Source organism: Coleofasciculus sp. B1-GNL1-01 (assembly GCF_040220235.1).
Lineage (GTDB): Bacteria > Cyanobacteriota > Cyanobacteriia > Cyanobacteriales > Coleofasciculaceae > Coleofasciculus.
Window position 1 is genome coordinate 57672 of the sequence record NZ_JAVJTO010000071.1, and the last position, 57671, is coordinate 115342.

Below are 57671 nucleotides of genomic sequence, written 5' to 3' on the forward strand. Positions count from 1 at the left end.
CATGGATTCGGTATCCTGAAAATCCAACGCTTCGGGAAATCCGATGCCATTGTCGCTGATGACTAAGTGAATTTGCCCATCTGACTGTTGATGACAGTTAATAGACACAATTCCTTCTTGCTCATCGGGAAAGGCATGTTTGAGGCTATTTGAGACTAATTCATTAATGATTAAGCCACAAGGCGTAGCGGTTTCAATATTGAGGAATATCGGCTCAACATTGATGTGCAACTGAATGCAATCCTCACTAACATTATAGGAATCAAAGAGATTATTTGCCAAGTCTTGGATATAGTCCTCTAAGTTAATTTGTCCAATAGTTGGCGAGCGATATAATTTCTCATGAATCAGCGCCATGGAGTAAATCCGATTTTGACTTTCTTCAAAAAGTTTGCCGATGTGAGGTTCAGGAATGGAGTCGGCTTGTAGTTCCAAGAGACTAGACACTACATTCAAATTATTTTTAACTCGGTGGTGAATTTCTTTGAGTAAAACCTCTTTTTCTTTCAGCGACGCTTTGATCTGCTCTTCTGCCTTTTGACGCTCGGTGATATCAATTCCCACCGCCACACAGACTTGGCTTTGCTGATATTTCTGAGCCACAATCAAGTAATTCTGGATATTGCCATTCATGTCAAACCGGAGTGTTTGAGACATAGTTTGACTTGAGCTGGCAAAAAATTGACGCAGGAACTCAGCAAAATCACGATTATTTTCAACAAAACCAACTTCTTTCCCTAAGAAATCTTCCGGTGTTAAATGATAACGAGAGGCTAAATGGCGATTGACGCCTAAGTAAATTAAATCGGAACTAATCCAAGAGACTAAGCCCGGTACAGCGTCTAAAACAGCTTGGAGTTGAGATTGAGAATTTCGCCATGCTTTTGCCGTGATTTCACGTTCTTTTGCCAGCGCGATCGCAGCCGCCGCAGAACTCAACAATCCCTCTTCCAAAGGTTGCCATTGTCGGGCTTCGACACAATTATCAAAGCCAATAAATCCAAAGAATTCTCCATTGACAATCAACGGTAAGGCGAGGATCGATAAAATCCCTTGTGGTTCTAAAATAGACCGTTCCGATGCCGGAAAATCTGCCACAATCCCATTAATTATACCGCCTTGGGCTAAAACCTCCATCCAACGCGGCACAATATCATAATAACTAACATTTTGTAACGCGGGATTATCCAGTTGGGGTTCAATTCCTGGGGCGCACCATTCTGCCCGTTGGCTACTCATAAGTTGTCCGCTTTCATCATAATGATTCTCAAACACATAAATTCGGTTAGCATCGGCAATCGGGGCTAAAATGGTCAAAATTTGCTGATAAACATCCTGATTAACGGGTGCGGCTAATAACTGACGCTGCACTTCAACTAACGCCGTCAAATAGCGATCGCGCTTGGCTAATGACGCTTCAGTTTTTTTGCGTTCTGTAATATCACGACAGACACAAATCAGTCCGCCACCCTCAATTAACGTCAGGGATAATTCCTCAGCAAATGTCGAACCATCACGGCGTTTCGATAAGGTTTCTCCTCGCCAATATCCATTCTCAATCAACACGGAAAAAATATCGCGTTCAATGCGACTGATTTCATCAGGATAGTACAACTGATGCCAGGTTTTTTCCAATAAATCAGTCGGCGTATCATAGCCAAATATTTCCAGATGCGCTTGATTCAGATAAATATATTCACCCTTTTCATTTAAAATACCAATTCCATCAATAGCGGCTTCAATTGCCATTAACTGTTGATTGAGAGTTTGTTCATAAAGTTTGCGATCTGTAATATCAGTCAGCGTTCCTGATGTTCCTTTAAGGCTCCCATCTACGGCTAAAGTTAGGCGGGAAAACACTTCCAGCCAGCGAATATCACCGTTTTTAGTCAAGTAGCGGATTTCCTGGCGACAGTATTCCTGTTGACGATTAATTAGGGATTTCAAGACATCGAGGTGTAGTTGTCGATCATCTCCATGGATGTAATCCAAAACAGGAGTTCCCAGACTTTCCTCAATTAAAAATTCAGTAATTTCTGTCCAAGCTGGATTCAAAAATGCCCAGTTTCCTTGAGCATCGGTTTGGAAAATAACCTCCTTGACACTATTAATAACAGACCGATACTGTTCTTGGCTCTGGCGCAACTCATCTTCCGCTTTTTGGCGGCGCTTATCATTGCGATAAGCCTCTATAATATTGGCACAAGTTGCCAGGAAAGGTTGCAGATACTCGATAAGGCTTTCATCATATCCTCCTGGTCGATTAGCAATGCCAACCATACCGACAAATTTGTTTTCAATATAAAAAGGTAGTCCCAAAAATGCATTCAGCGGCGGATGACCGTCTGGGAGTCCCCTCCGACGCGGATCAGTGGCAGGATGGTTATAAATAACAGGTTTACCCGTAACAATAACTGCACCAAAGAGAGTTTTCAGGTTATGAAATTCCATACCTTGGGCAGCATTTTGGTCATAGAAGTTGCGAGTTTCTTCGTTCCAGGCAATATTGGTAATTGCATGAGCTTTGACATAAGGTCTACCCCGTATCTTCATGTAGGCTTCCTCGACAAAGGGTTCCCCATTTTCTGCATAGAGAATCTCACCAATGAAGCCATATTCACTATTGGTTAGCCCTAGGATACTGTCTAGGAGTCCATCAAAAAGATAATATGGATTAGCATCGGCAATAAATTGAGATTGCGCGGCGCTAATCGCTTGTAATAGCTGATTACTCTGTTGGAGATTGGCTTGAGCCTGTTGGCGTTGTATCGCTTGTTGATAGGCATCACTAATATCCCGTTGAATGACAACAATATAGGCACAGTGTTTCTGTTCATCCTGTACCAAGGAACTCGATAAATCCATAATCGCCAGAGTGCCATCCCGGCGAATCATTTCCACGTCTAAGCGATTATTCCCTGTTGCCAAAAGTGTGGGGAATTGTTCAGCAAAGCATTGTTTTGACTCTGGCGTCAAGAACTCATCCAAGCGATGACCGATCAATTCAATTTCGCTATACCCCAACTGTTCGACTGATGCGGGATTAGTTTGCCAAATAAACCCATCGAAATCAATAACATGAATACAATCGGGAGCTGCTTCAAACAGAGAGCGAAAGCGGACTTCACTTTGCAATAAAGCATCTTGAGCATATTTACGCTCTGTGATATCATTGCGGATTGATAAATACTGGAATGGCTTGCCTTGCTCATCTAAAAAGGGAACGATGGTAGTATACACCCAGTAGTAACTATTATCTTTTGCTTTATTTTTGATTTCTCCTTGCCAAACTTGACCTTGGGCAATTGTTTGCCACATTTGCTGAAAAAAAGAGGGGGGATGATATCCGGAATTAATCAGACGGTGGGTTCGACCAATTAATTCATCTGGAGAATATTGAGAAATTTCGCAGAATTTTTTATTGACATAAGTAATAATACCTTTATTGTCGGTAATTGCCACAATTGCCGAATAATCGAGAGCCAATTTGTGAAACTCTAACTCTTGGGTTCGCGCCTTAACGCGACGTTCTAGTTCCTGATTAAAACGTTCCAAGGCTTGATGCGCTTGTTTGCGTTCCAATTCAGCGGCGGCTCTAGCGGCGAAAATTTGGAGAATGGCTAATGCTTGTCGGGGTTCAGGAATGAATTGTTCGTGTAAAACGCAAAGATTACCAATTGGATTTCCGTCACCATCTATCAAGGCTACACCCATATAACTATCGGCGTCTAAGGTGACTAAAGCCGAATCTTGGGGAAAGTTTTTTTGTACCTGAGTTGGACACCAATAGGTTCCTTCTGCTAACACCCGTTGGCAAGGCGTGTTGGCAATAGGATAGGTACAGTTTGGCTGTAATTGACCCGTTGACCAGAATGCTAATGTCTTAAAATAATCCCCGATTCGCTCGCTAACCAGAACATGAGAAACGCCTAAAGCTAGGGCGATATGGCGGACTAATTCGGGGAAAAAGTCAGAACCTGTAACTTTAGCCGTTGCTGCAAAAACATTTTTCAGGGCGGCTTCGGCTGTTTTGCGACTATTAATATCGGTGAGTGTGCCAATATATCCCAGAGTCTCGCCATTGGCTCCAACGTCCGGGACAGCTTGACAAAATACCCAGGTTAATTTATTATCAGGCGTGAGAAAGCGATGCTCTGAGAAAAAAACTTCCTGTTGCTCAATCGCATCATGCCAGTCACGAATCACGCGATCGCAGTCTTCCGGGTGTAAGGTTTTTGCCCATCCCTGTCCCAGGATTTCTTCGATGGGAATTCCAGTAATTTCAGCACAGCGTTGATTCGCATATAAGCCAATTCCTTGAGCATTAGTGCGGAAAATTCCCACGGGCGAGGCGTCGGCTAGCGTCGCATAACGATGCTCACTTTCCCGTAATTGTTGTTCTATCTGTTGACGTTGCGTTAGTTCCGTTTGCAGTTGCTGCGTGCGTTCTTGAATTTGCTGTTCTAGTTGAATCGTGCGATTTTCTAATAACTCAACCTTTTCCCGTTGCAGTTGGCGAACTTCTTGCTGTAAAACCTGAATCACCTGATACATTTCCATCGGATCAAGAGCTTGCAGCAGGCTGGTTTGAGTGACAATTCCTACCAATTTTCCTTGTCTATCTACCACCACCAATCGTTGTACTCGTCGCGACAACATCTGTTGATGAGCCTCCCATAACGAGTCTTTGGGATTCAGACAAAATAGGGGTGTACTCATCACAGTTTGGGCGGAAATGGCGGAAAACTCTAAACCCAACGCCTGAAACTGAACAATATCTCGTTCGGTAATAATTCCCACCGGAAGTGGCGATGCACCCGCGTTTTTCTCCTCAACAATCACCACACAACTAACGCGATAATCTGACATTAGCAGCGCTACATCCAAAACAGAGGCGTTCGGTTTCGCCTGAATCACAGAGGTTACCATCACATCCTCAACCCGACGCAATTGTAGTAAGTCACTGGGTTGCAAATAAGCGCGAATACTATCCGGCGTCACCATACCCTGTAAATTCCCCCCATCATCGACAATGGGTAAATGACGAATGCGATGGTGACAAAACAGGTTAAGTGCGGTAAAAATTGTCTGAAATTCCGACGCTTTCAAGGTAATCAAACGTCGCGTCATTACCTCCGCCACATTTACCCCAGCCAAGTTCATCCCTTGAGCCACCAACCGAACAATATCCCGTTCCGTCAGTATCCCTACCAGTCGCGTTTTCTCCAACACCAGAACACAACTAGCGCGTCGTTCGTTGATTGGATTAGCCTCTGGTGCTACATTGAAACACGGTAAGGAACAAGTGCTTCGCCGTTGACTCATCCGCGCGATCGCGTCTATCACAGGTGTATCGGGTACAACGGTTATGGGTTGAGTATCAATCGCCACCTGGGGTGATGACGCAATGGGAAAGTCTAACACTGGCATGGGACTTGCTGGGATAATCGGTCACAGGATAGAAAGGGGATTCTGTTTCAGTTATTCCCAGGTGGACTGGCTCAACTTTCTATTTATAGATTTAATTTATAAATTATTATAAATTAATAATTTAAGCTAATAGTAAAGGAGTTAAAATCATGGCACTCACAGCCTCAACCATGTTGCCTCTAGGCAACAAAGCCCCAGAATTCCAGTTACCCGATGTGGTATCGGGCGAAACGATATCCTTAGACACGTTTGCGGGGAAACAGGGATTAGTGGTGATATTTCTCTGCCGTCATTGCCCTTTTGTCAAGCATGTACAGGGAGAATTAGCTAAACTAGGTCGAGACTACCAGGATGCAGATCTGGGGATTGTGGCAATTAGCGCCAACGATGCTACGACTCACCCCGATGATGCGCCTGAGAAGTTAAAGGAAATGGCACAAGAATTAGGATTGACGTTTCCCTTGTGCTATGACGAAAGCCAGGAAACAGCGAAAGCCTATACAGCCGCCTGTACACCAGACTTCTTTGTGTTCGATCGCGATCGCAAACTTGTCTACCGGGGACAATTCGACGATAGCCGCCCAGGGAATGATCAACCTGTGACAGGTAAGGATCTACGATCCGCGATCGATGCGGTATTGGCGCAGTCTCCCGTCAGTGAAGAACAAAAGCCCAGTATCGGCTGCAACATCAAATGGAAGCCAGGGAATGAACCCGCCTATTATGGCGCTTAAGGGATTAGGGCGGGTTTCATTTGTAGGGGCGGGTTTAGAGGCAAACTTAACCCACAAACCAATAACCTTTGTGCAAAACCCGCCCTGCCCCCTATCACCACCCCGACATTTTTGGTGTGCGATCGCGGTTGAGAATCCGATAGGTTTTGTTATCCCCTTTCAGGTTGGGATTAGGGCGGGTTTTGTGGTTGAATTTGAGGTAGGTTTCCTCATGTAATCCCTAAACCCGCCCCTACATCTTTGGGATGCGATCGCGGTTGAGAATCCGATAGATTTTGTTATCCCCTTTCAGGTTGGGATTAAGGCAGGTTTCATTTGTAGGGGCGGGTTTAGGGACAAACTTAACCCACAAACCAATAACCTTTGTGCAAAACCCGCCCTGCCCCACCTCTCACTACCCCTACATGTTTGGTGTGCGATCGCGGTTGAAAATCAGGTGGGTTTTGTTATCCCCTTTCAGATTGGGATTAAGGCAGGTTTCATTTGTAGGGGCGGGTTTAGGGACAAACTTAACCCACAAACCAATAACCTTTGTGCAAAACCCGCCCTGCCCCACCCTCTCACTTATAATCACCTTTTACTCAATAGAGTAAAGATAAGATGAACCCGCTGGGCATCGAAGTCTTTCTTCTGAACGACTAGGCACTACCACTATTTCAGGCGGTTGAGTAGAGGGTTGGTCTGTTCCACAAATAGCATTTATTGTGATATTTTCACCATTTTCTTTAATTTCAAATACCACCCCGGTGTAACTTCTAAGTCCAGATTCTTTAGCCTCCGCTGTAGCCATTACACCAGGTATTTGTTGGGGGGTGACAATCTGGTAGCGATAACTTTCTGTTTCTGGCGATATTCCCAGATTTAATTCCTCAATTGAGCGAGCAAAAGTACCTGTTTCTAGATAGATCATTTGCTGCATTCGATTGATTGAACGAATATCTTTTTTGGCTTCAGCTTGTTTTGCTTTCGTTGCCTGATTCAGAAAAGAGGGTAATACAATTGCCGAAACTATACCTAAAATGATTAAACCCAAAAACAAGCAACCACAACCTGCAAATATCCATAGTATAAGAGGAAGCTTATTTTTCTTGGCAGTTGCCGTTGATTCTGCTGTCCAATCGCCTTCTGGTGGTGTTTGTGCCATCGTGATAGTTCCCCCTGATTGAACCCGTGGGCAAGCTTAATCATGTCAGAGTATTCCCATCGACTCTATTTGTCAATACAACCCTACCTGAATTTTCACAGTTTGTTAGAGTAGACTCCGCGCCTTCAGTTGTAAATAGCGGTTAACCAACTGCTCACTAATTTGATTCGCAGGTGCATCTAATACCAACACCCCTTTTTGTTTCAATTGGGCAAAAGCTACCTGACGCTGGGCAATTAAATCTAACGCAACCGCACGAGAGTAAGTTGCTTCTATATCAGAAGTCCGAGTGTGAGCAATAGTATCAACCAGTGGATCACGTAATGTCACACAAAAGGGTAAATAACGCGGCGTGAGGCGTCCCATGGCTGATAAGAGTTCAGCCGAAGCGGTTACATCAACAATATCGGTAATCAAAACCACTAAAGCACGACGAGTTTGTTGATTCACTAATCGCGTCACCGCGCCAAAATAATCCGGTTCTAATAATACAGGTTGAATTGGCGTCAAACGTTCTATTAATTTCGATAACTGATGCTGACCCCGTTCCGGTGGAATCCAACTCGTCACTTCTCGGTCAAACACACCAATTCCCACTCTATCGCCTCGATTTAATCCCGCCAAAGCCAGGGATAATGTCGCATTTAACCCCCAATCAAACCGCTTTAATCCCTGCACCTGCGCCGTCATTAACCGCCCTCGATCAAGTAAAATAATTAACGTTTGCTCCCTCTCTGGTTCTAATACCCGGATTAACGGACGTGAACGGCGGGCTGTGGCTTTCCAATCGATAAGCCGAGTATCATCGCCAACGCCATACTCCCGGAGTTCTGCAAACTCGGTTCCCGCACCCAGGCGTCGCGCTCGGCGCATGGTTCCGGTATTTTCTAAAGTGAGGCGAATCGAGAGTTCTCGCAATCCCAACAAATCCGGATACACCGCCATCGTCTGACTCGCGGGGATTGTCCAATCCAGCCATGCTAATCCCCAGCGCCCCCGTTGGCGCACTTGAATATCTCCCCAGTGATACTCACCGCGACGTTTGGGATTAACGGTGTAGGTGAATTCCTGAGTGTGATTGGGTTCCAGTTGGGCGGAAAGAGTGGGTGTAGAGATGTCAAACTCTAGTGGGTAATGATCACGCAGGCGAATTCGGGCAGATGACGATCGCGATCGCACCGATAGTACCACAGGATTATCCCGCCCGATGGATAATCGATGTAACGGATAGCGCGTCACCGTGACACGATGCGGTTTAACCCGTTGTCCATCCCAAACCGCTAAACTCAGGACAATCGCATCAAATCCCAGAGTTCCCCAAATGCTGCTTGGCTGATTAAACACAACAGCCAGTAAAAGGGCGATTACCATACCCAGTAGCAGCAGCCAATAAAGACGTTGTGACGGAATAATCATATTAGTGTGTAGGGGCGGGTTTCACTATTATCGTTTCTTGCCTCACCCAGATGCAACTAAACCCGCCCTGACTAGGGTTTGAATTTTGAATTATTCATCGCCATATCCATCAACGCGGAACCGGAACCTGCTTCAATAACGACGCAATCACCCCATCAACCATCAACCCATCCAACTGCGCCTCTGGTTTCAAAATCAAACGATGACGCAACAACGGCGGCGCCACCGCTTTCACATCATCCGGTGTCACATAATTCCGCCCCTCCAACCAAGCATACGCCTTACTCGTTTGTAACCACGTCGCCGTCGCCCTGGGAGACGCCCCTAATGCTAAATCTGCATGGTTACGTGAACCTGCCACCAATGCTAATAAATAATCCAATATTTTCTCATCCACCTCAACCCCTTGCACCGCTTTCCGCCCATTGATAATATGTCCTACGGTTGCCACAGGTTTGAGACGTTCCAAATCAAAACGTTTAGCCCGAAATCCCTTCTGCACATTCAGCAACATTTGCTTTTCGGCGGCGGTATCTGGGTAATCCACCACCAGTTTAAATAAAAAGCGGTCTAACTGGGCTTCGGGTAACGGATACGTTCCCTCAAATTCGAGGGGATTTTGAGTCGCAATCACCCAAAATAAGTCCGGTAACGGCAAACTTTCCCCATCTAATGTCACCTGCTGTTCTTCCATCGCTTCTAATAGCGCGGCTTGGGTTTTAGGCGGTGTGCGGTTAATTTCATCCGCCAGCAAAATCTCGGTAAAAACGGGTCCTTGTTTGAGGGTAAAACTGCGGCTATTCAGGTCAAAAATATTGGTTCCCAGAATATCCGAGGGCAAAATATCAGGGGTAAGCTGAATTCGCCGAAAATCGGCTTGCATTAATTTTGCTAGCACTTTCACCAGTAAAGTTTTTCCAGTTCCCGGTACACCTTCGATAATCACATGACCCCCACTCAGTAGGGCGACAAGTAATTGTTGTACGACAGTCGATTGACCCAAAACAACTTTGCCCAGGGTTTGACTAATGCGATTAAAGATGGTATTGTCATTCGTCATGTTTCAGGGAATAGGGAACAGGGAATAGGGAACAGGGAACAGGGAACAGGGAATACGGGAATGTAGAGACGTAGCATGCTACGTCTCTACGTCGGGGCGGGTTTAGTCGTATCTGGGTGAGGGAAGAAAGGATAGTTGTCAAACCCGCCCCTACACATTTATGCGCCATGCCCTCGAAGGTTGTGAAGGGTCAGAACTTTTTTATAGTTCCGACCATTTTCTCAACCAGTTTAGCAAGTCAGATTCACTCAAACGGCGTTTGTTAGAGGAGACTTGCAGCAGTTGTTCTAAGTCTTTGGCGGGACGCCCTGTCTGTCGCGCCCAAGCCGCTACTAGGGATTGATGGTTGAGGGGAGTCTCTCCTAATCCTAAGTCTTTCTGGAGTTGTCGCTGTTCTGCTTTGCCCACCCTATCCACGATAAAGTCATGACTCCCAGCTTTGAGTAAGACAGCCGCTAGCGCCCGAATGTACGCTTCACTATTATCCACCACTGGGGCGGATAGAGTGACAGGTTGTCCAAAACGACGATTAGCCGCCAAAATCGCCACAAGTAGGATAACAATGCCTTGGATTAGCAGGGGAAATAGGGGGGTTTTGATTAAATAACTGATGACATTTTCGCCAACTTCGCGTTCGATTGCTTCTTTATCTTTGTAACCATGGATGTATTCATCAACCCATAGTTGATCGGCGTTGGCAGATGAGTTAATCGTTTCATTTCTAATTTTATCGCCTAGGTTTTCCTGGGTTACCAGTTTAGCCAATAGTTCATAATTGGCTGAAAAATCCTGATACGCATTGGCAGCGAAATGGGGAGTGGTGACGAAAATCACCTGTCCTTTTCCGCGTTTCTGTTGCCATATAATCGCGCCAAAGTTATCACGAAGAATGGCATCGTTGCTGGACTTATGTCGCCGCCTGGTGTCAATCTTAACGTTGCCAACTGGACTATCTTGTCGGGTACTAAATGCCGCTTCAGTTACAGGTTGTTGGACACCAACGAGAACTAAAGTATTCCCTTGTTTAACCCAGTTGTCCTCGGTACTCCCTAATTGATGCGGAACTAAACGGCTGTGAACGCGCAACAAGGTGACATCTTGGCGATCGCCCAATTCACTCAAAGGTTTTTGCCAGCGCTGGAGGGGAGTTCCCCGTTCTACCATAAATGTATACCAAGCGCCGTAGCCATCAGGGGCGCGGCTATAGGTTGAACCACTATTGAGTTTATTGTTTGCTGGTGCGGCGACTAGAGTAATCAGAACCAGAACCGCGATCGCGATCGCACTCAATACCCCTAACCGTCGTTTAGATACTCTCATCACCCTTGATTAATTTGTTGATAGGCTTGCTGACACTCCTCAAACAGCGATCGCGAGGCTGGAGTCTGACTGAAACAAAGCTGTTGATGGGTGATCAGCAAGCGTTGATAGGCGCTAGACTGAGGGAACTGTTGGACTAAATGCAGATATTCGCCATCCGTGCGACTGGGTTGTTGGGGAACATGTCCACTATCATGTAACTGTTGCAACATAGCTCGATACAGGCACAGGCAAGCCTCACGGTAGTCACCTTGAGTTTGGCAGTTTTGCGATCGCGCCAACCAATCAGCAACGGATAAGGTTTTATCTGGGGTGGTTGTGAGTTTCTCAGATTGCTGATGCAATTGGTTTCTCCACGAATAAATATAAGGAGAAAACCGTCGCATGAGTTGTAGAGCAATCCAGCATACCAGCAAAGCAATCAGTACCCAAAAGATTACCCTAGCAATAAAGAACAGAACTGGCGAACTTAACCAAGCGGGTAAAGACCAACCGGAACCCCCTGGAAAATCCGGAGAAAATCGGGATAATTGGAGTTCCCACCATTCTCCCACTTGTTTTTGCCACTGCTGAAACTGCCAAGCCCAATTACTTTTCTCGTAAGATCCGGTAGACATGGTTTCTTTACCCGCTTCCCCATTGTGCTTATGCTTACTGTCCAGTCTTTCTCGAAAAACTGAAATGTTCTGGCATCACAGTCAAAACTTGCTGGCTTAACTGTAGCATTTATCACGTTATATCATGTCCGACTCAACAGTCATAATTCCCTTTTGCCTTTCTAAGCAAACAAGCCACCAAATCGGCAATTGTGCAGAAAATGCCCACAGCCCGAATGATTCAACGGCGTTCTTAATGACTGAATTTTATAAAAATCTGCAACAAAATATTGACAAAGCACAAGCTTTAAGGTTAGCGACGTTGACAACTCAGCAAAGATATCCCGATCCGCTTCATTGGGCTGCTTTTACGTTAATTGGGGAGTCGGAATAATCAAGGGTTTGGGTTTGGTTATGTCCAATCGTCAGCCAAGCTCATACTAAGTTGCAGTCTAAGGTAGAATCTGTCATGGTTCGTGGAGTCCGGAGCGAAGCGGAGGAACGAAACGAAGCATCTGCGAAATCCTTCACTTCGGAAAGAGGACAGGCTATATCAGGTACGGCAAAACCTTAAAGCACTGTTTGGTATAATAAATCAGCAAAAATAATTTTATTCCAGCGTTAGTGAAAACTGATAGTATCTTTTATAACCTATTTCGGACATTCCCCAGTATCTTATTTGAGCTGATTAACCGTCCTCCAGAAGAAGCCGCTAGCTATGAATTTACCTCCCGCGAAGTCAAACAGTTAGCCTTTCGCCTAGACGGTTTATTTTTACCCAAAACCAGCGAACCTGACAAACCTTTCTACCTCGTTGAAGTTCAGTTTCAGCCAGATAATTCTTTATACTACCGCATATTTGCCGAACTCTTCATCTTTTTAAGGCAATACCAGCCTTCCCATCCCTGGCAAGTTGTCGTCATCTATCCCAACCGAAGCATTGAACGAGAGTCAGCTTCGCAGTTTAATGAACTCTTAGCCCTGAACTGGGTGAGACGGATTTACCTGGATGAGTTAGAGGAAGCCACAGAACGCTCATTAGGGGTAGAAGTTGTTAAGCTTGTAATTGAGCCGGAAGAGACAGCCGGACAATTGGCAAGACAGTTAATCGAACAAGCACAGCAACAGCTAACCGATGAAACGCTTCAACGTGAACTCATTAATCTGATTGAAACCATTATTGTCTACAAACTACCGAAAAAAAGCCGCGAGGAGATAGCTGCCATGTTGGGATTAAGCGAGATTAAACAAACCCGATTTTATCAGGAGACTCAACTAGAAGTGAAGTTAGACACCATCCCCAGAATGATGTCAATGGGCTTGGGTTTAGAGCAAATTGCTTACGCGCTAGATTTACCTCTAGAGACCGTCAAAAAAACAGCCAATAAAGTTCGGCGAGAATATTTGTCGTCCCCTGAGCAAAATATCGATGCTTTTATCGAATTATTAACCGAACAAGCTTCTCTATTTTCCGGAGACTACTTGGCTAATTTAGAGCAGTTATTGGCTCCTGTACCCGATGATATTGAAGCGCTATCAGCCGCGATTTCAGAATGGTGCGAACAACACCCTGAACTTGAAGAGGCGCAATTGAAACTTCTACCCGATAATTTAGAGAAAAAAGCACCGGGGAGCAAAGAAGGCAACGTCAAAACTGCTAACTATGAACTGAACAAACAAGCTCTCCTCAATGCCATTCAGCAAAGTGCTTCCTCAAAAGATTCTCAATCATCCAACTCGGGTTGATGAAAGTTGCTATAGCAACCGCCATAGTGGTTAGGACACATCATTTATGTAGGGACGTTGCATGCAACATCTCTACTGACATAGCTAAAATTGTGGGATAAATTTGACGGTTAACCCTGAGCGAAGTCGAAGGGTTAAACCGGGCGCACGTCGGTGCGCCCCTACAATTCCAATCAACCCATTAAGGTGTGCCACGCCAGTAGGTTGGGTTGAGGAACGAAACCCAACTCTCATCTCAGGTTTGTTTGTTGGGTTTCGCTATCGCTCTACCCAACCTACATGAGTGCTGTGTTGCCTGTTGCCTCATCTCAACCGTTAACCCTACATTCCGCAGATCCTGACGGACAGCATTAGGAAGGAATAAAAATTTTACTCCGACAAAGTCGGTTGATGGGGGAAATTGACATCGCGCATCAAGACAAAATTGGTTATTTTAGGGGATTGAGGGGATAGCGTGGAGGAGTGCGATCGCTCTCCCAAGGTTAGCCGCTAAAATATTTAGGGTAAATGGCGCTGACTGGTATGCTGGTGGGTTTCGACTTCGCTCAACCCACCCTACTAATTTTCAATCCCAAAGTCTGACGTATAGCTAAAAAAAGGGGGGGTATGGACTATTAAATTACTGCCTGAGGGTGTTGAGACCAAGACTGAATCACCTTGAGTGAGGTTGAATGGCGCGGTTGGGTTGCATGTCCCTGAGACTGAGCCGCTTTTTGAGCCGCCTGTAGTTCGGCTTGCATGACAATCATCTGAGACATGATGGTTTGCAGTTGCACCTGAAGTTGCTCAACGTCAGAGGTGCTAGGTGGGGTAACAGTTGATGCAGAAGAAGGAACTGATGTTTTGGGTTGATAACCCAGGAAGTTTTGAGCCGAGGCAAATTTCGCTGACGCTGTTTGGCTGCTAACTGGATGAGCAGTAGCGAGTTGGGTATGAAAGGGTTGTGTGGTGATGGTGAACGGAACACTCATCGGCTGTTCCTCAGATTTCACCACAGTAGGTGTTAGTGCAGGTTGCGGTTTAACAGTTTCTTCGACTAGAGGTTGAGCTTCATTTTCAGAAGGTGGAACGATTTCCGGTTCTGGTTTAACGGTTTCTTCAACCAGGGGTTGATCTTCGTTCTCAGAAAGCAGACCTGATTCTTGTTCGCCTTCTTTCTCTAAAAAATTATTGAGTCCAGCCGCTGCGAGTCGAGATTTAGAAAGTTTCAGTTCTTCTAAAAGTTGTTCCTTTTCTTGAAGATTTCGCTCTAAATCCGAAAGCTGTTCTTCGGCTTGGGCAGATTTCTTAGACGATTGTCGCCACCCAGTTACAGCAATTGTCGCGATTCCCGTCCCTACACCTAAAACACTTGCCAATCCTAAGTAAGGCATCGCAACATCTCGGAGTTTTCCATGATGTACAGGCTCTTCTTGCAGTTGGATTGTGACCTCTTGATCTCCGAAGAACGCTAGAGGTAAAGTCAAAGCTGAGAAGACGGCGGTTGAAAGAATTATCGGCGTAAAGAGAAATTTCTTTAAAGGAGAGCCAGTCATGATTGATAAGTCCTAGTGACAATTTCCAGTATCAGTTGTGCGAAACAAGGCGTCTTTCTCAAATTTCACCAAATTGCAAATTGCCGATGCTGATTAAGCCAGTTGGCAGGAGAGATTGCTTGGGTGTGAATCGACTTGCCTTAGCTTGTTTACTAGATTAGCCAATTGTCTATCAAGTCCAGATAAAGTCCAAAAAAAACTCAGTGAAGTTCTGATGAACTTTTATTAACTTGTCATGGGTCATTGGTCATGGGTCATTTGTCAGAGAACAGTGAACAGTGAACAGTGAACAGTGAACAGTGAACACCTCGACTTAACTCGACTTACTTCGGCTTCGCTCAGTAACACGCTCGGTAACACGCTCGGTGTGAACAGGTAAGGTAGAACTTTGAGTTAACTTCCCCTGCTCCCCCTGCTTCCCCTGCTCCCCCTGCTCCCCCTGCTCCCCTTAAACGCCAATATCTTCATTCCAGAGTTTGGGATGCTGTTGAATAAAGTCGCTCATCATCTGCTGGCACTCCTCTAGATTCAAATCCACAACCTCGACGCCATGGGATTCCATAAATTCCCTAGCACCAGCAAAGGTTTGAGACTCGCCAGCAATCACCTTTTTAATCCCAAATTGCACCACAGCCCCAGCGCAGAGGTAACAGGGCATTAATGTAGAGTAAAGGATTGTGTCATTGTAGTTGCCGATTCTGCCCGCATGACGCAGGCAATCAATCTCGGCGTGGGTGACAGGATCATTATCTTGAACGCGCTTATTATACCCCTGACCAATAATCTGACCCTCTTTGACCAACACCGAACCAATGGGAATTCCCCCTTCCCGGAGTCCCTGCTTGGCTTGAGCGATCGCGGCTACCATAAACTCATCCATAGTCTTGCTATTCTAGAATTCCCTAAATTTCTATAGATTAGTACGTTTTCAGGATTTTCTCCGGATCGGATTATTGGAATTGGGGAGATGCAAACAGATGTTCTGAACCGCTATGACCGATTTCATAAACGGAACAAAAGGGTGGTAGGGATGTCAACCCCTAGTCCATCGGTTCAGTCATCGGTCATCATCATAGTTTAGTGAATTAACATCTCATCACCAATTGGGAGTCAACAATGAAATACGGAATTGATATCGGACATAACTGCCCTCCAGATACTGGTGCTAGCAATATCAGAAAAGAAGATGATATGACTAAGGCGGTGGGGACGAGAGTGATCTCGAAACTCAAATCCCTGGGTCATCAAGTCGTAGATTGTACCCCGAGTCGCGCTTGGAGTGTCAGCAATTCCCTACAGCAACGGTGCAATACAGCGAATAACAATCGTGTCGATCAATTTATATCCATCCATTTTAATGCCTTTAACGGCAAAGCTAAAGGTACAGAAGTCTTTGCCATCAGCAATGCGGGGAAGGATATGGCTAAACCTGTATTAAATAATATTGTAGAGCTAGGGTACTTTGATCGCGGGATTAAAGATGGTTCCCATTTGTACGTCCTCCGAAATACAGCGATGCCCGCGATTTTAGTGGAGTGCTGTTTCTGCGATAATCAAGAGGACATGGATCGCTACGATGCCGAAGCCGTGGCAAATGCAATTGTCAAAGGATTAACTGGACAAACCGCATCACCGACGATTCCCCTTTCCCAAAATCCAATTGTTGACCTTCAAAAAGCCTTAAATCGACTCAAAATCAGAAGTCCCAAAGGTATACCATTAAAAGAAGATGGTTCCAACGAAGCGGATACTACAGCAGCACTCAAAACCTTTCAGGCGATCGTTGGTGTTACACCCACAGGTACTGCTGATGCTAAAACCTGGCAGATCATTACTCAAATTTTAGCCATGCCAGTGTTGCGAGAAAACCATGCCACAGGATCTGTGGTCAAATATGTACAACGTCGTGTCGGGGCGACACCAGATGGAATATATGGTTCAGCCACAGCCGCCGCCGTTAAACGATTCCAACAACAACAAGGGATCACGGCTGATGGTATTATTGGTCCCCAAAGTTGGAGCAAAATACTGGCTGATTGAGTGTTGAATTTTGAATTTTGAATTGTTAAGGGAAGTAGGGGCGGGTTTCACTATTATCATTTTTTTCCCGCCCTGATGTGACTAAACCCGCCCATTACTAATATTGAACGAATGACAAATGACAAATGACAAATGACACTTAATGCAAATCAGCTTCCCACACGCCAATATAAATGCGATCGCGTTCATTGCGTTCAATCACCCCTTTTAAGGGAGAACCATTATTACTGGTGAAACGATAACGATTGGATTGACGCTGATAAACCTGAGTTAATCCCTGGCGAATCTCTGGTGAGAGATTGCGACTCAGCATTTTATCTAAAGTATCTGCCATCGCTTCTAATCCTACTGATTGGGCAAATGCCACCTCAGTTTGGCGCAAACGCTTAGTATCGCGATCAAACAGATAACCGAGACTGACGCGATCGCGAATAAAGTCTTCATAGAGTAACGCCTGGGTATTATGCCACAATCCTTTGGATAGCTGGGTTGGCGTGCCTAAGGCAGCCTCGACAACTTTTCGAGAGGTTCCTGGTGTAAATCCAGGGATTTTATTGGATAGAGGCGGTTTGGGAGTCTGGTTTTCGGGTGCAGGTGAGGGTGAAGGCGGGGGAGTTGGGGAAGCGAGAGGAGACGGGGGAGGAGAGGGGGAAGATAACACTGACGGTTCAGAGGCAAACGGTGTGGGGGGATCAGGAGACGGCAGGAGTTCTGGGGATTCTTGGATACGGAATGTGGGATCAGTTGGGTATAGCGATGTTGGAGATTCCGGGTTCACCAGTTTAGGCGGAGGAGTTGGCGGAGGTGAAGGAGTTGGGGGCGGTGTAGGTGAGGGCAGAGGGGTGTTTTCAGAGGAGGCGGATACTGACTCTGAGGGTGACGGTATGCGATTGGAGGGTTCTAATACCCGGTTTAAACCCCAGCCAATCGCCACAGCACTCAGGAGTAAGCCGCCAGCAATTAAGCCGCCGAAGCGCCGAGAGGGTTGTTCCTCCTCTGCTTGTAGGGATTTTCTGCGGATAGGAACGGTTGGCGGAACGGCTGGCTTACGGGTAGAAGGGACAGGTTCGCTAGAACTAGAAAGGGATAATGTGGGTGTCGCGATCGTTGTTGGATGGGCGTTTAAGGCGTCCAGCATCTCCTTAGCATCCGCAAAGCGATCGCGCGGATGAAAGCGAATTGCCTGATCAATCACCGTAGCTAAATGGGAGTGACAATCCGGCGCATCCCGACGCCATAAAATTTCGCCCGTGCGGGTATCGGTTTCGAGAGTTTGCGGTAATTTACCCGTGAGCAAAAATACCGCAATTAAGCCCAAACTATACAGATCACTAGCATAGCGAGGACGCCCTGCGGCTTGTTCGGCTGCCATAAACCCTGGTGTGCCAATGACTATCGATGGGGTGGTGTTGGCTTGGGAATGGACAACGGTTTTAATCGCTTCTTTAACAGCACCAAAGTCAATCAGCACAGGTAATCCGTCTCGCCGCCTGACAATCACATTATCCGGTTTAAGATCCCGGTGAACAATGTGACAACTGTGGACGTAATCCAGTACAGGCAACAGACTCAACAAAATTGCCTTAACTTGACCATCATTCAGCCGACCTTCCCGGTCTACAATTTGAGTCAGGGTATCCCCTTCAATCCATTCCTGAACCAAGTAAAATTGTCCAGATTCGGAAAAATAAGCAAATAATCGGGGAATTTGAGAGTTATTCTCACCTAACTCTTCTAAAACCGCCGCTTCCCGCTGAAATCGCTCTTTTACTTGCTGATAGGTTTGGGGATCATGAGTCATGGGTTTAAGCTGCTTAATCACACACTTACGTCCCGAAGGCATATAAGTATCTTCAGCGAGAAAGGTATTCCCAAACCCACCTGCCCCCAGCGTCTGGAGGATACGATAGCGATTATTAAGCAGCGTTGGCGTCATGAGCGATTTAGGCAAGCTGTTTATGAATGATGAATATGAATTATGATATCTTAAGCAACTCCGAAAAACCGGGTTTTTGAAGTATTCCTAGAAACCGGGTTTCTCGTGAGGATGCAACGTCATATCAACCTTTCACTCAAAGAAACCCGGTTTCTTGACCGATGTCTTGTTTCTATTCAAAAATTAAATGCTGTATCATCGCCATCGTAGGTTCTTGGGCTTGATATTCGTCATTGGAGTCAAATAGCTGTTTGAGGGCATTTATTTTTGGCAATGTACCCTGTCGTAATTTCGCGTAGTCTTGATAACTGGAGAATTCCCAATCTCTTGGATGGTTAACGAAGCCAGCCTTGACCGGATTCTGATGCACATAGTAAACCAGTTGCAAAAGATAGTTTTCTTGATCGACGACAACGGATTGGAAGCGCCCTTGAAAGAGAGATCCTGTTCTGTGATAGCGCTTATTGATAGCTTTTGTGTAGGAGAGTGAAAAGGCTTGCATGGCGTCAGAGAGGTTACTAGATTTTAGGTACACAACCAGGTGGTAATGGTTGGGCATCAGGCAATAAGCGATGACATCTAGAGTCTGGGAAATTAGGAATCGACGGATTTGGCGCAAAAAATAGAGGTAATTTTCGCGTTCAAAGAAAATATTGTGGCGATTATTTCCCCGATTGTAAAGATGATAATAACATCCCGACTTGAATGGGGTTTTTCGATAAGGCATGGTCTATACAATAACTTGAGAAACCGGGTTTCTGAAGCCATACCCAAAATTGATAGGAAATGTCTAACAAAGAAACCCGGTTTCTGGGCGAGTCATTATTTTAAATCCAATAATCCCTGCTCTTTTAACTTAGGATTAAAACGAATCTCAGCTTGCAAACCACGGGCATTTAACTGTTCGACTATTTCCGCTTCAACGCGCCGTGCTATTTTCTTTAACAGCTTAATTTTTCCTAATTCTTCACTCTTGTTATAGGTGGCTTTATCCTCATCGGTCATCGCCTTTTTCGCATCAATCGGCTGATTCCAAATCGCTTCATCTTGACCGTTCCCTGGCGGAATGTCTCCATTTTCTTCAATCCAAGCCTTACGGATTGTTTCCAAGCGAGTGCGATTGGGGCGCTCAATGGTTTCCGCTTTCAACCAATAGCAGGATTGAGGCTGACGGACTAGGTGTTGTTTTAAACTGACATAAATATCACGAGAATAGTTGACCAGTTGCAGGGTTTTATCCTGGTCAAAAATGGCATAGACACCGATTTTACCGGATAAGGATTCTGGGAGATTACCCCCTTCATCCAAATAAGGGATATAGTCTAAGTCAGAGAGAGCGGGAGTTGGCGTTTCAGAACTCATCAGCAATAGGTTAGGCTATTTTTCGATAAATCGCGCAAAGACGGCTGGGGTTAAAGATTTTGGCTTTGAACATGAAGTTGGGCGGGACATTTATAATTGCATAATCGTCCGATTCGTGATACTGTTCAAACTCCCGTGGCATCCCTTTGGGAGTCCCTTCGCTGTAGGGGACAGGTTGAAACAATAACTCAGTGAATTCCAAATCTTGACAGTGCAGTTGTCCCGCGACTTGCTGGCGGAAGGCTTCACCGTTCAACAAGCTAAATAAATGGGTCTGGGCATCTGGCTCCAGGGTAAAGCTGCCATCAAAATTGTTAACAATTTTTAAATTAGCCATGGTGGGGCAGAATCGTGAGCAAGTTGACGACTGGGATGATTATACCCCACATCTTGCATCATTCTCAGTCAGCCAATTTTAGGAGGGCGACCCGACAATAGTTAGGGGTCTGTTCTCTTAATTGAGTTGAGTGGGTCGCCCCTACAAATCTATGACCGACAAATCAGCTTTTGGCGACGGTAGCAGAGGATGTTAATGATGCTCCCGTACCTGTAATGTCCGCAATCGATTTAAGGCGGCGGCTAACTCAAATCGCCGGAATAATACTAAGTCTCCTTCTGGCAAATTTCCCAGCAAATCTAATCCCTGAGATTCAAGATCTGCCATCATCCGATTTAGCACTTCGGCAACTGTAGTTCGCCCATTAATATAGTGCCGTTTGGCATAAACAATCGCTTCAGCAATTGCCCGTAATTGCCCTTTCTCTACAATTTGTTCAACGGCGGCTAAATCAATTTCCTCTTTGCCAAAGACAACTTCATCCACATCGCGCACCTTCAGCTTAACGTCTCGTGAACCGCGACTGGGGTCAATGCTTTCGGGTAAGGGAATACGCGGTGCAATCTCGCCAAACTCTTTTCCGCCTTCAGGAATCCGTTCTGTTTGATACTGTTTCGCGATCGCACGGGCTTTTTCGGTAACATCGTAGGGTTGGAAGTTATCCATGGCGATGACGGTATCGGCGACATCAAAGTAATCACCGCTACCCCCCATGACTACAATCGTGGATACTCCATAATCGGTGTAGAGTTGGCGTATCTTATCGATAAACGGCGTAATCGGTTCCTTGTCTTTGGCAATCAACTGTTGCATCCGATGATCCCGAATCATAAAGTTTGTCGCCGCCGTATCCTCATCCACGAGTAATAACTGGGTATTAGCTTCTAACGCTTCAATAATATTCGCCGCCTGGGAGGTACTTCCACTCGCATTGGCGGTGGAAAATTGACGAGTAGACCGACCTTGGGGTAATTGGTTAATAAACGGCGAAATATCCACACTGGCAATACTACGCCCATCTTCTGCCCGAATCTTCACGGCTGAGGCGTGAGTTACCACCAATTCCCGTCCATCTTCCGGAATGTGATTATAGACCCCCACCTCGAGCGATCGCAAGACGGTAGACTTGCCATGATAGCCACCGCCGACAATCAAGGTAATTCCCGCTGGAATCCCCATCCCTGTTACCTCTCCCCGATTGGGACAATTAAAGGTTTCCCGCAAGGTTTCTGGGGATTGGAAGGGTAAGGCATTGTCCTCTAACGGGCGATCATCCACGCCACTGCGTCGGGGTAGAATGGCATCATCGGCAATAAAGGCAACTAAATCCCGTTCGGCTAACTGTTGACGCAACCAGTCTGCATCTTCGATGGTTTCAACGTGCTGTTTAATCTCTACCGCATCTAGAGAGTCGTACTTCAGCGCTTGATCAACAATCTCTGGAATATCCTCACACAACATTTCCGCCGCCTGACGCCCAGAGATACGTCGTCCCCGTGCAGGTAAACCGACGACAAAGCGCACTTCGACGAGTTCATCATTGACAAAAGCCGCCGTGCGTTCGATTACTGATTGTCCCACGGGCATAATCGCAATCCGCCCACTATTTCCGGTTCCTCGATGGGAACTAAACTCTCGCGCCACTAAATCAAACTGGCGTGTCAGGTAATCCCGTAAGGCGATTTCTCGACTACGACTTTGGTAAAGGGTTTTGGGAAAATCCGCCACCGCTTGGGACAGTTGCACCCGAACATGACTGGGACTGGCAAAGGGATCACCTTGGACGCGATCGACAATTAAGGTAAAATCCGAAAAGTGATAACGTCCCTTGATATCCTTATAGGCTTTGTAGCTCTTGTCGTCAAGTTGGAGTAGGAGTTGGCGTAGTTTCTCGCGATTACTCATAATGTGGTCAGAAATTGGGTAATAGCTGCTTTCACACTACTACCAGATCCCCGACTTCTTCACGATTATCAAATTCCTGACTCCCAAATCTAGCTGTTGCTGATCATTTCAGGGGTGGAACACCGGAAATAGCTAACGTTACCAATGACAACTGACAAACGACAAGATTTGTTGGGTACGACTCCTTATCTCAACAAACGACCAACCAAGGAGGTAACTGAGTTAACCAGCCATATCATCGAGCCAGCCAGGAAAATGTTCTCCCGCAATTCTCGGCGATTAACCCCATAGCTGGAACGACGCCCACTACCCGCACCATCACGCTCTAAATCATAAATAATTTTCTCCGCGTACCACCGATCAGATTTGCCGGGATATTTCATTTGCGCCTGAGCCAGCAGTCGTTTGGCTAAACCCTTATTCCCTTTTACGGCTTTAAGTAAATAGGGGTCTATCCCTTCATTATTCTGGGAATCGCGCCAGATCAAAAAAACCATCACACCAATCAACGCCAGCAGTGCGATCGCGAAGGGCAGTTTCATTGATTTAACCTTGAAAGATGGATATTCCAGTTATTCTATCCGCTAATTTTCTACACTGCCAAGCTAAAAATATTTAGAAATATTAACGGCATAGTTCCTATCTTCAGGGCTTAAGTTGACGAAACCGAAAAACTGTAGTAGCAGCTACCAAAAAATTCTTGAGACTTGGCGCGATCGCACAATTGTTCTTGAGTGCTGATAAACCTTGTGGCTTGGGCATTCCAGGCATACAGCACATTGCTCCACGATAGTTTAGGGATATGCTAAAGTGACAAAAAATGCTTCCTCCTGTGATAGTATGTCCCTTTCTACTTCCGCGAAAATCATCTACCCCGAAAGTGACGGTCAACCTTTGGCAGACAATACAATCCAATTCCGCTTGATTGTCACCATTCAAGGTGGAATTGATGCCCTATTTCTTGAGAATCCTAATGTCTTTGTTGCTGGAGATTTATTTTGGTATCCAGTGGAAGGTGAACCGTGGATTAGACAAGCACCTGATGTCATGGTTGTCATCGGACGTCCCAAGGGTGATCGACGTTCCTATAAACAGTGGGAAGAAGACAATATTCCGCCGCAAGTCGTTTTCGAGATTGCTTCTCACAGTAATACGAAGACAGAATTAGAGGAAACCAAGCGTTATTTTTATGAACGTTATGGTGTCGAGGAATATTACCTGTTTGATCCTCAGCCTGGAATCCTCAAAGGATGGCAACGAGATGACGGAATATTACAGCCAATTCCGAGAATGTCGGGTTGGATTAGCCCCCGTTTGGGCATTCGATTTGAATTGGAACAAGGAAATTTACAGTTATACCATCCTGATGGGGAGCGATTTGCTTCGTTTGTGGAAATTATTGAACAGCGGAAGTTAGAAAAACGAGCAAGAGAACAAGCTGAACAGGAAAAAATACAAGAACAACAGGCACGAGAACAAGCGGAGTTGGCGCAACGAAATGCGATTCCCAAGTTATTGGCAATGGGTTTAACTGTAGAACAAATTGCTGAAGCGTTATCGTTACCCGTGGAGACTGTACGGGCGATCGCTGAAAAGTAAGCTTAATGGTTAGTGCCACATATAATTTCCAGGACAAGCGCGATCGCACAGTTGTTCCAGATTACTGATAAACCTTGCTGCTTGTACATTCTGGGGATACAGCGAACTAACTATTCCTTCACAAGTTCCGTTACCCTCTCCAGTGTCATGTAGGGAGTCTTGCAAAGTGTGCGAGATATCACTTAACTCGCCAAACTTGATCACCAGACAGTAATCAAATCCTTGTGTTAGCTTGGGTAAATAGTCTGTATTTTCCTCATCAGCACCCAGCTACTCAGAACGCTCCCATGTCCTTATACCGATACATTGTTGCCTTGCTATTGCTCCCTATCTTGGCAACACCTCAGATAGTTTTAGGTCAACCGTTCAATGAAAATGAACGTTTAGAACGTGCAGCTAGCGTTTATCAGAACGGGGATTGTCAGTATGCAGAGCAACTGTATCAACAAGTTCTTGAAGTTAATCAGAATTCTGCCCTTGCTTACCTCGGACTAGGCAATTCGTTGTATTGTCAGCAGCGTTTTGAGCAGGCAATTACTGCTTATACGAAAGCGATTCAGTTGAACCCAGAAAATGCGGCAGCTTACAGGGGACGAGGAGATGCACTGAGAAAGAAGGAAAAGCTTGATCAGGCATTAGCAGACTACCAACGAGCGATACAGGCTGACTCTAATAATGCTTCTGCCTATCTGAGTATTGGTCATATTCTATTTTACGACAAGGATCAAGAAAGTGAAGCGATCGCTGCTTATCAACGTGCTGTTGAGTTGAGTCCACAATGGGGATATGCTTGGCTGTCTCTTGCAGTGGCGCTGGATTCGGAAGATCGGGAAGCAAAGGCACTTGATGCTTATCGGAAAGCCACTGAAGTTAATCCTAACTATACTGAGGCATGGAATCGGTTAGGGCTATTTTTGGCTAAGAAAGGTCAGTTAGAGGAGGCAATAGAAGCTTACAGTAGTGGGATTAACAGTAATTCTGATTGTGCTTCGGCGAGACCTAGTGCTGCTCCTATCTGTGCTGATGTCTACTATAACCGTGCTGAAGCGCGTAGGCGAAGTCGGAAGATCGCTGAAGCTTATGAGGATTATAAAATAGCAGCAAGACTTAACCCCAAAAAAGAGAGAAATTTTTACACTGCATTTATCTACTTTTTACAACAGGAAACATTCAGAGAATATTTAGAGCAAAATTCTAGCAATTATTTACAGAAAGCTAATTCTCAGCTTGTGTTAGGTCAAATTAATGAATCTATAGCAACTTATCAGGAAGCCATTCGTACTGATCCGAACGATTCAAATGCTTATGCTGGTTTAAGTTTAGCTTTTGCCTTCATTGGAAATATGGATGAGGCGTTAATAAATTATGAAAAATCGGTTAACACATTTAATTTAGAAGAAACTGAAGATAATCCTTTGGCATTAACACCAACAATTATATCTAACAATCCAGTGATTGATTGGACAGGAATGGCTGGTGCTTTTTTATATGTACAAGGAAAAAAGGAAAAAGTATTATCTATTATAGATCAAGCAACGAGGCGTGATTCTGGGAAATCAATGATGTATTTGTCTTTAGCAACTGGTTTTGGACAGTTTGAAGATGAAGCAGGAATTGATATTAAAGCAGAATGGAAAACTATATTGTCAAGAGGTATTAATAGATATCCCCAGACTCAGGGCGCTCAAATAATGCAGTTTATATTACTAGCTAGTCAAGAAGATATTGACAAAGCACATCAATATGCAAACAATACTTTTACGTTCAATAATAGTGCCATCCAAAATCATCCAGAATTAGCAGAATGTTTACAAAATTGGCAAACCAATATATATAATTCTGAGTCTGTAACCTTCAATGATCTTTTCAAAACATTTCAATGTATGCCAGAAGATTTTTTAGTAGGAGGTAACACTGTATTTAATATTGACAGTTTGATTGAACACTTTGGTGGTATTGACTACAAAGAATCTAATTTAAATGAAAATTTCGTGGATGCTAGTATAGACTTTCAAGTTGAACTATTGAATGAATTTACGAGCAGTGATGGTCAATCAGTCAATATAGAAAATTCTTCTGAAATAGCAAAATTTTTTAGTAGCCAAGCACCCTGGTATGCAGTACAAGGTTTGACCAATCAAGCCCAGCGTGTCCTTAATCTGGCACTAAATACAGACCCAGAGAATCCTACAGCACTAATAACACAAGGCGCAATTGCCGCTCAAACTGGGGATTTAAACGCTGCAATAAACACCCTTTTGCAAGGACAAGAATTATCTGAAGACGAACTTAAGATATTTGCTCAAAATTTCAATGACCTACTCAACACTCGCCTAGCACCTCAATCAGAAAATTGGGTACAACCACCTCTTGAAAACGCTGATAATTCTACCCTTCGCTCTGTTGTCAAAATCCCTAATAATGACGGCGTTGGTGCAGGGATAGTCATTAACCGCCAAGGCGGAACGCTCTACATTTTAACAGCTCGTCATGTCATTGGTGGTACTAACTGTATTAATGCCAACAGTCAAGGATGCCAAGTCAGTGATAGGATAGCAGTAGAATTTTACAGCCCACCCGGACAACAACCCATCCAAAAAATAGCCGAGTTACTTCCCCAAAGTTGGGCAGGAAACTTAGACCTGGTTGTCTTAACTGTTAGTGGCGGTGTTCCCCCAGACATTCAACCTCTACCCATTGCCAACACTCAACCTCGTAGAAATGACACCCTAAAAGTTATTGGACATCCATCAGAAACACGACAAGCATGGTCAATTCAGCCTCACCGCTTTATCAACAATATTTCAGGTCAATTTGCTTGCTCACAGTATTCTTGTCTACAGCTTTCCGAACCTCAACTGAGTCCCGGTAATTCTGGTGGGGCAGTTTTAAATCAAAACAATGAAATTGTTGGTATAGTTATAGAAGGGACTAACAATGAAAACGGTAACTTCGCCTACTCTGCTAACACCATAAGACAAGCCCTACAACAATGGGGTATCCACCCTTGAGGACAATGAAGTTGACCACAAGATATAAATATTTTACCGCTTTACTGCTATTATCATTCGCTTTATTTGTTTCCACTACGTCATTAGCTCAACAGCGCTGTCCTCGTTCAGAATGCCAGTATCAACGTCGGCAAAATCCCACTCGCTGGGAAGGTGTATTGCCAACTCCATTAGGAGACAATGTTAATCTGGTTTCTTTTGCCGTCAATGGTGTAACTTCAGGGAGAGTTAACCAGATTCCGATTCAGATTCCTAAAATTTGCTCTCAGGCAAAAGTAAGTATTCAAGCGTTTCAAGAACGGGAGCGCTATCGTCTCGATAAAATTAGTTCAAATAGTTGGACGCAAAATTCTGCGACTCCACAAACCCTCATTTTTAATTGGGCAACCAATATCTTTCTGAGAGCAGGATTTGATCCAAGTCGATTGTTTGCTCTTGCTATTGATCAGGAGGATATTGGAGACGTTTACCTCCCCGTAGGTTTAGGAAATTCAGACAGTAGTTATGAGTTTGTCCTAGCTACCAACAACTATAATGATCAATTTATTGTCACAGCATTTCAAATCAAAAAAGAGGGCAGTCCGAATACTATTTATGTAGATGATGATCTTACCTATAGAACTTTCCATCATTTTCAATGGAATGGTCGGGATAAAGGCGGAAATCAGCTACCCGATGGTATTTATGAATTAGAATATACCACTCAAGTTAAACTACCTAGTGGTAATCTGTCCAACCGCAACCGCAAGTATCGGTATTTCAGACACATTAAATCATTTTTGCGTAAGTAAAGATAAATGAAAGTTTGGCATCAGATTAAACTGGCGTTGACAACCCTCATTCAAGTCAGTCATAAAATTGTTTTTCAGGGGTGGAGTTTATTACTTGATTTAGCTGTTAAATTGCATCAATATATTCAAGCCAATTTAAATCAAATTAACGTTTTCTTGGTTAAGTTTACGACTAAATTCATTGTCAAAGCTAAGAATAGTTTATTGAGTACAGGTTTGTTTTTATTGAATTTGGTCAAGCACACAACGCTAAAGATCCTTAATTTAGGATTAAATATAGTTAAATTGAGTTTTCACAAATTATCAAAAAATACTATAAAAACATTAAACTTTATTGCCAATATAAACAAAATCGTTTTAATTTCTGCATTATGCTTTTTGATTAGTATAATACCAGTCCTTCTTTATTTATGGACTACGGAAAGTGAGTTGTCAGGATATTTAACTGTTCAACAAGTAGAATTTACATATCAATCCGACTCTTCTCTCCTTAAAGGAATCAATCGCGTTAAATCTATTGACATTAGAGGAGGTTCAGAAATCACCCTCAGTGGTGTTATTGAAGAATCAGAGATTGCGTCAGAGATAAAAAATGGAATTAATACGAAAGAAGGGATAACCTTTAAGCTTGGCAGTCCAGAAACTAGCAGATTATTCTTACAAAGCCTTAATCCTACTGAGAGCGAGATAGTCATCGAGGATTTATGTGTAATACCGGGGACGCACATCTCTAATTTTTTCTATAATCAGGGCAATATTAATAAGTTAGATGACCAAGGTTTTGAAATCGGACTCAACCCAAGCAACAATAACATTGAGCAATCTTCAGGAGGATGTAAAAGCAATTTTCTTAAGCTGGGTTTAGGTAAACAACTCGTACAAGTTACGGTAGAAAATGCCACACTTGTCAACCCTAACTTGGAGCAACCGATTAAAAATTTGAAATTTAAGCTACAACCCCGAGCATATACGAGACAGTTGCCAATTATTAGCAGGTCAATTATATATATTGATCTGCCACCAGAATCACGAGCAGAATTGGATTATGCTGCAAAATTTCCAGACAAAAGCAACAGTTCTGATTGGTTGGGTCGAAGACTTGAGGTTAGTGATCTAAGCTTAGAAAGAATCGAAGAGGCTGATAATCCCAACGAGAGAACAAAACAGTCTAACCTGATCAAAGGTCAGTTATTTTTGAATAAAAGCGTCTTAGAGATTGATCAAGGACAATTTTTATGTACTGAAGGATCTGGAATTGAGAGTATTGAACAAATTCTGATTGTTCCTGATGGATTAAAGTTGAACATTAGCGGTAAAGCTTCTCACCTCAAAACATCCTTAAATGCCTCTTGTCAAGATTCGACAGTATCAGAAATACGGTCAAATAAACTTTTTACCTTAGTTCCCAAAGATACAGTAGAGTTGCTTGTAATCCCTTTTGCTTCTGCTGCTTTTGGTTCATTCATTGTTTTTCTCGTGCAAATCATGGCAGATTTACAAAAGTCTCACCCGAAAACACCATGATTTTAACGATAAAGTACCTATTGCCTTAATTCAGGTTTAGCCACCAGTATGGCAATCTTGTACTCGACTGGTGGTCTAGTCGAATACAAATATATATATATTAATGATCCCAGGATTCATCAAACATCAAATTCCGAACATTCTTTAACACAAAATTCCCCGTCTCTTTGCTTAATTCACCCAGACAGATTATCGGATAACGTTCTTGATAGGCTTTAACTGCTAAAATATAGTCATAACCTGTTAACTCTGTCTTAATTTTTCGCAGTTTATCTCCCACAACACCCAGCAACATTATCTGACCACTTAAGGGGTCAGAATTCGGCGTGTTAATGTGCATCACCACTCCCTGAAGTGTAATCGTTTGTCCACCAGAAAGCAGTTCACTCAAAATCTCAACTTGAGAACGACTCTCGACAACGGCTAACGTTTCAATCGCCTCACTAATGCGAGTAACATAATCCCCTAGATTGGTTTTTAGAGGCAACAAAATCTCAAACTTCCCCCGTTGCTCATCCTGCTTGAGCCAAATCATAGCATTATCCAAAAATGGACGGTCTTCATACCAGCCATGAGCTTTTAAATACGCCTGAAGCTGTTTCGGTTCTATGCTTTTTAAACATTCAATATCTCGCACCGTTACATTCATAAGTAGGTGTACACAATTAAAGTTAACGGTTGAGATTAAGCTGTTCGGCATTTAAACCTTCATGTCAATAATGGCGAAATCCTTGCCGTAGTGCGTTAAGCGAAGCCATGCCGCAGGCTTTGCATCTTGCTCGCTGCATTGAGCATCTTGCTAAGACGCTGTATCATTAATTGATATTAAATGCGGGTTAGCCACCCCCTTGATAATTTAGTCCGCGTAGGCGGACTTTGTTTGTGTAGCAGCGACTTCTAGTCGCCATGGCAAAAAGGGCATTTCTTATAAGAATATTAATGGGGGAACGTCTGAACTAGCTGAAATTACCTGACCAATAATGCGACTCTGTTGATATCCTAATTCTTGCAGAACCTGCTCACACTTTACCGCCTGTTCACTAGGAATCGTCGCCAATAACCCGCCAGAGGTTTGTGGATCAAAAAGTACCGGATAATTAGCGCGATCGCAAATCTCTTCTTGATTCCTGATAAACCGTGCAGCTTGGACATTCTGGGGATACAGTGAACTGACAATTCCCTGCTGCACAAGTTCCGTCACCCCCTCCAGCAGGGGAATTTTATCCCACTCTAAATCCACCGCCACCCCCGATGCTTGCACCATTTCTACTAAATGTCCCACGAGTCCAAATCCTGTCACATCCGTACAAGCCGTGACACCATGATCTCGGAATACCTTAACCGCTTCCTGATTCGACAACAACATCGACTCAACCGCCTGATCAATCCAGTATCCTTTTACCTGCAAACGTTGATGTGCAGCAAATAAAATTCCCGTTCCTAAGGCTTTAGTCAAAATTAAGCGATCGCCTGGTTTCATCCCACTTTTTTTAATCAGTTGCTGAGGATACACTAATCCATTACAGGATAAACCAAAGGCTAATTCTGTCCCTTCTGTGGTATGTCCTCCCACCAACGGCGCTTGTACCTGCGATAATACCTTCATCGCCCCTGATAACAATTGATAGAGGGTTTCCTCCTGTTTAGCGGCTGTCGCATAAGGTACTGTTACCATTGCCAAAACACTCTGAGGCGTCGCACCCATGGCAAATAAATCGCTGAGACAGTGATGGGTGCTAATTTGTCCAAAGATGAAGGGATCATTGATTAAAGTGCGAAAATAATCAACCGTTTGCACTAATAGTTTATCGGCGGGAACTTTTAGCACCGCTGCATCATCGGGCGTTCCCAATCCGAGAATAATCTCCTCTGGCGTGGGGAAAGGATACTCATCCTGCACCCGTTTTAATACTCGTTCTAGGGTAGGGCTACCCACTTTAGAACCACAGCCAGCGCAATACATCGGTGGGGCGTTTTTCGGTGTCCCTAAACGGGGGTATTTCGTCAAGTTTGGCGTTTTCTCTGGAACAGGATTAACTGATTCCATTTCTGGCAACTCCCTAAATTGTCGCATAAACTTGCGATCAATATAATCCTTCCAACGCCATAGTAGTCGGGAATGCCAGCCAAAGGGACCCCAAGAGGCGATCGCGCTTCCATCACCTGTGCCAATTAAACTCAAATACCGCCGTTGAGGTTTGTAAGGATGTAGCGCTTTTCCTTGTACAAAGTGACGCAAATTGTCCACTAAAGGCTTCCCTTGACGCACCGCAAATACCCCGGCTTTCGGACGAGGATGATTCACCATGGTGGCGATATCACCAGCGGCAAAAATATGAGGATGAGAGAGGGATTGTAAGGTATCACCGACTGAAATAAAACCCTTTGAAGTGGTATGCAATCCTGATTCAGCAATCCAACTCGGTGCAGAGGCTTGCGTTACCCAGAAGCTATAATTACAATCGACAACTAAACCAGACTCACAGCAAATTTTATCCGGCAATATCTGAGAAACCGTTTCCCCTAAATGCACCTGAATTCCCCGTTTTGTAAGCAACTTCTCAACATATCGCTGCGCCCAGGAATTATGACCTGGTAATAGTTGATTTCCCCGATGAAATAAATGAATTTTTACAGACGTGCCATGGCGCGTCTCTACATTAATAATACGCCGTTGCATTGTCATTGCCAGTTCTACCCCACCTGCACCACCGCCAACAATTCCTAAACTCAGGGAGGGTTTAGGATGTTGTGCAAGAGTTTCAATAATTCGATTCCATTCCTTTAAAAATTGGGGGACAGGTTTAGCCGGAATCACGTATTTAGCTACGCCAGAAACCGATTCTTGCGCCGGGGTACTACCAATATCAATTGACAAGACATCAAAGGCAACGGGAGGACGATTGGCACAGATAACCTTATTCGAGTTTAAATTTAAACCTACGGCTTTATCGATATACAATTGAGCGCCAGCAAATTGAGCAAGACGTTGCAAATCGATATGACATTCATCAAAAGTATAGAACCCCGCCACATGACCCGGTAGCATTCCAGAATAGGGGGTATGAGACACATTGGTAATCAGCGTCAACCGCACTCCAGGCAAGGGATTCATCCCCAACATCCGCAGTGCGATCGCATGGCTATGACCGCCGCCGATCAGGACTAAATCTTTGTCCTTTGTCCTTTGTCCTTTGTCCTTTGTCATTGGTCAGGGGTTGACACTTATATGCCTAATTTACCATAGTTAAGTTTCTTGAGACTAACCCCTTTCTAATTCTTGGCTTTGATTTGATTATCCTAATAGTAGGTTGGGTTGAGGAACGAGACCCAACACTAGCTAGGTTTAGCTCGTTGGGTTTCACTCTGTTCAACCCAACCTACAACGTTTGCTCAAAGACAAAGTAACAAATACTTTATCTCATATTTATATTCATCTAACCTTTATGAAGTTTCAATGAAGTCAGAGAATAATGATTCACTACACTTATATAATTTTAATTACCTAGAATATTATTTCATTCCCACAAATGTGCAAGCCTTTTTATCTATTGTTCAGGAGTCTACCCTCCCTGATTATACCCTTAATTTTCACTTCTCCAGCCGCTGCCGTTCAACTGACCGGACGCGCTATTTTGGGGGCAGATACATTCGCCCCAGGTCCCACCTCAGGACAACAATTTCCCATCTCCTTTACCGATCAACAACCCGTGCAGGGCTTTTCGGCTGTTTTACCGGGACCTAAACCCGGAACCTTTCGGGTTATGACAGATAACGGTTTTGGTCGTAAAAGCAATTCGGCTGATTTTCTGCTCCGGGTTTATGCTGTCGAACCCGATTTTACCACAGGTCAAGTTTTTCCCGTTAATTTCCAAACGGGGGAACGCCTGACTCGCTTTAGCCAGGAAAGTTTTTTACAGTTACATGATCGGGATAATCAGATAGACTTTCCGATTATTGCTGAACAATCATTTTATCCAGACACCACCATTCCTGTAGACCCAATGATTCAATCCAATCGCTGGTTAACGGGTGCTGATTTTGACATTGAATCCTTCCGTCAAGCGAGTGATGGAACCTACTGGTTTGGTGATGAATTTGGTCCCTTTCTCTTCCATGTTTCGGCAGAAGGTCAAGTTCTGGATGCGCCAATTTCGCTGCCCAATTTTCTTGGTCTAGGTGATAACCCCCTGGTTCAATCTCCTGATAATCTTCAATTAGACGGTACAGCCAATTTAGAGGATTCTAAAGGATTTGAAGGGCTGGCACTCAATAGCAGTGGTACTAAACTCTACGCCATGCTGGAAGGGGCATTGATACCTGATGACCAAGGCGATCGCCTGCTGATTAATGAGTTTGATTTAGACCAGCAACAGTATACAGGTAAAACGTTTTTCTATCAACAAGATCCCCAAAGTCAAGCCATTAGTGATTTGACCGCAATTAATGACCATGAGTTTCTGGTCATTGAGCGCGATAACAAACAAGGTGATCCTAATAATCCAAAATTTACTAGACCTGCTGAATTTAAGCGGATTTACAAAATCGACATCAATCAGATAGATAGTAACGGTTTTGTCCAAAAAGAATTAGTAGTGGATTTGCTGAATATTCCTGATCCCGATAATTTGGGCGGTAATGGTACAACAGATGGAGTATTTACGTTCCCCTTTGTTACGATTGAAAGCGTATTGCCTATGGATGAGAAAACCCTACTGGTAATGAATGATAATAATTACCCATTTTCTAAGGGGCGTAGTCCTGGCCAATCGGATAATAACGAATTTATCCTAGTCCAACTCGATCAACCCTTAAATCTTGATCCGTCTCAGGCTACCCCTGTCCCTGAACCGATGACTATTGTGGGTTCGGCTGTGGCGTTAGGGTTTGGTGTCTTATTTAAATCTAAAAAAAGGCAGTAAATTTTGAATAAAGGGGGGTTTTGTTGATCAAGTCAATACTTACGCAGTTAACCGATTCATAAGTCCGCTCCCTTGTCTAACCCTCCCCCTGCTTCCCCTGCTCCCCCTGCTTCCCCTGCTCCCCCTGCTCCCCCTGCTTTTCCTATCTACTATGTTTGAGCGCAACTCGGTATTAGTATCTCTCTCAAGCTAGATTGATTCCCAGAAGGGCATCGGCATAATGAAGGGAAACAAAAGGAGAACCTGTGATGCCAAAGGCTGTTATTTTTGATGTAGACGGCACCTTAGTTGATTCCGTTGATCTGCACGCCCAGGCGTGGGTTGAAGCGTTTAAACAGTTTGGCTATGATGTGCCTTACGATAAAATCCGTCATCAAATCGGTAAAGGGAGTGACTATATCATCCCTGTCTTTATTTCTCAAGCGGAATTTGAACGCCTGGGTGAGGATATTGCCAATTATCGCAAAGACTTTTATCAAAAAAATCTTCTATCCCAAGTGCGTCCTTTTGAGGGAGTGCGCCAACTCTTTAAACGCCTCAAATCAGATGGCAAGCAGGTTGCATTGGCGTCTTCAGCCCGAACGAAAACCCTCAACTATTACAAAGAACTCTTAGAGATTGAAGATTTAGTGGATGGTGCAACTTCTAGAGATGATGTTGAAAAGCCAAAACCCAATCCCGACATCTTTCAAGCCGCATTAGCTAAGCTGGATGGAGTGACGCCCCAAGAGGCGATTGTGGTGGGAGATAGTCCTTATGATGCTCAAGCCGCCTGTAAAATTAACCTAGATGTCATTGGCGTGCTTTGCGGTGGTTTCTCAGCAGCCGAGTTAAAAGAAGCAGGCTGTATGAGAGTCTATCAAAATCCAGCGGATTTACTCGATAATTATCATCAGTCTCCTTTGATTTAAAGTCTCAGTAACAAGAGTTTAGACTAAACCATTGATCTATGTCGTTTGTCTTTTTAAGAAGAGTGGCTAATAATAGCTCTTGATTGTGGAAAAATCTGTTGTCCCCTCACCACAAGCTAATTCACCATTTTGATAGGTGGGTAAAAGGGGTATGGTTGGACCCGATATATTAGCTTCACAGATAATCGCCAGCATGGTCATTTCATTCGATGAAGCATCAGACTCAACTTCATTTAGGGAAACGGAAAAAACACCACCTACATAACTAGGAACATCTTTATCGTGAGATATTACATAGTTAAATGCAGCCTTGTCAGTTATTCGAGTTGATAATAAATAGTGTTCGGTCTCAGGCTGAACACCCAAACCTAAGTCTTCAAAATCTTTGCTAAATTTTTTTTCTTCCAAATAGTAACCTTGCTGAGCGCGGTTCATGGAACCTACCATTGTAGGTTCCTCAAAATTTCTACTGTAAGTAGCTTGGTCAGGGACGAAAACTTTGAACATAACCCAAATAAAAACCAATCCGGACAGTGGTAGTAATATGGGAAAGCATCCTAAACCAGTTGATTGATTTGTAGATTTCCTGTCCATAGCATTACTGGTTGAACTCAACATCTTCATTAAATCAGATGAGTTCCCGAGATGTGGACTGATAACTGTCTGTGTAATTAAGCCATCACTAATAGGTTTTAATATCTATCTTACTTTCACAACTACTGAACTAATTTGCGAATTTTACCATAAGCAATATAGGAACCTCCCTGGGGATTTTCTTTCACCTCATCAACTACATATAACATGCCTTCCTCTCGAATAGTGCGCGGAAAACGGATATTGTAGTCAGGATTATAGCCATCAGAAACAACTCTGGCTCGCAGTTTTTTCCCGTCCTTGATACACTGAACTAGAACCCCATCTCCCACCGTATCTGTGGTTTCTAAATCAGCCGCCGTTCCTTGGGCTTTAGCGGTTTGTAATTGTTTAGCTTGGCGGGTTTTTTGAGTGGATGCTTTTTCTTCACCCGGTTTAACCAGGCGGCGAATGGTTCCTGAGGCGCGATAAAATGTGCCATTAGCAGAAGGAGTAATTTCATCCACGACATAGGTGACACCTTGTTCGCGGATACTGCGGGGAAACTGCACGTTGAAATCCGGATTATATCCCTCAGAAATAACCCGCACTCGTAGCTTACCTCCAACCCGTTCACATTTGACTAAAACACCACTGTCGGGATTCGTCGTTACCTCTAACCCACTAGCAGCACCTGCTGTGGTTCCCCGGAATTTTAAATCTTCGCGATCGCGGGTTTGGGTTTGATAGGATTGATCGCGCATTTCTTTGCGAATTGCCCGGTCAAATCGTCGATTTTCTAAACATTGGGCATAGTAGTCCAGTTGGGCTATTTCTTCGGCAATGTCAAAGAATTCGTCTAATGTCTTGCGTTTGAGTTCCTCAATCGTTTCCCGCAGCTTAACCACCGCTTGTTGAAAATCTCCTTTGTCCGCCAGGGAAACGGCTTCATCTTTTAATTTGGCAATTCTTAACTGAGAGGTTTGTTCCAAGACTTGCGGATCAGGCTGGACGTCTTTGGCTTGTGCTTCTGAACCGACGGTTAAGGTAATGGAAAACTGATTGCTAATGTCTTGGATACTGCCTTCGACAATGGTTTGATAGTCATACGTCACTGTAGCAATTGTCGTCGTTCCCGATTGCGATCGCGGGGACACGGTTAAGGGAATTGCTAAGGGCTTTTGTTCAACGCCATACACATCCCCCAAGACAACCTCTACCGTATTACCCACTTGGGAAAACCGATAATTATTGAGAATCTCGCCAACCTCAACAAATTCTTCTGGTTGTAGCCTCACCCTGAGATTTTGCGCCACAACTGACACCAGACTTTCCATCTCAATGTCAAACACTTGGGAGGCATCATCGGGAGACTGAATGAAATAGAAATTCCCCCGGGCAGCCTTTGCCATGTTAATCAGTAAATCTTCGTTAAAATTATTACCAAATCCTAAGGTTGTGGTAACAATATCCGCTTCTGCTTTTTCTAAGGCTGTTTTCGTCAGCACTTGCGGATCTTTAATCCCATAATTTGCCAATCCATCAGTTAAGAGTAAGACACGATTAATCCGTTCCGGGCTTTGGTTGGCTTGAACTTGAGTACATCCCAACAACCAGCCGCCACTTAAGTTAGTGCAACCCCCGGCGCGAATTTTGCCAATTTTAGTTTTCAGGGCGGCTTTATCGCTAACTAATGCTGGGGGAATAATCACCTCGGCGGTGTCATCGTAAATCACTACCGAAACAAAATCATCGGGGGTGAGATGATCAATAAGATTTTGGGCGGCTTGAATGGCATATCGTAGCGGCGTTCCTCCCATTGATCCCGACCGATCTAAGACTAAGCTGAGATTCAGGGGACGACGAGAGGAGTTCTGCTGATTCAACTCCGAGCCTTGAAAGCTAATCAGTAAGTCTACGGTTGAGGGACTGTCTGCGGCAATTAACGATTGACTGAGGGTGTAACTGGCTTTCATATCCACCGATTGGCATTAAAGGTTTAGATGACATTATTTCATTTTAGTTTAACTAATTAAAAACAAGGGCTGGGATGTCATACCAAGTTGCAGTCTAATGTAGAACTTTCTTTTTCTCCCTATCTCCCTATCTCCCTATCTCCCCCTCACCCTCTCACCCTCTCACCCCATCTACTCTATCTGCTATCTTTGAACGCAACTTGGTATCAGGGAGACGTTCCCAGGGAATGTCTCTACCGTTGTTAATCTTCGTCATCGTCATAAATGAAATCGGGCGGCGGTGGAATATCGGGAACGAGTTCAATTGTCATTCCTTGTTCAAACATGCAGGAATCTATATCCTCTTCGTCTAAGATTACCTCCCGATGCGCCCAAGCTAAACCTTGATTGGGAAGTTTTATTTCTATCCAGCCGCCTTTGGTTTGTTTGCCTGTGATTGGGACTTGTTCTCTAGTTAAATAGGTAATCACATTATCGCGAAATGATGCTGGGTCAGAACGAACATTTCCGGTAACAATCACTGAACAAGTGGCAGGTTCGGGCGATGGTTTAGGTTCAGGAGAGGGAGAAGGCGATGGGGAGGGACTGGAAGTAGCACCGTTGGGGGATTTTGTCGCTGTGGGAGAAGTAGTTGGTGATGATACAACGGTATCCGTTGCATCGGTTGACGGTTGTACGGCGGCACGATTAAATAAACTAATCAGTAGAGCTAATGTAGCTAAACCGCCACCAATTCCTGCCCAAAGGAGGAGTTTATTGGAGGATTTAGAAACGGCGGGTTCAGGATTTAAGAAATTGCTAAGATTTGATGATACTTGAACGCCAGAAGTCGGTTCGGTTTCCGGTTCGTCTGGCGTTTGCATATACCATTCGGGGATAGAATTGGGTTTTAATGAGAGTCGATCAGGTTGATTGTTATTGGATGCCGTTGACTCTTGGGTTGGTTCAGGATTAATGGAGTCAAAGGTGGATGAGGGCGCGATCGCACTCTCCTGTTGTGGCGATGGAACCTCTGGCGGTGTGGAGGCGTAGACGGGTGGTGCTGTGGGATCAAGGGGTTGGTTGGCTGGGACAGTATCTTCTAGTTGGGGTGATACTTCCATCGGTGTGGATGACGGGATAGGGGGTGCTGAGGAATCAAGGGGTTGGTTGGCTGAGACACTATCCTCGGCTTCAGGTGACACTTCCCCAGGTTTAGAGGCTGACACAGGGGGTGCTGTGGGTTCAACGGATTGAGTCGGTGGAACGTTATCCCCGGATTGGGGTAACATCTCTCTCGGTGTGGAGGCGTCGCTGGTTTCTTCTTGATCTCGTTGATCCCGAATGAGTGAAACAGAACGCCGACTGAGAGAGTCTCGAATGTCTGTTCCGCCGCGTCTTTCCATATCGGAATCACTGTCGAGATTCGGTTGGGACGCCAAGCGAGATTGCTTTTGGGATAGGATTATTTCTTCGGTGTCTTTAATATCTTGATCTCTCAATCCTAAAGACTGTTGCAAATCTTTTAAGAGTTTACGAGACTTGGGATTAAGTGAATTATCGGCTCGGAAAACTTCCCGAAACGCTTGTTTATATCGCTGTAATTTTTCCTGATACTCGCGATAGGGAGTTAACACTTGGGCTTCTATCGCCGCACAATCGGCTGGAGTGAGATGTAGACTTTGGGCTAATGTATCCAGAGCCGAACGACCCCCAACAGAAATTTCACCCCCTCTAATCCAGCGCTGTGCTTCTTTACGATACTTTAAGGTGAGACGATTTAGGGGGACTTGACTCAGGGCGATCGCTTGATAGGGTTCGCTAGCATATAATCTAGGTTTTAAAGCGGGAGCAACGATTTTAAGCTGCTGAGAAACATAGTCATGAAGTTCCTTGACACAAATCCAATCATCGTGATTGCGATCGGCGAGTCCTGTTGCGAGTCCTTCGATTAAGTAACGAGTGTAATCCGAGGGTTGAGAGGATTTGGATTGGTTAAAATAGGGAATGGAACTAAAACAGCTTAGAAACGCCCACTTTTCACCCGTCAGTTGTTGTTTTATCCCGCCTTCATTATAGTCGTTTGCGGTTATTTCCCAATCCAAAATATTGCTACAATAACCGTCGATAATCACAATATTCTGCGGACAGGGACTGTTGCTAAGTATATCCTGGATTAAACAAGCTGGAACAACGGTTGCCTTAACTAATTCTTTTTGCGAATGCTCATCGCTCATGCGAGTGGCAGTGATGCTAGTTCCTAAATATACAGTATCGTGATAATCTTGGATACATTGACCCGAAAAAAATAGCAACACTACATCTTCCTCGCCACGCTTACTCAACAGCGTTTCGAGAGTTTCCCGCATCACGGGAGGATTCGGATTGATCAGCGTTTCTATCTCGTCAAAAGAATACTGCAAAACACGTTGCATCGCTTCAACAGCGTTAACGGCTCCGGGTACGGGGTGAAAACCATAGCCGTACTCACTTACCCCAATCAGCAATGCTATTTTCACAACTGGTGATTCCCTAGACTGCTACAACGTTTTGTGCTGCCTAAATTACTACCTTCAAGATTTTTTCAGGCAATTAGTGACCCTAAGTTGGAAGTCACTTGCCTGACTAAGCGGTTGTACATTTTATCTGCTATTGTTATGGGTTTTGTCCGTTATTGCGGAATCAACTGACCCTGTCCTTACCCTGCAAACAGCCAGGATGTCAAGGCAGACCTTGAAATGTGTGTTAGCTTAGACTCTTGATGGTTGTCGTTGAGTACACCCTCTTTAAACCTTTACTTCTGTTAAATCCGGATAGACAGGCAGATATCTACCGAAAGGCTAATTTTTTGGGTCTATTTACAAACCTATACATTGATCGTAAACTATATTTTTTTATGTGGCTACTCTGGCTTTTTTTCTTGTGGCTAGAGTTTGTGGCAATTTGATAGCCAAAATCAAATCCCCCAAGACCATTTATCCAGTTGTTAAATGGTTTCAGACATTTACCAGGTATCCAGGTAGGGGGCATATTAGGTTAGAGTCATAAAAATCACCCGATTGGTAGACTCCGGAGATAAAAAAATGTCCCTATTAATTTTTGATCAGAGTGTAATTAGGGGGTGCTGAATAAGTGTTGTGGTGAGGGGAAGCTGGGGGATCTGGGGGAGCAAGGGCACATTTTTCCTGAGCAAGGTGATGCCATACTTATGAAGAATACTACCCGATTTGCTTGAATCAAACTCTCTGTCAATAAAGCTCAAAGTATTGATGGCTAATGGTTTTGGCTTTGTGCAGCAAGCCCTAAGTATCTTGCTTAAGTACAACTAACGTAATATCGTCAAAAACCTTTTGTTTGCCAATAAATTGCCGCACATCATCAATAATCGCATCTTTAATGGCTTCGGCGGATTTATCCCAGTTTTGACAAATCACATCACACAATCGATCTAACCCGTATTGTTCATTCTCCATATTTTCAGCTTCAGGAATACCATCGGTGTAAAGGACAATGCTGTCACCGGGATTTAATTCAATTAACGCCCGATCAATAAAATCAGCAATTTCATCATCTAAGGCGATCGGAAATCCCAAATCCATGGTATCAATTCGTTCAATAATTCCCCCAGCACGCACCACGATAGATTCTTCATGTTGACCACTGATACTAACTTTGCCATCGGTATAGTTGAGAATGGCTAAGGTCAAGTTGCGATCCGAATTCATCCGTTGCACATTTTTGTAAAGCGTGCGGTTGAGGGTATCCAGAAACTTAACGGGATCACGTTCCCGAATTTCATCGAGGGTGCGAACAACGGTTTGGGTCATCATCATTAAAATACCACTTTCTAACCCATGTCCGGTTACATCGCCAATGCCAATGGTGACGACATTATCCGTGCAGAGGATGTCATAGTAATCGCCGCCAACTTCATCAGCCGGTTCCATAAACCCAGCCAGATCTAATCCTTCAATGGCTTCTAATTCCTCAGACGTGGGCAGGATCATATATTGCAGTTGACGGGCGACATCAAGTTCGGCACTCATCCGCAGGTTTTCGGCTTTGAGTTTTTCGTTGAGTTGACTAATTTCCTCATTCGCTTGGGCGAGTTCAGCGGTGCGTTCTTTAACTTTATCTTCTAAGTTATGGGCATAATCTTCTAATTTCTGATAGGAAATCATCAGATTTTGCCACAAAACCTGACCGACGCTCAAGGTAGCCGCAACAACTACGGCTAATAAAGGCGTAAACACAGGAACTAACCAACCGTAGAGAAAAGCAAAATAGGAACTGGCAACAATAATTCCTACCGCGATCAATAACCCACCAAGCGTTAGCCAGCGTCGGTGGATATAGAATGAGCCAAGGGTGGCACTGTATCCTGACCAAACAACAATCAGTAGCCAGTGTATGGGTTTCGTGGTTGCCCGTAACATCGGACGCCCTGATAGAGCGGCGCTGAGAATCTGACTGGTGATATTCGCATGGATGACCACACCGGGCATTAAATCCGTGGAGACAGCTAGATTGCTATTATAAGGGGTGAGATAGTTATCATTAAGACTAGGCGCTTTTGCCCCAATCAAAACGATGCGATCGCGGAAGAAGTTTGCTGGGATGCGGTTCTCCAAGACATCGGTCATGGAAATATTCGGAAAGCGATCCAGTCCGCCGCGATAGTTCATCAGGATTTGATACCAACCCAAATCCGATTCTTTGTAGAATCCATCATTTTTACTCAGGGGAATAAAGGTGGCTTTTCCTAAACCGAAGATTTGTTTGTCAGGATTGATCGCTTCCAATTCAATCCCTTGGTCGGCTAAATAGTCTAAAGCCAGTTTTACACTAAAGCCTTGCATTAAACCACTTTCAGCTTCACCGAGGACAAGAGCGCGGCGATTTTTGCCATCGTTATCCAGGAACAGATCGTTAGCCCCCATTTGATCTTTATCGGCTAATGTGGGTGGCGGGTCGATGGTATCTCCGGCAATTTTGGTAATTCCAATGAGGTTTGGGGTGGTTTTAAACACCTCAACTAGGTCTTCATATCCCGGTTCTACGGGTAAATCTCGATAAATATCTAACCCGATCACGTTGGGGTTTTGGGCATTAATAGTCCGGAGCAGTTTTGCCATGACTTGATCGGACATGGGCCACTGCACCACATAATCAATATCTTCTTCATCAATCGTGACGATAGCAATTCGCTCATCAACGGGTTCTTGGGGACGCAGGAGAAAGAATTGATCTAAAATCAACCATTCTAAAACCCGAAAAATCCCCAAATAACTGCCAGCAATAATGAAACCTGCCACACAAGGCGTAATCAGCAAAACCCCTTGCCAGCGTTGCAATAATGCCTGTAGAGACGTGTCAGGGTTCATCTTAATTGTTGACCCCTCACCTTGTTCAATGGCTTGATTTTCCGTCTTGGTTAATGAGTCATCACTCATGATATGTTCCCCCTGCTCCCAGACGCGCCATGGCGCGTCTCTACATTTCTCTGTCTTCTACTCAAAGGCAAAGGGTTGAGACGCGATCGCTTCCAGGTCAACTTGTTCTAATAAATCGTGCCATTCGGTACTATAGGTTTCATTCATCGGTTCAGATTGTTGAGCCTCAACTAAAACCTGCAACGTATCATACCAGATCCCTGCCTCGGCATATTTAGTTGCCAGCTTCACAGGAGAGTCCGCAAACTCTTGCTCATTGACTGTATTTTCAACCCGCTTCACCCATCCCGTCACCGCATAATTATCGGGTCGTAAAATTCCACCCGGTTCAATGGGGGCAAAATACCACAAATAATTCTTATCGATTTCCAATCCCGGTGTGTCTGGGGGTAGGGTAATCGCCATGACTCCACCTTGGGGAGGGACATTCAATATGGTGTGGTAATGAGAATTCCCCGCTTCATCTTGGATACTAAAAAAGACCTTCCGTGCGCCAATAGGAGGTAAATAAACATAGATTGTGGGACGAGGTGAAACCGTGCGTCCATGTTTCGTCGGCGGAACTAATGCGGTAAGTGCAGGAATGTCACTGACCGGATTTTCTTCTAATGTTTCTACATCCACTGGGGTTGGGGGAACTGAATCTTCACTGGGGAGAAATAGTTCAACATCACCTCGGATACCCCCACCAGTGCTGGTATAGGGGTTTTTCCCATCAGCCGGTAAGCTAAACTCCACATCTCCTCTAGTTCCACCCGCCACACCACTACGGGGTGCGGAACCACCAGGTAAGCTAAATTCCACATCTCCTCTAGTTCCCCCAGCCACACCACTACGGGGTGCAGAACCACCCGGTAAAGCAAACTGCACATCTCCCCTGACGCCTCCAGCTACACCACTCTGAGGTGCAGCACCACCCGGTAAAGCAAACTGCACATCTCCTCTAGTTCCTCCAGCTACGCCACTCCGAGGTGCAGCACCGCCAGGTAAAGCAAACTGTACATCCCCTCTGACGCCTCCAGCCACACCACTACGGGGTGCGGAACCGCCAGGTAAAGCAAATTGCACATCTCCTCTGACGCCCCCACCAATACCACTACGGGGTGCAGAATCTTGGGGAAGTCCAAACTGCACATCCCCTCTGACACCCCCACCAACACCCGAACGAGGCGCAGAATCTTGGGGAAGACCAAACTGTACCTGACCTCGTACCCCCCCACCAACAGGGCTTTTCGGAACATTATCGTCGGGAAGACTGAAGTCTATACTGATCAGGTTATCGTTGATGGGAGGTTCCGACTCTAAGGGGACAAAACGTGCTAAAGCAGCATTAGCTGTTAATACGAAGACTGTCCCCGTTACTGTAGCGGATAAGAGAGTTTGGCAGATTGCTGGAGTCATGGTCAACTTTCCTTGAATGCTTAATAGCCTATAGCCAATTACCGATCAGAACGAACGATGCCCAAAAATAGGGATGTTTGTATAAGGGTTCTTCGAGAAGACTAAGCTGTGCTTGTCGCAATGCTTCAGCTTTGCTCACCTTCAGATCCGTTAGTTGGTGATAGAATTCCTGCATCATTTTTGAAGTGGATTCATCACTCACTGACCAGAGACTGGCGATTGTACTTTTTGCACCCGATCGCAGGGCAAATCCTGCTAAACCTAATGTAGCTCGATTATCTCCGGCTGCGGTTTGACAGGCACTCATGACTAATAGTTCAATCGGTTGTAGTAGCCCCAGCCGCCGTTTTTGAAAGATTAGATCGAAGTCTTCTATGGAAATGCGATCGCTCCAGGTGAGCAGAAAGGTTTCCTCCGGATTAGAACTGAATTGACCGTGAGTCGCCAGGTGAACGATGGGGAAGGATTGGTTGTTAATCAGTTCTTTAAATGTGCCGAAGGTAAAGGTTTCATTAAATAGCACTTTAGAGTTGACTTGTTGCGACACTTGCGCTATCTCTTCATCAACGCCGGGTAAGGGACTAAACCCTTGACGCGCTTCGGTTAACCCAGCGGCTAATAAACGCAGTTCCTCTTGGGAGAGTCCTTGGGGAAACAGTTGTAATCCGGGGCTGAAGACAACCCGATACTTTTGCAGGATATACTGTTCTCCATCATAGAGTGCCGCCATGGGTAAGTTGCGGAGAAAGCCATCGGGGACAAATACCAGCGTCTGGATATCTTGGCTAGTCATCGCCGCTTCAGCGGGTTGGATTAACCAGGTATACACCTGTTGAGAGAGTTTTAACCGTTCGCTACTCGGATAGCCAGGAGACAGGGCGGAATACAGTTGTGTCAGCGTGGATTCAACCTCAGCTTGGGTGAGTTGAGTGGCGTAGTGGGTGAGGGGTTGATTGGGAATCGAGAGGATTACTTCCAAGCGATCGGGTAATATAATTGGATAAATTACCGCTGCTTGGGTATCAATTTCTTCTAAAGCAACCGGATTAGTATCTAAACAAGCATCTTGGAAAAAGTTATCCAGTTCGGCTAATTGCAACGCTTCCATCACATCACGGGCTTGTTGCAAATTGGCTTGATTATCCCCTGCTGTTAACAGTAAGCTAACAAGCTGGCGATAGAGGGGTTCAATCCCTTCTTTAAAGTCGAACTGAACATCGGCACTAATCGCCACTAAATCACTGCGTAGGGATTGGATATTATCAAAGGCAATTTTATAAGCGGCGAGGGCTTCGTTGGTTTTGCCTTGTTTTTGCAGGATTTCACCCAATTGTCCCCCCGCCCGTGCCGCGATATCGTCGGCGTTAATTTCTTGAGCGAGTTTTAGTGACTGTTGGGATAGGGTTTGACTATCGTTTAGTTTCCCATTCGCCTGATACAGTTTACCCAATTGATACAGGGCATAAGCTTCGGCTCTAGGATCGTTAATTTGTCGGGCTTGGTTAACGGCTTTCGCCAAGAGTTTTGATGTATCCACTGCCAAGGAGTCTGACATCCCGGCTTCATCGTATTTCATCAAACTATCTGCCAGATTAATTTGGGCATAAATTGCCGGACGCGAGGCAGACAGTTGGTTCACTTTGGGGGTGATAATGGGGATAAATTCTTGGGCGACATCCCAGCGTTGTAACTCGATTAACATTCGCAATTGATTCAGTTGCGCTTCTAGTTGAGTTAGGGGATCAGGGGTTAATTCGGCGGCTTGTTGATAGTACGTCCAAGCGACGGCATATTCTTGTAAATCTCGCGCTACATTGCCAATGCTAAATAGTGCCTCACTGGTATCTTGGGGTGAGTTTAACTGTTGACTAATTTGCCAACTGGCTTCTAACACGGCTTTCGACTGGCGCAGTTGACCCAGGGTTTGTAATGCCACACCTAAACTTCTCAATCCCTTGGCTTTCAGCAGACTATTGGGTTCCGTTTGTAATTCACTCACCAATTGTTCCAAGAGAGACTTGGCTCGTCGATATTTTCCCAAGGTTTGTAAGGCTTGGGCTTGGTTAATTTGGCTGATTAATTGTCCGGTTTTGTCGTCTGCCTGTTCATAAATGGAGGCGGCTTTTTTCCAGGTATCTAACGCGGTTTGGCTTTGTCCTTGCAGCAGGTGAATCGTGCCTTGAGTATTCAAGGCTTGGGCAAGGAGTAAGCGGGTATTTTTGTCAGTATCCGGTTGAGATTTTAACAGGTTTAAACTTTGTGCGATCGCGCTTTGGGCAGATTCCGTATTTCCTAATTCTTTATACGCCAACGCCAGGTAATTCAACGCCTGGGCTTGCTTGAGAATGAACCCCTCAGCGGCAAAAGTATCTGCTGCGTCTTGCCAGACTCTTGCAGCTTGGTCAAATTGTCCAGCTTGATAATAAAGTTTCCCCTGTTCAACTAAATCTGATGGTTCAACCGTTTGGCTGTAGAGAGGTTCTATTGGGGGTTCTACTATTTCCGCCCGGTTCTCGACGATTTCCTCCGTCTGATTCCCCATACCCAACGGAGGATAAGCTGCCGTTGCTGGCAACTTGGGTGATTGTAAAGATAGGGTTAGGAAAAAAGCACCCAGAATCAAAGCAATAAAAGAACGGGGGCGTTTCAGCCAACCCTTAAGTGTTTTGTTTACTTGAGAATAGGTTTTACTCATAGTCATTCATTTATGCATCTCTTAAATAATTCGTAGGGGCGCACCGACGTGCGCCCTTTGCCCTTTCCCCACCGACGTGCGCCCTATTCACCGACATATACCCAGATATTGCTCAAAATTTAAACTTCTCTAAATCCCCTTAAAAAGAAAGACTTTGAGAAAACTATTGTTTTTTTGCCTCCCTTTTCTGAAAATTATTGCTTCTTCCCCAGGAATTTTTGCTTCTTGTTCCCCCCTTTTAAAGGAGGGTTAGGGGGGATCTCTTACCCACCTAAAGCTTCTGATGCTAAATCCACCTTTGTCACCCCCTTGATACCTTAAGTCCTGTTGCCTGTTGCTTGTTGCCTTGTCCCCACTATAAAGGAGGTAGTTGACCCGGATTGAGTATGATGCAATACCTCGATAAGGGCGCACGTCAGTGCGCCCCTACACAATTGGCGTATTGATTCGGTAATGTCTCTTGAGGCACAGCCGCCACTAATTCAATCTCTCCTTGTTCATTTTTTACCCAACCCGTCGCTTCCACAAGATACCGCCGTTCAGAAGTTGATTCTACCGGATTCGGAACAGGCTGTTTAGCTTGAGGCTGATTTTCCGGTGCAGTTGCGGCAAAATCGCGCACATCCGATAACAAGGTTTGACCGCGAATCGGTGCCGTAGGATCACTGGGGACTCCTCCTCGCCCAGTAATTGTAAACACATTCCCCTCAGCCGCCGCACAGGTTTTCACCACTTGGTTACTGGTATCAGCAAGTTGATCCGGTAGTTTGATTAATCCTGATTCAGGATCAATCTCTGGACTCGTTAGCGAGAATGTACCATCAATACCCAACTCAGAACTAACAGTAATGTCATTAGTCATGACTTCTCGTGGGTTATCTAAGTCCCGAAACTCAATAAAAAAGAGATCATTTGTTGAAATACCAATATTACCTCCATCACCCTCGAAGGCATTAGCGGTAATATCGCTATTTTGTCCAGGAACGGCAACAACAAATGGGGTAGCGATTTGAATATTTCCTCCATTCCCGAACCCACTATCTATCCCGGCTGTCGCTGAAATTAAACTCCCTCCGCGCAAGATTATTATATTGTCTAAGGATAGGGCAATATTCCCCCCATCATCACTGGCGGCTTCTGCCGAAATCCGACCATTATCTAGAATCAATTGACCGCCTTGAAGCTGAATACTTCCCCCTGTTCCTGTACCTTCGCTATCTACGGAAATTGCTCCACCATCGCGAATTTGAACCAAGTTTGGATCAATGAAGATACTGCCACTATTTCCTGTAGACTCTGGGGTTGTACTGGAAAAGATACCTGTATTTTCACCCATAATGGTAATCACGTTGTCCACATTGACAACTGTGTTCCCGGCATTACCACTTCCGGCGGTATCGGTGCTGATTTGCGCTCCATCTTTCAAGATGAGAGCGTTTCCAGTAATCTCAACTAAACCGCCATTTCCTGATGAACCTTCGGCAGCATTAGAAAACACACCTGTATCTTCACCAAAAAGTTGAATTGAGTTAGCGTTGACGAATATTTTGCCCGCATCTTGGCTACTTTCAGTCAACGCTTCTAACTGTGCGCCGTTCCTAACAGATAGGGATGCGGCATTAATCGTTAATGTGCCGCCACCTCCAGTTGCACCCGCCAAGGTTCCGACATACACACCACTAGGGTCAAAGTCCCCACCTTTATCGCCATCAAATATAGCTGCCCCAGTTACATCAATATTAATATTTCCGGCATTACTCCCTGCTTCTGATTGACCACTGGTACTGGCACTAATAAATCCACTATCCGTTACCGAAAGCTGATTTGTATTAATGGTAATGTCGTTCCCTTGACCCTTTGATGTGGGTGCAACCTCACTTAGAATACCACTAGGGATTGGGAAGTTTGGACCCAGTACAGCACCCTTAATCTCAATTTCATCAGCATTAACATCAATTTGACCCGCATTTCCTGATGCGACAGTCGTCGTTCTAATTTGTCCCCCATCTTCCAGCAAAAGTTTACCCGTCTCGACTGAAACCATCCCCGCATTGCCATTCCCTCGACGAATGCCCATTGGAAATAAGGCATCAGGCAAGGCAGGAAAATCGGATGCATCAGCAAAAAACGGACCGTTAGGAATATTCAAAAAAGGCAGTACCGCACTCACAATCCCACTAGGGTTGTCGCCTGATGTTCCAATTAATTTAATTGATTCCGTGGCAATAACACTAACATTTCCAGCGTTTCCTACACCTGCTGTGGAAGAAAAAATCTGGCTGCCATCTGTAGCCATCAGTGTGTTTGTGGTTACTACCACCTCTCCAGCATTGCCTCCCCTGACAAAAGAGGTTTCACTGGAAATTGTACTACTATTTTCTAGGACTATGGAATCAGCCTCGACGCTGACAGCACCAGCGTTTCCTGTACCTGATGTTGCTGTGTTGATTCTACTCCCTTGGCGCAGGCTCAAGGAACTGGTGGAAATATTGATAGCACCACCTTGTTCGCTACCGACGTAAAGAGTTTCAACTTCATTGTTATTTGTTAATTGAATGGTAGGAGCTGTGAGACTGATATCACCGCCAAGCCCATTAGCTTGAGTAAAACTCACACTTTCAATCTTACTTGAGTCATTAAAAAGAATTGACGTACCACTATTCATCGTTACATCACCGCCAACTAATCCCACGGATGCAATTTCACTGTTAGCCGCAATAGAAAGATCTCCACGAGCATCAATGGCAATGTCTCCCCCTAGCTCAAACATTGGTAATTGGGGTTCCAATTTATCTGCGGCTGTAATAAGACTTTCGACTTGAATACTGCCATTGGATAAAGCTAAGTTGGGTTGATATTGATTCGTCAGTAGGACTAAACCACCAGATTGGGCAATTTCAATCTTACCCACGCTAATATTAGAACCACTGAGAGAAGGCGTTTCAAATGTAACCGAACCTGTAGGAATATCCGTTGGTGTTGGAATACCTGGAACTCCCGTAAATGGCGCTTGAGTCCAGTCAATTCCGGCTCTCACATCTAAGGTTGCTTGACTATCTCCATTGACAGTAACCGAAGTGCCATCAGACAATGTAACATTACTCAGGGCGCTATAGGGTGTATTTGTTCCCGGAATCAGGGTGTCATTGTTACTGTTAATTGTGCTAGCCGTTGGTCCCGTATTATTAATGGTAACTGTGCCTAACTCAACACTTCCTCCTGCCAAGATATGTAGCGACGCACCCTCATAATTACCGAGTTTCACATCACCTGCAGCTAGGACAATGGGATCATCGGCGGCAAAACTATTCCCTGGAGTCCCGTCGAGTTGCTCAACCGAAAATTGACCATTAGTGGCATAATGACCATCAAGTTGAATGTCATTAGCTGAACGCAGAGTCATGTTGCCGTTGGAACTCAAGCCACTATTTGCATGGTTTAAGATAGATAGGGTTAAGCCTTGATTTCCTTGGGCGACAAATTCACCCCCAGCCATGGCGATAAATGGATTAGTCGCCGTATCTTCTATGGTTAATAGTTCTGAGGCTTTGAGTTTCAGGTCGCTCCCAGCTGTTAATTGACCCCCTTCTAGGTCAATCGTTTGACCGATGAATGATAAATCTTGTCCGGCTGATAAATTTCCTGTACTGGTAATGTCTCCAGTCGGGGGTAACCATTGAGAAATACCTAAAGGAGTCGTAACGGTGAGCAAGGGGGGCGAATCAGGATTCGTAGCGCTGAATGTATACCCATTGTCGAATACGACACCACCCGATGTGCTAGCCGCAAAAGAGCCAGCAACATCCAGACGAGCATTCGGACCAAAGATAATCCCATTGGGATTGAGTAAATACAGATTGGCGTCACCCAAAACGCCTAATGTCCCAAAAATATCTGAGTGATTGTTTCCGGTGACTCGACTGAAAATATTGGCAATATCACTAGGATTGGCAAAGTAAACCTGTTGACCTTCATTGACATTAAACTGATCAAAGCTATGAAATAAGGTTGATCCTCGGCTTGCACCACCATTGATTAGATCGATAATCTGGTTATTAAGCTCAACATTGGGCGTGACAATAGAACTCTCTGAACCCAATGTGTTATCTGGCACAATTGATTGTGAAAAACTAGGCAGAGGATCACCAAAAATATAACCAAATGCGCCGCTGATTAGGGCAACTTTACAAATACTGAACCAATCACGCTTGTGAAGCATTGTCCTTCCTTCCTAGCAATCTCAATATGGCTATTTGTCAAAGCTCAGTAATGAGCTGATTTTAAGATATGACACAACTGTTTTGTTTGTTGATTGACTCACTCGAACTATCGGGGAAAACGTCACCGTTATAGTGCCGTGAGCCACCTAGTATGTAGTAAGCACTTTAGTGCTTTAATGCCCAGCTAGAGAGGGCTAAGGTCTCCTGACAACGAAGCAAGTCTGTTCCAGAATTTGAGCTGTGTCTATCCAGATAGTTGGGTTAAGCGATCGCGAAATCCAACCCAATTGAATCTTTTGTGCTGTCCCTGATATTCTCCCAATAATCCAATTCTATATAAGTTAATCATTCTAGCATATAACTAGGGTAAATATAACATTTTTTTAGTTTATTTTATGAAGGTAGATTACGCTCAAAACCTGCACTGATAGTCTTGGCTTCAACGATATATTTTTCTAAATGAGTTGTGAAAATGTGTCTACAGCTATAATCAATTGGGTGAGTCTCAGGGGCATAGGTTTTTACAGATAGAGGGTGCGTTACGCTTTGCTAACGCACCCTACAGTTTATATAGCGTTTCATTTGAGTTGTGAACCCCACCGTTGCCACCTTCAATGATCTCTGACAACGAACTTCCCTTGATTGTATCTACCCCATTGCCACCTTTTAGTGTGACAGTGGCTTTAGCAGGAGCAATGACATTAAGTTGGGATAAGTCGATATCTCCCTGACCATTTTGGGTATCAAAGGTCATCGTTGTCCCCAAAATCTCTAAGTCTGTCGCCAGATAGCCTTTGTTTTTTAAAGCATTAAGGTCTAATGTCGTCAGTCGGGTGGTAGTGACAGATGAGTCAATCACAATCTTTAAACTGCTTAAGGAATTAGTTGCTGGAGCAAGAGTATTGAGTGCGTCTTGCAAATCATTGTAGTTGATAATCTCTGTTCCTGGCGTTAAATTTTCATTCGCCAAAGACACGTCATCTGATTGGGCTAAAATAATCACGTTATCAGCGAAATCTGGAGTGACTTGAGCCTCAGCAATTGCCATCCGTTCAGTTTTGTTGGTGTTAGGATTTATTAGCTCAAGATCGCCCGAATTGAAAATATCAGCACCTCCACGACTATCTTCACTTAATGCACTCGAATAAACCATCTCCATTAATTGCTGATTAAAATCAGCAATTTGTTGTGCCGCCGTTGGATCAGTGAATGTATCCAGTGCCAGAAAAGCATTCCACTCATTGGGAATTAGACTGATCAGCCCTTTATTATCAAAGTCAAAATGAAGACCTGCTGCACCCTTTTGTCCGCTAGGAAGAAAATCGGATGTGTTATAAGCCTGTCCACTGGCTATTAGTGAATCACAATTGTCATAAATGATCTGACCCGTTACAGTGCTGATACAGTAATCGAAATCTAGAATGGTTACGTATTCGGGATTGAGCGGATCATCTGTTTTGGGATCAAACAGGTCAGAATAAATACGTACTGGCTCTCCATTACTGAGCGTCCCGATGTACCGCATAAACGGAATTGTGCCATAGTCAGCACTGGTGTTATTCGATGTGCTTGATTCAAAAACATTAGCACCGTTGGCTGCGACACTAACTTGACCCCCAACGATATTTTGCTTGACGTTTACTATCGATGAACCCGCTACTTTGTCAATTTTATCGACAGGAAGCCAAAATTTTCCTTTAACTTGCGTGTTGTTGTATTCCGATAATTTAGCATTTTCCCCTAATGAAGCGTAGATATTGTTGGTTTGAACATACTCATTACTGACAATTGTTTTTACTGTCAATTGTGCGGATTCACCAGAGGAGAGGGAAGGAATTACCACTTCCACAGAGTCTGGATTGCCATCACCCGTTAAGCTTTGACCATTGGCAGCAATATAGGGGTCAATCGTACCATCCTGATCCGGATCGTATGTATCCAAATTAATTGCGCCAGCAGGAATAAATAATTCGGAGACGTTTAACTGTAAGTCAGCACTATCGGTAATCAAAACAGACTCAGCCAGCGCTGAACCCTTGTTAGTGACGGTCAATGTATAGGAAAATTCTTCATCGGGAATTGCAATGTTTTGACCTTCTGATGTTGGGATGAATGTCTTGACAACTTCCAAGTCAATTTCTTGCCGATTGCCGAAGTCATTATCGATTCCAGGCATATCAGCAACAGTAAATTCCTCAAATCCAGCATCTGAACCATTTATTTTATCCGCACTGCCTAACTTGGCAAAGAGATAAACATAAGTGCTATCATCGGCTCCCGCAAAAGCACGTTCAGGAATATAAAATAAGGCGTCACCGGAACCACTTCCCGATGTCAACGCTGCATCAAACAGCACCGAGTTGCCTAAATCAAAAACAGCTTGTCCGCCATTTAAGGCTCCCGTTAGCGTCTGATTGCTGGGATTGTAACCACTCAGCGTAGGAGAATCGCCCAAAAAGAGTCTAAACTCTTCTAGCACGATCTCAGAAGCCCTATTCCTTTCATTCAAATCCAGGCGGATTTCGCGGAACGTTTCTCCCGCTTTCGTCACCTGTGGCAGTTCAGACAGTTGCAGCGATCGCGCTGATGTGACATCGGGTTGACTCACCGCTGCATCTGTGTTATAGCCTTCCTCTTCCGGAGTAGCTTTCAGTTTAAGAAATGAGTCATTAGTACCAGAACCCGACGCTAAATCAGCACGAACAATATAAGCACCATTGACAAATCCTGACTGATTAGCGGTTAAATCCAGAACTGAGTCTGTGAAAATATGAGGTGTCGCCTCTGTCCCCGTTTGTAAATTCGTAGCCGTTAACAAAAATGTTGCACTCGCCGAATGATCAGGATGAGCAAGCCAAAAGGATAGAGTCAGAAAAAAAGCACCTAGAAGCGGCACAAGAGAAGAACGGGGGTGCTTTAGCCAACCTTTAAGAGTTTTGTTGATTTGAGAATATATTGTACTCATGTTAATCCGTTGACAAAACTATCGATAATCCATAAGGGCGCACGTCGGTGCGCCCTACACTGATATTAAGATTCCTCCTCGACCCTCGAATGCATCAGCGGTAATATTGCTATTTTGCTCAGGAACTTTTAGACATTAAATATACGAGAAACTGGTCGTAAAAGCAAGGTCTGCGGTATTAACCCCTTCTACCTGCATGATGTCTTCTCCATTCAAACTGATGATACTATCAACACCTTGTTGAGTCAGAACCAGATCATTGAGCGCTATACCTAAGAGTCCAATTTGATCAGAACCCACATCATAGCCGCGCACAATATCTAACCCGGCGTTTTCTTCAAGTACATAAATGTCACTAGCGCCGAAATCGGGAAGGACAAGTTGTATAAGTGGATTGTAGTATGACCCGACAAGAAGATCAGCACCCAAGCCACCACGCAGGGTATCTGCACCCAAGCCACCCGATAGAATATCATCACCACCATCACCGCGTATTAAATCATTCCCCCAATTACCAAACAACTGATCATCCCCTAAACCACCGATTAATAGATCATCACCGCCTTTACCTTTGATGATTTCTGAGAAAGAACTACCCTCTATCGTATCGGCTCCATTGCGACCTAGAAGTTCCACATTAGCATTCACAGGAGCCGTTACCGTAATCGAAGATAAGTCTAGATTTACCTGACTATTTTGGGAAGCAAAGCTCATGGTAGAACCCAAAATTTCTAGGTCTGTCACAAGATACCCTTTGTCCTGCAATGCATTGAGATCTAATGTCTCCAGCCTGGTTGTGGTGACGGGTGAGTCAATCACAATCTTTAAACTGCTTAAGGAATTTGCTGCTGGAGATAGAGTATCAAGTGCCGCTTGCAAATCATTTTGAGCAATGATCTGTGTTCCTGGAGTTAAGTTTTCATCCGCAAAATATACGCCGTCCGTTTTGACTAAAATAATCACGTTATCGGCAAAATCTGGCGTGACTTGGGCATCAGTCACGGCAATCTGTTCAGTTTCGTTAGTGTTAGGATTTGTCAGCTGAAGCGCCCCATCCGTAAAAATATCCGCACCAGTATGACCGGTTGCCAGTAATTGATTATTAAAATCAATAATTTGCTGGGCAGCCGTCGGGTCAGTAGACGTATCTAGTGCTAAAAATGCATTCCACTCATCGGGAATTTGGGCGATTAAAGCTTTATTATCCCATTCAAAATAAAAAGCCGCGCTACCCTCTGTTCCGTCAGGAAGGAAAGCCGAGTTGTTATAAGCCTGTCCACTGGCTATTAATGAGGCACAGTTTTCTGTAATGATTTGACCCGTCGTTGTGCTGATACAGTAATCCAAATTTAGAACAGTCGTGAAACCTGGATCGAGCGGATCATCAGTCTCTGGATCAAACAGCTCAGAATAAAGCCGGAATTGCTCCCCATTTCCTAGTGTTGCCGTATATTGAACATAGGGGATCGTGCCATAATCAACGCTGTTATTATTCGAGGTGTTAGTGTCAAACGCATTATAACTACTAAATGCGGCTACACTTACTTCACTCCCAACGACATTCTTTTGTACGGCTACCAAGGGTGAGCCAGCCGTTTTTTCAAGCTTATTAACTGGGAGCCAAATTGTACCTTTAACTTGACCATTATTGTATTCGGATAGTTCTGAATTTTCTCCTAATGAACCATAAAAATTGTTAATTTGAACATAGTCGCTACTCACGGTTGTATTGACTATCAATTGTACGGATTCCCCCGACAAGAGTGTGGGAATGACCACTTCAACCGAGTCCGGATTGCCATCGCCACTCAAGCTTTGACCATTGGCGGCAATATAGGAGTCAATCATGCCGTCCTGATTAGGATCGTATGTATCTAAATCAATCGCACTAACGGGAAGGATTAGTTCAGAGACGTTTAATTGCAAGTCTCCATTATCAGTGATCAAGACAGATTCAGCCGTCGCTGAACCATTGTTGGTGACGGTCAATGTATAGGAAAATTCTTCATCGGGAATCGCAATATTTTCTCCTTCTAATGTAGAGATAAATGCCTTTTCGATTTCTAAATCAATTTCTTGTCGATTGCCAAAATCAATGTCTGTTGCATTTGTCCCACTTTCAACGGTGATTGGTGCTGGATTTGTTGTTTTCTGCACCCAACCCGTTTTTTGCTCTTCCCGGATGGTATAGCTTCCTACAGTTAAATCCGTAAAGCTGTAATTACCACTTCCATCCGTAACGGTACTGGTTTCTCCCGCATCTAAACTGCCGTTATCATTGGCATCAATAAAGATAGTCCAGCCAGCTAATCCGGTTTCACCTGCATCTTTAACTCCATCGCCATCAATGTCTTCAAATTTCTGTCCACTGATACTACCGAGTTGGAAGTTGCCAAAGTTAACTCCTGTAACTGTAGTACCACTACTGGTAATGTTAATCGCGCTGGGATTAGATGTAGTTTGTTCCCAACCCGTTTTTTGCTCTTCCCGGATGGTATAGTCTCCAGCCGTTAAATCGGTAAAGCTGTAATTACCATTGGCATCTGTATTCGTACTGGTTTCACCAGTATCTAAACTACCGTTATTATTGGCGTCAATAAAGATAGTCCAGCCATCTAATCCGGCTTCACCTGTATCTTTAACTCCATCACCATCAGTGTCTTCAAACTTCTGTCCACTGATGCTACCGAGTTGGAAGTTGCCAAAGTTAACTCCTGTAACTGTAGTACCACTACTGGTAATGTTAATCGCGCTGGGATTAGTTGTAGTTTGTTGCCAACCTGCTTGTTGAACTTCGCGAATGGTATAGGTTTCAACAGTTAAACCCGTAAAGCTGTAGTCACCATTGGAATCTGTGGTGGTACTGGTTTCACCTGCATCGAGAACACCGTCATTATCGCTATCAATAAAGATAGTCCAGCCAGCTAATCCGGCTTCACCTGCATCTTTAACTCCATCGCCATCAATGTCTTCAAATTTCTGTCCACTGATGCTACCAAGTTGGAAGTTACCGAAGTCAACCCCTGTGGTGTCTGTACCACTGGTAATGTTAATGTCGCTGGGATTCGATGTAGTTTGTTGCCAACCTGC

38 protein-coding genes (2 of these 38 cut by a window edge) are annotated in these 57671 nt (G+C 44.5%); 11 read left to right on the top strand and 27 right to left on the bottom strand.

Going from position 1 to position 57671, the window contains the following annotated elements; translation table 11 throughout:
- Positions 1-5430 carry the 5' portion of a PAS domain S-box protein gene (locus RID53_RS17790; RefSeq protein WP_446389367.1) on the bottom strand. 120 nt of this gene lie to the left of the window's left edge, so only the first 5430 of its 5550 coding nucleotides appear in the window; the start codon lies at positions 5428-5430; its stop codon lies beyond the left edge, outside the window.
- 149 nt (positions 5431-5579) lie between these two features.
- On the opposite strand from RID53_RS17790, the gene RID53_RS17795 reads away from it, so the two are divergent.
- Positions 5580-6164, top strand: a complete 585-nt coding sequence (locus tag RID53_RS17795) for a thioredoxin family protein (protein ID WP_006099870.1) — start codon at positions 5580-5582, stop codon at positions 6162-6164.
- Positions 6139-6381, top strand: coding sequence for a hypothetical protein (locus RID53_RS17800; RefSeq protein ID WP_446389368.1), 243 nt, complete (start codon positions 6139-6141; stop codon positions 6379-6381). Before RID53_RS17795 ends, RID53_RS17800 begins: the two co-directional genes overlap by 26 nt.
- A gap of 360 nt (positions 6382-6741) precedes the next feature.
- Here the strand turns inward: RID53_RS17800 and RID53_RS17805 are convergent, their stop codons facing one another.
- The 5 genes from RID53_RS17805 to RID53_RS17825 form a co-directional block, all read right to left on the bottom strand.
- On the bottom strand, positions 6742-7308 hold the full coding sequence (locus RID53_RS17805) for a type IV pilin-like G/H family protein (RefSeq protein ID WP_446389369.1): 567 nt from the start codon (positions 7306-7308) through the stop codon (positions 6742-6744).
- Positions 7309-7413: 105 nt separating this feature from the next.
- Positions 7414-8721: a DUF58 domain-containing protein gene (locus tag RID53_RS17810; protein WP_446389436.1), complete on the bottom strand. Its 1308-nt coding sequence runs from the start codon at positions 8719-8721 to the stop codon at positions 7414-7416.
- Between the two features lie 112 nt (positions 8722-8833).
- Positions 8834-9784 (bottom strand): AAA family ATPase, encoded by a 951-nt coding sequence (locus tag RID53_RS17815; RefSeq protein ID WP_446389370.1) that lies wholly within the window; start codon positions 9782-9784, stop codon positions 8834-8836.
- Positions 9785-9985: 201 nt separating this feature from the next.
- Positions 9986-11104, bottom strand: a complete 1119-nt coding sequence (locus RID53_RS17820) for a DUF4350 domain-containing protein (RefSeq protein WP_446389371.1) — start codon at positions 11102-11104, stop codon at positions 9986-9988.
- Positions 11104-11721 carry a DUF4129 domain-containing protein gene (locus RID53_RS17825; RefSeq protein WP_446389372.1) on the bottom strand — a complete coding sequence of 206 codons (618 nt, stop codon included), beginning with the start codon at positions 11719-11721 and terminating at the stop codon, positions 11104-11106. Before RID53_RS17825 ends, RID53_RS17820 begins: the two co-directional genes overlap by 1 nt.
- 124 nt (positions 11722-11845) lie before the next feature.
- Between RID53_RS17825 and RID53_RS17830 the strand changes: the two genes are divergently transcribed.
- Positions 11846-12094, top strand: coding sequence for a CHAT domain-containing protein (locus RID53_RS17830; protein WP_083798951.1), 249 nt, complete (start codon positions 11846-11848; stop codon positions 12092-12094).
- Between the two features lie 230 nt (positions 12095-12324).
- Positions 12325-13446 (top strand): Rpn family recombination-promoting nuclease/putative transposase, encoded by a 1122-nt coding sequence (locus RID53_RS17835; protein WP_446389373.1) that lies wholly within the window; start codon positions 12325-12327, stop codon positions 13444-13446.
- 614 nt (positions 13447-14060) lie between these two features.
- Here RID53_RS17835 and RID53_RS17840 read toward each other — a convergent pair.
- Both RID53_RS17840 and RID53_RS17845 read right to left on the bottom strand, forming a co-directional pair.
- Complete coding sequence (locus RID53_RS17840) at positions 14061-14981, bottom strand: hypothetical protein (RefSeq protein ID WP_446389374.1); 921 nt, start codon at positions 14979-14981, stop codon at positions 14061-14063.
- A gap of 448 nt (positions 14982-15429) precedes the next feature.
- Entirely contained in the window at positions 15430-15861 is a 432-nt protein-coding gene (locus RID53_RS17845) for a nucleoside deaminase (RefSeq protein WP_446389375.1), read from the bottom strand.
- 236 nt (positions 15862-16097) lie between these two features.
- On the opposite strand from RID53_RS17845, the gene RID53_RS17850 reads away from it, so the two are divergent.
- A complete protein-coding gene (locus RID53_RS17850) occupies positions 16098-17021 on the top strand; it encodes an N-acetylmuramoyl-L-alanine amidase (RefSeq protein ID WP_446389376.1) in 924 nt (307 codons plus the stop codon).
- Between the two features lie 139 nt (positions 17022-17160).
- Here the strand turns inward: RID53_RS17850 and RID53_RS17855 are convergent, their stop codons facing one another.
- The 7 genes from RID53_RS17855 to RID53_RS17885 form a co-directional block, all read right to left on the bottom strand.
- Positions 17161-18972 carry a protein kinase domain-containing protein gene (locus tag RID53_RS17855; protein ID WP_446389377.1) on the bottom strand — a complete coding sequence of 604 codons (1812 nt, stop codon included), beginning with the start codon at positions 18970-18972 and terminating at the stop codon, positions 17161-17163.
- A gap of 157 nt (positions 18973-19129) precedes the next feature.
- Positions 19130-19684, bottom strand: a complete 555-nt coding sequence (locus RID53_RS17860) for an REP-associated tyrosine transposase (protein WP_446389378.1) — start codon at positions 19682-19684, stop codon at positions 19130-19132.
- Between the two features lie 95 nt (positions 19685-19779).
- The gene (locus tag RID53_RS17865; protein ID WP_446389379.1) at positions 19780-20319 is read right to left on the bottom strand and encodes a GIY-YIG nuclease family protein; all 540 of its coding nucleotides are present in this window, start codon (positions 20317-20319) and stop codon (positions 19780-19782) included.
- Between the two features lie 10 nt (positions 20320-20329).
- On the bottom strand, positions 20330-20656 hold the full coding sequence (locus tag RID53_RS17870) for a hypothetical protein (protein ID WP_446389380.1): 327 nt from the start codon (positions 20654-20656) through the stop codon (positions 20330-20332).
- Between the two features lie 192 nt (positions 20657-20848).
- Positions 20849-22561, bottom strand: a complete 1713-nt coding sequence (locus tag RID53_RS17875; RefSeq protein ID WP_446389381.1) for an ABC-ATPase domain-containing protein — start codon at positions 22559-22561, stop codon at positions 20849-20851.
- 185 nt (positions 22562-22746) lie between these two features.
- Positions 22747-23103, bottom strand: a complete 357-nt coding sequence (locus RID53_RS17880) for a hypothetical protein (protein WP_446389382.1) — start codon at positions 23101-23103, stop codon at positions 22747-22749.
- 110 nt (positions 23104-23213) lie between these two features.
- The gene (locus RID53_RS17885; RefSeq protein WP_446389383.1) at positions 23214-23339 is read right to left on the bottom strand and encodes a hypothetical protein; all 126 of its coding nucleotides are present in this window, start codon (positions 23337-23339) and stop codon (positions 23214-23216) included.
- 62 nt (positions 23340-23401) lie between these two features.
- On the opposite strand from RID53_RS17885, the gene RID53_RS17890 reads away from it, so the two are divergent.
- On the top strand, positions 23402-24160 hold the full coding sequence (locus RID53_RS17890) for a Uma2 family endonuclease (protein ID WP_446389437.1): 759 nt from the start codon (positions 23402-23404) through the stop codon (positions 24158-24160).
- Positions 24161-24169: 9 nt separating this feature from the next.
- Here RID53_RS17890 and RID53_RS17895 read toward each other — a convergent pair whose 3' ends face one another.
- Positions 24170-24364, bottom strand: a complete 195-nt coding sequence (locus RID53_RS17895; protein ID WP_446389384.1) for a hypothetical protein — start codon at positions 24362-24364, stop codon at positions 24170-24172.
- A gap of 128 nt (positions 24365-24492) precedes the next feature.
- Here RID53_RS17895 and RID53_RS17900 point away from each other — a divergent pair, with 128 nt between their 5' ends.
- Genes RID53_RS17900 through RID53_RS17910 form a run of 3 tightly spaced genes read left to right on the top strand, consistent with a single transcriptional unit; the run spans position 24493 to position 29486 of the window.
- Positions 24493-27171: a tetratricopeptide repeat protein gene (locus RID53_RS17900; RefSeq protein WP_446389385.1), complete on the top strand. Its 2679-nt coding sequence runs from the start codon at positions 24493-24495 to the stop codon at positions 27169-27171.
- A 5-nt stretch (positions 27172-27176) separates the two neighbouring features.
- The gene (locus RID53_RS17905) at positions 27177-27962 is read left to right on the top strand and encodes a hypothetical protein (RefSeq protein WP_446389386.1); all 786 of its coding nucleotides are present in this window, start codon (positions 27177-27179) and stop codon (positions 27960-27962) included.
- 6 nt (positions 27963-27968) lie between these two features.
- Positions 27969-29486 carry a hypothetical protein gene (locus RID53_RS17910; RefSeq protein WP_446389387.1) on the top strand — a complete coding sequence of 506 codons (1518 nt, stop codon included), beginning with the start codon at positions 27969-27971 and terminating at the stop codon, positions 29484-29486.
- A 100-nt stretch (positions 29487-29586) separates the two neighbouring features.
- Here RID53_RS17910 and RID53_RS17915 read toward each other — a convergent pair whose 3' ends face one another.
- Together RID53_RS17915 and selD are read right to left on the bottom strand one after the other, a co-directional pair.
- Positions 29587-30186, bottom strand: a complete 600-nt coding sequence (locus tag RID53_RS17915; RefSeq protein ID WP_446389388.1) for a hypothetical protein — start codon at positions 30184-30186, stop codon at positions 29587-29589.
- Between the two features lie 225 nt (positions 30187-30411).
- On the bottom strand, positions 30412-32694 hold the full coding sequence (selD, locus tag RID53_RS17920) for a selenide, water dikinase SelD (protein ID WP_446389389.1): 2283 nt from the start codon (positions 32692-32694) through the stop codon (positions 30412-30414).
- Positions 32695-33016: 322 nt separating this feature from the next.
- Between selD and RID53_RS17925 the strand changes: the two genes are divergently transcribed.
- Complete coding sequence (locus tag RID53_RS17925) at positions 33017-34408, top strand: PEP-CTERM sorting domain-containing protein (RefSeq protein WP_446389390.1); 1392 nt, start codon at positions 33017-33019, stop codon at positions 34406-34408.
- A 248-nt stretch (positions 34409-34656) separates the two neighbouring features.
- Positions 34657-35319, top strand: coding sequence for an HAD family hydrolase (locus tag RID53_RS17930; protein WP_446389391.1), 663 nt, complete (start codon positions 34657-34659; stop codon positions 35317-35319).
- Positions 35320-35385: 66 nt separating this feature from the next.
- Here RID53_RS17930 and RID53_RS17935 read toward each other — a convergent pair whose 3' ends face one another.
- The 9 genes from RID53_RS17935 to RID53_RS17975 all read right to left on the bottom strand — a co-directional run.
- Positions 35386-35766 carry a type IV pilin-like G/H family protein gene (locus RID53_RS17935; RefSeq protein ID WP_446389392.1) on the bottom strand — a complete coding sequence of 127 codons (381 nt, stop codon included), beginning with the start codon at positions 35764-35766 and terminating at the stop codon, positions 35386-35388.
- A 269-nt stretch (positions 35767-36035) separates the two neighbouring features.
- Positions 36036-37868 carry a VWA domain-containing protein gene (locus RID53_RS17940; protein ID WP_446389393.1) on the bottom strand — a complete coding sequence of 611 codons (1833 nt, stop codon included), beginning with the start codon at positions 37866-37868 and terminating at the stop codon, positions 36036-36038.
- Between the two features lie 242 nt (positions 37869-38110).
- Positions 38111-40366, bottom strand: a complete 2256-nt coding sequence (locus tag RID53_RS17945) for a caspase family protein (protein WP_446389394.1) — start codon at positions 40364-40366, stop codon at positions 38111-38113.
- A gap of 783 nt (positions 40367-41149) precedes the next feature.
- Positions 41150-43300 (bottom strand): CHASE2 domain-containing protein, encoded by a 2151-nt coding sequence (locus RID53_RS17950; RefSeq protein WP_446389395.1) that lies wholly within the window; start codon positions 43298-43300, stop codon positions 41150-41152.
- Between the two features lie 57 nt (positions 43301-43357).
- Entirely contained in the window at positions 43358-44701 is a 1344-nt protein-coding gene (locus RID53_RS17955; protein ID WP_446389396.1) for a DUF928 domain-containing protein, read from the bottom strand.
- A gap of 28 nt (positions 44702-44729) precedes the next feature.
- Positions 44730-47396: a CHAT domain-containing protein gene (locus RID53_RS17960; protein ID WP_446389397.1), complete on the bottom strand. Its 2667-nt coding sequence runs from the start codon at positions 47394-47396 to the stop codon at positions 44730-44732.
- Positions 47397-47811: 415 nt separating this feature from the next.
- Positions 47812-51615, bottom strand: coding sequence for a two-partner secretion domain-containing protein (locus RID53_RS17965; RefSeq protein ID WP_446389398.1), 3804 nt, complete (start codon positions 51613-51615; stop codon positions 47812-47814).
- A 560-nt stretch (positions 51616-52175) separates the two neighbouring features.
- Positions 52176-54581 (bottom strand): hypothetical protein, encoded by a 2406-nt coding sequence (locus RID53_RS17970; RefSeq protein ID WP_446389399.1) that lies wholly within the window; start codon positions 54579-54581, stop codon positions 52176-52178.
- A 135-nt stretch (positions 54582-54716) separates the two neighbouring features.
- On the bottom strand, positions 54717-57671 hold the 3' portion of the coding sequence (locus RID53_RS17975; RefSeq protein WP_446389400.1) for an SdrD B-like domain-containing protein. 1839 nt of this gene lie beyond the right edge of the window; only the last 2955 of its 4794 coding nucleotides appear in the window; its start codon lies beyond the right edge, outside the window; its stop codon occupies positions 54717-54719.

What these genes read in the sequence shown, in the direction of transcription:
- RID53_RS17795 (WP_006099870.1), top strand. Translation starts at nt 5,580, where the DNA reads ATGGCACTCACAGCCTCAACCATGTTGCCTCTAGGCAACAAAGCCCCA.
- RID53_RS17800 (WP_446389368.1), top strand. Translation starts at nt 6,139, where the DNA reads ATGAACCCGCCTATTATGGCGCTTAAGGGATTAGGGCGGGTTTCATTT.
- RID53_RS17805 (WP_446389369.1), bottom strand. Translation starts at nt 7,308, where the DNA reads ATGGCACAAACACCACCAGAAGGCGATTGGACAGCAGAATCAACGGCA.
- RID53_RS17815 (WP_446389370.1), bottom strand. Translation starts at nt 9,784, where the DNA reads ATGACGAATGACAATACCATCTTTAATCGCATTAGTCAAACCCTGGGC.
- RID53_RS17820 (WP_446389371.1), bottom strand. Translation starts at nt 11,104, where the DNA reads ATGAGAGTATCTAAACGACGGTTAGGGGTATTGAGTGCGATCGCGATC.
- RID53_RS17825 (WP_446389372.1), bottom strand. Translation starts at nt 11,721, where the DNA reads ATGTCTACCGGATCTTACGAGAAAAGTAATTGGGCTTGGCAGTTTCAG.
- RID53_RS17830 (WP_083798951.1), top strand. Translation starts at nt 11,846, where the DNA reads ATGTCCGACTCAACAGTCATAATTCCCTTTTGCCTTTCTAAGCAAACA.
- RID53_RS17840 (WP_446389374.1), bottom strand. Translation starts at nt 14,981, where the DNA reads ATGACTGGCTCTCCTTTAAAGAAATTTCTCTTTACGCCGATAATTCTT.
- RID53_RS17845 (WP_446389375.1), bottom strand. Translation starts at nt 15,861, where the DNA reads ATGGATGAGTTTATGGTAGCCGCGATCGCTCAAGCCAAGCAGGGACTC.
- RID53_RS17850 (WP_446389376.1), top strand. Translation starts at nt 16,098, where the DNA reads ATGAAATACGGAATTGATATCGGACATAACTGCCCTCCAGATACTGGT.
- RID53_RS17860 (WP_446389378.1), bottom strand. Translation starts at nt 19,684, where the DNA reads ATGCCTTATCGAAAAACCCCATTCAAGTCGGGATGTTATTATCATCTT.
- RID53_RS17865 (WP_446389379.1), bottom strand. Translation starts at nt 20,319, where the DNA reads ATGAGTTCTGAAACGCCAACTCCCGCTCTCTCTGACTTAGACTATATC.
- RID53_RS17870 (WP_446389380.1), bottom strand. Translation starts at nt 20,656, where the DNA reads ATGGCTAATTTAAAAATTGTTAACAATTTTGATGGCAGCTTTACCCTG.
- RID53_RS17875 (WP_446389381.1), bottom strand. Translation starts at nt 22,561, where the DNA reads ATGAGTAATCGCGAGAAACTACGCCAACTCCTACTCCAACTTGACGAC.
- RID53_RS17880 (WP_446389382.1), bottom strand. Translation starts at nt 23,103, where the DNA reads ATGAAACTGCCCTTCGCGATCGCACTGCTGGCGTTGATTGGTGTGATG.
- RID53_RS17890 (WP_446389437.1), top strand. Translation starts at nt 23,402, where the DNA reads ATGTCCCTTTCTACTTCCGCGAAAATCATCTACCCCGAAAGTGACGGT.
- RID53_RS17905 (WP_446389386.1), top strand. Translation starts at nt 27,177, where the DNA reads ATGAAGTTGACCACAAGATATAAATATTTTACCGCTTTACTGCTATTA.
- RID53_RS17910 (WP_446389387.1), top strand. Translation starts at nt 27,969, where the DNA reads ATGAAAGTTTGGCATCAGATTAAACTGGCGTTGACAACCCTCATTCAA.
- RID53_RS17915 (WP_446389388.1), bottom strand. Translation starts at nt 30,186, where the DNA reads ATGCCGAACAGCTTAATCTCAACCGTTAACTTTAATTGTGTACACCTA.
- selD (WP_446389389.1), bottom strand. Translation starts at nt 32,694, where the DNA reads ATGACAAAGGACAAAGGACAAAGGACAAAGGACAAAGATTTAGTCCTG.
- RID53_RS17925 (WP_446389390.1), top strand. Translation starts at nt 33,017, where the DNA reads ATGTGCAAGCCTTTTTATCTATTGTTCAGGAGTCTACCCTCCCTGATT.
- RID53_RS17930 (WP_446389391.1), top strand. Translation starts at nt 34,657, where the DNA reads ATGCCAAAGGCTGTTATTTTTGATGTAGACGGCACCTTAGTTGATTCC.
- RID53_RS17935 (WP_446389392.1), bottom strand. Translation starts at nt 35,766, where the DNA reads ATGGTAGGTTCCATGAACCGCGCTCAGCAAGGTTACTATTTGGAAGAA.
- RID53_RS17940 (WP_446389393.1), bottom strand. Translation starts at nt 37,868, where the DNA reads ATGAAAGCCAGTTACACCCTCAGTCAATCGTTAATTGCCGCAGACAGT.
- RID53_RS17950 (WP_446389395.1), bottom strand. Translation starts at nt 43,300, where the DNA reads ATGAGTGATGACTCATTAACCAAGACGGAAAATCAAGCCATTGAACAA.
- RID53_RS17955 (WP_446389396.1), bottom strand. Translation starts at nt 44,701, where the DNA reads ATGACTCCAGCAATCTGCCAAACTCTCTTATCCGCTACAGTAACGGGG.
- RID53_RS17960 (WP_446389397.1), bottom strand. Translation starts at nt 47,396, where the DNA reads ATGAGTAAAACCTATTCTCAAGTAAACAAAACACTTAAGGGTTGGCTG.
- RID53_RS17965 (WP_446389398.1), bottom strand. Translation starts at nt 51,615, where the DNA reads ATGCTTCACAAGCGTGATTGGTTCAGTATTTGTAAAGTTGCCCTAATC.
- RID53_RS17970 (WP_446389399.1), bottom strand. Translation starts at nt 54,581, where the DNA reads ATGAGTACAATATATTCTCAAATCAACAAAACTCTTAAAGGTTGGCTA.